Source organism: Pedobacter suwonensis (genome assembly GCF_900111825.1).
GTDB lineage: Bacteria > Bacteroidota > Bacteroidia > Sphingobacteriales > Sphingobacteriaceae > Pedobacter > Pedobacter suwonensis.
Map to the genome: position 1 here is coordinate 1 of NZ_FOJM01000010.1, position 57,671 is coordinate 57,671.

53 protein-coding genes (1 of these 53 running past the window's edge) are annotated in these 57,671 nt (G+C 38.1%); 22 read left to right on the forward strand and 31 right to left on the reverse strand.

Features of this window, described 5'->3' with window-relative positions:
* Positions 1–113: 113 nt before the first annotated feature.
* Entirely contained in the window at positions 114–1,544 is a 1,431-nt protein-coding gene (gene pyk / locus BM107_RS13720; RefSeq protein WP_090984242.1) for a pyruvate kinase, read from the reverse strand.
* 150 nt (positions 1,545–1,694) lie between these two features.
* Positions 1,695–2,114, reverse strand: coding sequence for an IPExxxVDY family protein (locus BM107_RS13725; RefSeq protein ID WP_090984244.1), 420 nt, complete (start codon positions 2,112–2,114; stop codon positions 1,695–1,697).
* Between the two features lie 158 nt (positions 2,115–2,272).
* On the opposite strand from BM107_RS13725, the gene BM107_RS13730 reads away from it, so the two are divergent.
* The 3 genes from BM107_RS13730 (at position 2,273) to rnc (ending at position 4,607) form a co-directional block, all read left to right on the forward strand.
* Positions 2,273–2,509, forward strand: a complete 237-nt coding sequence (locus BM107_RS13730; protein WP_008508386.1) for an acyl carrier protein — start codon at positions 2,273–2,275, stop codon at positions 2,507–2,509.
* 21 nt (positions 2,510–2,530) lie between these two features.
* A complete protein-coding gene (gene fabF, locus BM107_RS13735) occupies positions 2,531–3,784 on the forward strand; it encodes a beta-ketoacyl-ACP synthase II (RefSeq protein ID WP_090984246.1) in 1,254 nt (417 codons plus the stop codon).
* A gap of 94 nt (positions 3,785–3,878) precedes the next feature.
* On the forward strand, positions 3,879–4,607 hold the full coding sequence (rnc, locus tag BM107_RS13740; RefSeq protein WP_090984249.1) for a ribonuclease III: 729 nt from the start codon (positions 3,879–3,881) through the stop codon (positions 4,605–4,607).
* 367 nt (positions 4,608–4,974) lie between these two features.
* On the opposite strand, the gene BM107_RS13745 is transcribed toward rnc, so the two are convergent.
* Both BM107_RS13745 and BM107_RS13750 read right to left on the reverse strand, forming a co-directional pair.
* Positions 4,975–5,685, reverse strand: coding sequence for a hypothetical protein (locus BM107_RS13745; protein WP_090984251.1), 711 nt, complete (start codon positions 5,683–5,685; stop codon positions 4,975–4,977).
* A gap of 6 nt (positions 5,686–5,691) precedes the next feature.
* Positions 5,692–6,408: a hypothetical protein gene (locus BM107_RS13750; protein WP_090984253.1), complete on the reverse strand. Its 717-nt coding sequence runs from the start codon at positions 6,406–6,408 to the stop codon at positions 5,692–5,694.
* Positions 6,409–6,830: 422 nt separating this feature from the next.
* Here BM107_RS13750 and BM107_RS13755 point away from each other — a divergent pair, with 422 nt between their 5' ends.
* The 5 genes from BM107_RS13755 to BM107_RS13775 all read left to right on the forward strand — a co-directional run bounded on the left by BM107_RS13755 (position 6,831) and on the right by BM107_RS13775 (position 11,221).
* Positions 6,831–7,694 carry a YicC/YloC family endoribonuclease gene (locus BM107_RS13755; protein WP_090984255.1) on the forward strand — a complete coding sequence of 288 codons (864 nt, stop codon included), beginning with the start codon at positions 6,831–6,833 and terminating at the stop codon, positions 7,692–7,694.
* A 60-nt stretch (positions 7,695–7,754) separates the two neighbouring features.
* A complete protein-coding gene (gene gmk, locus BM107_RS13760; RefSeq protein WP_090984656.1) occupies positions 7,755–8,321 on the forward strand; it encodes a guanylate kinase in 567 nt (188 codons plus the stop codon).
* Between the two features lie 70 nt (positions 8,322–8,391).
* Positions 8,392–8,760 (forward strand): four helix bundle protein, encoded by a 369-nt coding sequence (locus tag BM107_RS13765; RefSeq protein WP_090984257.1) that lies wholly within the window; start codon positions 8,392–8,394, stop codon positions 8,758–8,760.
* 55 nt (positions 8,761–8,815) lie between these two features.
* Positions 8,816–9,412, forward strand: coding sequence for a nicotinate (nicotinamide) nucleotide adenylyltransferase (gene nadD / locus BM107_RS13770; protein WP_090984259.1), 597 nt, complete (start codon positions 8,816–8,818; stop codon positions 9,410–9,412).
* 189 nt (positions 9,413–9,601) lie between these two features.
* Positions 9,602–11,221 carry a glycoside hydrolase family 3 protein gene (locus BM107_RS13775; RefSeq protein ID WP_397239669.1) on the forward strand — a complete coding sequence of 540 codons (1,620 nt, stop codon included), beginning with the start codon at positions 9,602–9,604 and terminating at the stop codon, positions 11,219–11,221.
* Between the two features lie 332 nt (positions 11,222–11,553).
* On the opposite strand, the gene BM107_RS13780 is transcribed toward BM107_RS13775, so the two are convergent.
* From BM107_RS13780 to rsgA, 14 genes are all read right to left on the reverse strand, one after another.
* Complete coding sequence (locus tag BM107_RS13780; protein ID WP_090984263.1) at positions 11,554–12,636, reverse strand: glutaminyl-peptide cyclotransferase; 1,083 nt, start codon at positions 12,634–12,636, stop codon at positions 11,554–11,556.
* Positions 12,614–12,979 carry a YraN family protein gene (locus tag BM107_RS13785; protein WP_090984265.1) on the reverse strand — a complete coding sequence of 122 codons (366 nt, stop codon included), beginning with the start codon at positions 12,977–12,979 and terminating at the stop codon, positions 12,614–12,616. Before BM107_RS13785 ends, BM107_RS13780 begins: the two co-directional genes overlap by 23 nt.
* Before the next feature lie 192 nt (positions 12,980–13,171).
* On the reverse strand, positions 13,172–15,157 hold the full coding sequence (gene dnaG, locus BM107_RS13790) for a DNA primase (RefSeq protein ID WP_090984267.1): 1,986 nt from the start codon (positions 15,155–15,157) through the stop codon (positions 13,172–13,174).
* 442 nt (positions 15,158–15,599) lie between these two features.
* A complete protein-coding gene (locus BM107_RS13795; RefSeq protein WP_090984269.1) occupies positions 15,600–15,899 on the reverse strand; it encodes a GIY-YIG nuclease family protein in 300 nt (99 codons plus the stop codon).
* A 333-nt stretch (positions 15,900–16,232) separates the two neighbouring features.
* Positions 16,233–16,892, reverse strand: a complete 660-nt coding sequence (locus BM107_RS13800; protein ID WP_090984271.1) for an SGNH/GDSL hydrolase family protein — start codon at positions 16,890–16,892, stop codon at positions 16,233–16,235.
* An 18-nt stretch (positions 16,893–16,910) separates the two neighbouring features.
* Positions 16,911–18,479, reverse strand: a complete 1,569-nt coding sequence (locus tag BM107_RS13805; RefSeq protein ID WP_090984273.1) for a serine hydrolase — start codon at positions 18,477–18,479, stop codon at positions 16,911–16,913.
* Positions 18,480–18,695: 216 nt separating this feature from the next.
* Complete coding sequence (locus tag BM107_RS13810; RefSeq protein ID WP_090984275.1) at positions 18,696–19,637, reverse strand: hypothetical protein; 942 nt, start codon at positions 19,635–19,637, stop codon at positions 18,696–18,698.
* Positions 19,638–19,733: 96 nt separating this feature from the next.
* On the reverse strand, positions 19,734–20,918 hold the full coding sequence (locus tag BM107_RS13815) for a M20 metallopeptidase family protein (RefSeq protein ID WP_090984277.1): 1,185 nt from the start codon (positions 20,916–20,918) through the stop codon (positions 19,734–19,736).
* Positions 20,905–21,348 (reverse strand): SPOR domain-containing protein, encoded by a 444-nt coding sequence (locus tag BM107_RS13820; RefSeq protein WP_244278811.1) that lies wholly within the window; start codon positions 21,346–21,348, stop codon positions 20,905–20,907. The genes BM107_RS13815 and BM107_RS13820 overlap by 14 nt, the downstream gene beginning before the upstream one ends.
* Positions 21,349–22,057: 709 nt before the next feature.
* Positions 22,058–22,435: a PEGA domain-containing protein gene (locus tag BM107_RS13830; RefSeq protein ID WP_090984284.1), complete on the reverse strand. Its 378-nt coding sequence runs from the start codon at positions 22,433–22,435 to the stop codon at positions 22,058–22,060.
* A gap of 224 nt (positions 22,436–22,659) precedes the next feature.
* A complete protein-coding gene (locus tag BM107_RS13835) occupies positions 22,660–26,136 on the reverse strand; it encodes a preprotein translocase subunit SecA (RefSeq protein WP_090984286.1) in 3,477 nt (1,158 codons plus the stop codon).
* A gap of 137 nt (positions 26,137–26,273) precedes the next feature.
* Complete coding sequence (locus BM107_RS13840) at positions 26,274–26,573, reverse strand: hypothetical protein (RefSeq protein ID WP_090984289.1); 300 nt, start codon at positions 26,571–26,573, stop codon at positions 26,274–26,276.
* A gap of 213 nt (positions 26,574–26,786) precedes the next feature.
* The gene (locus tag BM107_RS13845) at positions 26,787–27,740 is read right to left on the reverse strand and encodes a Smr/MutS family protein (RefSeq protein WP_090984291.1); all 954 of its coding nucleotides are present in this window, start codon (positions 27,738–27,740) and stop codon (positions 26,787–26,789) included.
* Between the two features lie 194 nt (positions 27,741–27,934).
* A complete protein-coding gene (gene rsgA, locus BM107_RS13850) occupies positions 27,935–28,855 on the reverse strand; it encodes a ribosome small subunit-dependent GTPase A (RefSeq protein WP_090984293.1) in 921 nt (306 codons plus the stop codon).
* Between the two features lie 197 nt (positions 28,856–29,052).
* On the opposite strand from rsgA, the gene fumC reads away from it, so the two are divergent.
* The 5 genes from fumC (at position 29,053) to BM107_RS13880 (ending at position 33,727) form a co-directional block, all read left to right on the forward strand.
* Positions 29,053–30,450, forward strand: a complete 1,398-nt coding sequence (fumC, locus tag BM107_RS13860; protein WP_090984298.1) for a class II fumarate hydratase — start codon at positions 29,053–29,055, stop codon at positions 30,448–30,450.
* Positions 30,451–30,585: 135 nt separating this feature from the next.
* A complete protein-coding gene (locus BM107_RS25095) occupies positions 30,586–31,455 on the forward strand; it encodes a hypothetical protein (protein WP_244278812.1) in 870 nt (289 codons plus the stop codon).
* 2 nt (positions 31,456–31,457) lie between these two features.
* Positions 31,458–32,264 carry a S1/P1 nuclease gene (locus tag BM107_RS13870; protein ID WP_090984300.1) on the forward strand — a complete coding sequence of 269 codons (807 nt, stop codon included), beginning with the start codon at positions 31,458–31,460 and terminating at the stop codon, positions 32,262–32,264.
* A 216-nt stretch (positions 32,265–32,480) separates the two neighbouring features.
* Positions 32,481–32,915: a low molecular weight protein-tyrosine-phosphatase gene (locus BM107_RS13875; RefSeq protein ID WP_090984302.1), complete on the forward strand. Its 435-nt coding sequence runs from the start codon at positions 32,481–32,483 to the stop codon at positions 32,913–32,915.
* A gap of 44 nt (positions 32,916–32,959) precedes the next feature.
* The gene (locus BM107_RS13880) at positions 32,960–33,727 is read left to right on the forward strand and encodes a ThuA domain-containing protein (RefSeq protein WP_090984660.1); all 768 of its coding nucleotides are present in this window, start codon (positions 32,960–32,962) and stop codon (positions 33,725–33,727) included.
* Between the two features lie 73 nt (positions 33,728–33,800).
* Here the strand turns inward: BM107_RS13880 and BM107_RS13885 are convergent, their stop codons facing one another.
* Entirely contained in the window at positions 33,801–34,208 is a 408-nt protein-coding gene (locus BM107_RS13885; protein WP_090984305.1) for a hypothetical protein, read from the reverse strand.
* Positions 34,198–34,887 (reverse strand): hypothetical protein, encoded by a 690-nt coding sequence (locus tag BM107_RS13890; protein ID WP_090984307.1) that lies wholly within the window; start codon positions 34,885–34,887, stop codon positions 34,198–34,200. The genes BM107_RS13885 and BM107_RS13890 overlap by 11 nt, the downstream gene beginning before the upstream one ends.
* Before the next feature lie 164 nt (positions 34,888–35,051).
* On the opposite strand from BM107_RS13890, the gene BM107_RS13895 reads away from it, so the two are divergent.
* Positions 35,052–36,503 carry an alpha-L-fucosidase gene (locus tag BM107_RS13895; RefSeq protein WP_090984309.1) on the forward strand — a complete coding sequence of 484 codons (1,452 nt, stop codon included), beginning with the start codon at positions 35,052–35,054 and terminating at the stop codon, positions 36,501–36,503.
* 1 nt (position 36,504) lies between these two features.
* Here the strand turns inward: BM107_RS13895 and BM107_RS13900 are convergent, their stop codons facing one another.
* The 4 genes from BM107_RS13900 to BM107_RS13915 form a co-directional block, all read right to left on the reverse strand.
* A complete protein-coding gene (locus BM107_RS13900) occupies positions 36,505–37,797 on the reverse strand; it encodes a rhomboid family intramembrane serine protease (protein WP_159435244.1) in 1,293 nt (430 codons plus the stop codon).
* A complete protein-coding gene (locus tag BM107_RS13905) occupies positions 37,733–38,032 on the reverse strand; it encodes a hypothetical protein (RefSeq protein ID WP_090984313.1) in 300 nt (99 codons plus the stop codon). The genes BM107_RS13900 and BM107_RS13905 overlap by 65 nt, the downstream gene beginning before the upstream one ends.
* Positions 38,033–38,038: 6 nt before the next feature.
* Entirely contained in the window at positions 38,039–38,788 is a 750-nt protein-coding gene (locus tag BM107_RS13910; protein ID WP_090984315.1) for a class I SAM-dependent methyltransferase, read from the reverse strand.
* Positions 38,789–38,958: 170 nt separating this feature from the next.
* Positions 38,959–42,153, reverse strand: coding sequence for a S41 family peptidase (locus BM107_RS13915; RefSeq protein WP_090984317.1), 3,195 nt, complete (start codon positions 42,151–42,153; stop codon positions 38,959–38,961).
* A gap of 126 nt (positions 42,154–42,279) precedes the next feature.
* On the opposite strand from BM107_RS13915, the gene BM107_RS13920 reads away from it, so the two are divergent.
* From BM107_RS13920 to BM107_RS13940, 5 genes are all read left to right on the forward strand, one after another.
* Positions 42,280–43,560 (forward strand): glycosyltransferase family 4 protein, encoded by a 1,281-nt coding sequence (locus BM107_RS13920; RefSeq protein WP_090984319.1) that lies wholly within the window; start codon positions 42,280–42,282, stop codon positions 43,558–43,560.
* Positions 43,561–43,680: 120 nt separating this feature from the next.
* Positions 43,681–44,772 carry a PDDEXK nuclease domain-containing protein gene (locus tag BM107_RS13925; RefSeq protein WP_090984321.1) on the forward strand — a complete coding sequence of 364 codons (1,092 nt, stop codon included), beginning with the start codon at positions 43,681–43,683 and terminating at the stop codon, positions 44,770–44,772.
* Between the two features lie 3 nt (positions 44,773–44,775).
* Positions 44,776–45,522 carry a glycosyltransferase family 2 protein gene (locus tag BM107_RS13930; protein ID WP_090984323.1) on the forward strand — a complete coding sequence of 249 codons (747 nt, stop codon included), beginning with the start codon at positions 44,776–44,778 and terminating at the stop codon, positions 45,520–45,522.
* Between the two features lie 104 nt (positions 45,523–45,626).
* Positions 45,627–47,054 (forward strand): ATP-binding protein, encoded by a 1,428-nt coding sequence (locus BM107_RS13935; protein ID WP_090984324.1) that lies wholly within the window; start codon positions 45,627–45,629, stop codon positions 47,052–47,054.
* A gap of 66 nt (positions 47,055–47,120) precedes the next feature.
* On the forward strand, positions 47,121–47,681 hold the full coding sequence (locus tag BM107_RS13940) for a type 1 glutamine amidotransferase domain-containing protein (protein ID WP_090984325.1): 561 nt from the start codon (positions 47,121–47,123) through the stop codon (positions 47,679–47,681).
* A gap of 173 nt (positions 47,682–47,854) precedes the next feature.
* Here the strand turns inward: BM107_RS13940 and BM107_RS13945 are convergent, their stop codons facing one another.
* The 5 genes from BM107_RS13945 to typA all read right to left on the reverse strand — a co-directional run bounded on the left by BM107_RS13945 (position 47,855) and on the right by typA (position 54,225).
* Positions 47,855–48,898: a hypothetical protein gene (locus BM107_RS13945; RefSeq protein ID WP_090984327.1), complete on the reverse strand. Its 1,044-nt coding sequence runs from the start codon at positions 48,896–48,898 to the stop codon at positions 47,855–47,857.
* A gap of 117 nt (positions 48,899–49,015) precedes the next feature.
* Positions 49,016–50,206 carry a serine hydrolase domain-containing protein gene (locus BM107_RS13950; protein WP_090984329.1) on the reverse strand — a complete coding sequence of 397 codons (1,191 nt, stop codon included), beginning with the start codon at positions 50,204–50,206 and terminating at the stop codon, positions 49,016–49,018.
* A gap of 74 nt (positions 50,207–50,280) precedes the next feature.
* A complete protein-coding gene (locus tag BM107_RS13955) occupies positions 50,281–51,156 on the reverse strand; it encodes a lysophospholipid acyltransferase family protein (protein WP_090984331.1) in 876 nt (291 codons plus the stop codon).
* An 88-nt stretch (positions 51,157–51,244) separates the two neighbouring features.
* Complete coding sequence (locus BM107_RS13960; RefSeq protein WP_090984333.1) at positions 51,245–52,171, reverse strand: lysophospholipid acyltransferase family protein; 927 nt, start codon at positions 52,169–52,171, stop codon at positions 51,245–51,247.
* A gap of 248 nt (positions 52,172–52,419) precedes the next feature.
* On the reverse strand, positions 52,420–54,225 hold the full coding sequence (gene typA / locus BM107_RS13965; protein WP_090984335.1) for a translational GTPase TypA: 1,806 nt from the start codon (positions 54,223–54,225) through the stop codon (positions 52,420–52,422).
* A gap of 279 nt (positions 54,226–54,504) precedes the next feature.
* Here typA and BM107_RS13970 point away from each other — a divergent pair, with 279 nt between their 5' ends.
* A complete protein-coding gene (locus BM107_RS13970) occupies positions 54,505–54,852 on the forward strand; it encodes a hypothetical protein (protein ID WP_090984338.1) in 348 nt (115 codons plus the stop codon).
* A gap of 84 nt (positions 54,853–54,936) precedes the next feature.
* On the opposite strand, the gene BM107_RS13975 is transcribed toward BM107_RS13970, so the two are convergent.
* Complete coding sequence (locus tag BM107_RS13975) at positions 54,937–55,389, reverse strand: VOC family protein (protein ID WP_090984340.1); 453 nt, start codon at positions 55,387–55,389, stop codon at positions 54,937–54,939.
* Between the two features lie 156 nt (positions 55,390–55,545).
* On the opposite strand from BM107_RS13975, the gene BM107_RS13980 reads away from it, so the two are divergent.
* Entirely contained in the window at positions 55,546–56,205 is a 660-nt protein-coding gene (locus BM107_RS13980) for a TIGR02117 family protein (protein ID WP_244278813.1), read from the forward strand.
* A gap of 161 nt (positions 56,206–56,366) precedes the next feature.
* On the opposite strand, the gene BM107_RS13985 is transcribed toward BM107_RS13980, so the two are convergent.
* Complete coding sequence (locus BM107_RS13985; RefSeq protein ID WP_090984344.1) at positions 56,367–57,179, reverse strand: alpha/beta hydrolase; 813 nt, start codon at positions 57,177–57,179, stop codon at positions 56,367–56,369.
* Positions 57,180–57,360: 181 nt separating this feature from the next.
* Here BM107_RS13985 and BM107_RS13990 point away from each other — a divergent pair, with 181 nt between their 5' ends.
* Positions 57,361–57,671: the 5' portion of an esterase family protein gene (locus BM107_RS13990; protein WP_090984346.1), read on the forward strand. 397 nt of this gene lie beyond the right edge of the window; only the first 311 of its 708 coding nucleotides appear in the window; the start codon lies at positions 57,361–57,363; the stop codon falls past the right edge of the window.

Genomic DNA, 57,671 nt, shown 5'->3' on the forward strand with positions numbered 1-57,671 from the left:
CAAATTAAGTCATTACGGTCCGGCTTGACTAATGGCCTATCTTAATCCCCTAAAACAAAAAACCGCCCCATAATTGACTTATGAGACGGCTTCTTGTAATAAATTATATATAATTAATCTATAACCGTAATTTTTAACATATTGGTTTTGCCTTTTGCTTCGATTGGAATAGCGGCGGTATTGATGATGATATCACCTTGTTTAACCAACTTTTTACTTTTCAAGAATTCGTTTACTTCAATAATGGTATTATCAGTACTTTCCCAATTATCATAGTAGAAACCTCTTACCCCCCAAAGCAAACTTACCGCATTTAACAATGCCCTGTTGCTGGTAAAAATAAAAGTTAGGGCTTCCGGACGGTGACTTGAAATTTCGAAAGCAGTATAACCACTTAAAGTCATCGATACAATACCTACTGCATTGGTCTGTTTCGCTAAGAAACAAGCCGAATCACAAATCGCATCGCTTAAGAAAGAAGGTGATTTTGGTTTTAAAAACTTATCAGGATGGAAAGGATAATTGTTCTCTTCAATGTTCTGAATAATTTTTTGCATGGTTTCGATCACAATCAGCGGAAATTCTCCAACTGAAGTTTCACCACTTAACATTACCGCATCAGCACCATCCAAAACAGAGTTGGCTACGTCATTTACCTCTGCACGTGTTGGACGTGGGGTTGTGATCATACTTTCCAGCATCTGGGTTGCTACAATTACCGGTTTAGAAGCTGCCCTACATTTCGCAACAATCATTTTCTGTAACAATGGAACTTCTTCCATCGGACATTCAACACCCAAATCGCCACGGGCAACCATAATACCATCAGTTACCGCAATAATTTCATCAATATTGGCAATAGCCTCTGGTTTTTCTATTTTAGCAATTACGCGGGCAGTTTTACCACGCTCAGCAATAATCTTTTTAAGTTCAATAATGTCTTCTGCCTTACGCACGAAAGATAAACCGATCCATTCTACATCATTTTCTAGAACAAATTCTAAGTTTTCACGGTCTTCAGGAGTTAAAGAAGGAATAGAAACTTTAGTATTTGGCAGGTTAACACCTTTTCTGGAAGTTAAAATTCCACCATGAACAACTTCACAAACTACTTCATCTTTTAAATTGGTAGAAATCACTTTCATCTGAAGCTTTCCATCATCCAGAAGTATAATTTCGCCAGCCTGAACGTCCTGAGGGAAGTTTTGGTAAGTAATGTAAATGCGTTCTTCGTTACCGATGCACTCGTTCGTTGTAATTACGGTAGTAGTTCCATTGATCAGGTTAATGCCGCCTTCTTTTACTAAACCAATACGGATTTTAGGCCCCTGTAAATCAGCAAGAATACCTACATTATACTCGTATTTTTTATTCAAATCGCGGATGGTATCCAAAACCGCCTGGTGATCTGCCTGTGATCCGTGTGAAAAATTTAGACGGCAAACATCTAAACCTGCGTTAAACATACTATATAATACATCTGGTTTTGCTGATGCAGGCCCAAGCGTGGCAACAATTTTAGTTCTCGAATGAAAAGGTTTCATTTATTAATTGATTTTAGGAATGCAGTTTAAAGAAAGCACTAATTATTATCTAAAATAATCAAACTGCATTAAATTTTATATATTTTGTTTTTTAGTTCTTTGTTTGTAACTGCCAAATATAGTGTATTTAATACACCATGTGTATAATTTTTATATTACCAAATTTTCACGGCTCTTTAATTTCGTCGGATCTATCTTTGCAGCTACCTGTATATCAGGAAGTTTGTTCAATCCATTAATTAAATAATCCAAATCTTCCTTATCAATAAATTCTTTAATAATGATAAAAAAATCTACCTTGCTCATCTCCGGAATCAGGAAGCCATCGCTGCTTTTATTGCAGATTAAATAGTATTCTACTTCACCCTGCTCTACAAAAAAGTAATATTTAGAAAAAGACCAGGCAGGTTCATCGATATTAAAAAATATTTCGTGGTCCTCTATTTTTTCAAACTGGGTATTTAACCGGGTATTAATTTTGTGGCAAAGCACATAGTCTTTTAGGGGTGCTGTGATCGCAATTAGTGTAAAATCAAGGTCTAAGGTAAGTTTTAGGTAAGTCTTATTCAAAGCGAAATAAATTATTTACAGAACGAAATTAAAAAACTAATTCTATATTCGCTGTGTTATTGAGGTACCAAAATTACGTATCGAAATAAAAACATTTGAAAATTGTAAGAATTTATTTTTCTTTGCACAGAATTATTTAACCATTAAATTATAAAATTATGTCTGATATTGCTTCAAGAGTTAAGGCTATTATCGTAGAAAAACTAGGTGTTGACGAAAGCGAAGTTACGCCAGAGGCTTCATTCACCAACGATTTAGGTGCAGATTCTTTAGATACCGTAGAATTGATTATGGAATTTGAAAAAGAATTCAATGTAGCTATTCCTGATGATCAGGCTGAAACCATCGGTACAGTTGGCCAGGCAATTGCTTATTTGGAAAAAAACGTTAAATAGAATTACGCTTTTTCAGTATAAATGGAATTAAAAAGAGTAGTAGTAACAGGGTTGGGTGCGCTCACTCCTATAGGCAATAATGTTCCCGATTTTTGGGAAGGGTTGACTAACGGGGTGAGTGGCGCTGCTCCTATTAAAGGTTTTGATACTGAAAAATTCAAAACCAAATTCGCATGCGAGGTTAAAAATTTTAATCCTGAAGACTTTTTGGAGAAAAAAGAAGCCCGCAAGCTAGATCCGTTTGTACAATATGCTCTTGTAGCAACAGATGAGGCTGTAAAAGATGGTGGTTTTGATTTTGAAAAATTAGATACCAACCGGATCGGCGTAATCTGGGGTGCAGGCATAGGTGGATTGAAAACTTTCCTGGATGAAATTTCAAATTTCGCCAAGGGAGATGGTACCCCAAGGTACAATCCATTCTTTATTCCTAAAATGATCGTAGATATTGCTCCAGGCCATATTTCGATAAAATATGGCCTGCGTGGGCCAAATTTTGCAACTGTTTCAGCATGTGCTTCTTCAACAAATGCGATGATTGATGCATTTAACTATATCCGTTTGGGTATGGCTGATGTCATTATCAGTGGCGGTTCAGAAGCAATCATCAATGAAGCAGGTATGGGTGGCTTTAATGCCATGCATGCATTATCAACACGTAATGAAGATCCTTCAACAGCATCACGCCCTTTTGATAAAGACCGTGATGGCTTCGTAGCGGGTGAAGGTGCAGGAACCATTATCTTAGAAGAGCTTGAACACGCTAAAGCAAGAGGTGCAAAAATTTATGCAGAACTTGTTGGCGGTGGAATGAGTGCAGATGCCAATCACATCACAGCGCCACATCCAGAAGGTTTAGGCGCAAGAATGGTAATGAGCAATGCACTGAAAGACGCTGGTTTAACAACTGCTGATATAGATTATATCAATGTACACGGTACTTCTACACCACTGGGTGACATTAGCGAAACCAAAGCTATTGGTACACTGTTTGGTGAAGATGCTTACCGTTTAAATATCAGCTCAACCAAATCGATGACTGGCCACCTTTTGGGTGCAGCCGGAGCTGTTGAGGCCATAGCGGCAATCCTTGCTGTTAAAAATGATATTGTTCCTCCAACAATCAATCATTTTACAGATGATCCTGCATTTGATCCTAAACTGAATTTTACTTTCAACAAAGCACAGAAACGTACTGTTAGAGCTGCTTTAAGTAATACATTCGGCTTTGGTGGTCACAATGCTTCTGTAATTTTCAAAAAATACGAAGATTAATTAAAACTGCGCTGGTATATAATTTTGTATGCTAATTAAAAATAGATAACTTAGTTAAATATGCTAATTAGCCGTTAATTGTGTTATTTATTTAATGCCGATATTAAAATTATATAAACTCTATCTTTCTCCTGAAAAGGAGTTTGTTAAAAAGCTGAAAAATATTTTAGGCTTTGTTCCGGGTAATGTTACGCTTTATAAAATGGCGTTCAGACATCGTTCTGCAGCAAAAATCCTAAAAAATGGAAGCAGGAGCAGCAATGAACGCTTAGAATTTCTAGGCGATGCTGTTTTAGGTTCAGTAATTGCAGAGCTGCTTTTCAAACACTATCCCTACAAAGAAGAAGGTTTTTTAACAGAGATGCGTTCAAAAATCGTAAACCGGGCTAATTTAAACCAACTGGCAAAAAAAATTGGTTTTGATAAGCTTATCCAGTTTGATCAGCGTTCCGTTAGTATACAGACGAAACACAATTCAATGTTGGGCGACGCTTTTGAAGCTATTGTGGGCGCCATTTATATGGATAAAGGCTACAATTTTACCAAAGAGTTTTTATTGCGGAGAATTGTAAAACCCCATATCGATATCCATACCCTTGAACTCACGGAAACCAATTTTAAAAGTAAGTTAATTGAGTGGTGCCAGCGCCATGGTAAGGATGTATTGTTCGAACTGGCTGAAAACGGTGAAGGCGAAAGCACTAAATTATTTACCATCAGTGCAGTGGTAGAAGGCGAAAAAGTAGGTACCGGCAGAGATTATAACAAAAAAAATGCTGAAAAACTTGCTGCAGAAAAAGCTTGTGAGATGCTTAGTATTTAGTGGTTCATTCGCTCACTGGTCATTTGTTCATTAGTAAAGGCAAACCGCTAACTGCATACTGTTTAACTGGTTAGTTGTTGAAACTGGTTAACTGAAAAATCCAAACCTCATTAGTTTATGGCTAGCTGCAAACCGCTAACTGGAAACTGTATACTGTTTAATCGGTTAATTGTTGAAACTGGTTAAGTGAAATCCAAATCTCAGATCAGATCATAAGTAACTGCAAACCGCTCATTACAAACTGTATACTGCTTAATCGGTTAATTGTTGAAACTGGTTAACTGAAATCCAAACCTCAGATCAGATCATGAGTAACTGCAAACTGCTTAACGGACTCCGGACTAAAGACTCCCTACTAAGGACTAAACTACTTCCCCTTCCCAAGCGTATCTGTAAATTTTTTCGAAGATTCTTTAATATACTTGATGTAATCGTAACTGTTCCAGTACTGCGCTTTATTAAATTCAGGACGACAATTGAGCATGTATCTTTCTAAGGTATCGCCTCTTAATTCGGTATTATTTTTAATGATGCTTTGATTAAAGTATACATCGATCTGCGATTGTTTAATCTCATTATCCGCATACCGGCTAAATCTCCGGGCATTTTTAGGGTCAGTTCCAAAGAGGTTATAAAGTGCATTCAAAGGACTAAATATAGCCGACAGGAACGTGGTTTTACCGCCATTGTATACACCCTTATTCTTAAACTCCTGCTTAATCTCATTCAGGTCTTGCTGTTTTGTATTGCCCCGAATGGTTACATCGGCCAATGTGGTACTTCCTCTAACCAGATAAACGACCAGATCCTTTTCACTGCTTACCGCTACACGCTGATCAATCAGGTCCCTTTTAGTTACCAAAAGTGTATCACCAATTCTGGCTTTCAGTTGAAACATCCCAATATCATTACTGCCAACACCGATACCGGTCCGCAAATTCGTAATCTCCGATAATGCAATTCTAACATTTGAGCCTTTCTCGATGACCACACCTCTCACAATAAAGTCTTGCGCTTTTGCCACAAAGCCGATTAAGGTAAAAACAAAGATTATAAAGGCAGATTTAACGTTTCTCATGTTATGCTAATTTGTGTGCTTTAAAGTATCGGTGTATTTCTTAGCCGACTCTTTAATGTATTTAACCGCATCATAATTGCTCCAATTAATGGTCATGCTGCGTGTTGGGTAATAATCGAGCAGAAATTTGTCGAGGTCTTTCCCTGTTAATGTTGTATTGTCCGCAACCAGGTTTTTATTAAAAAACTTGTCTACTTCGATCAAACTTAACTCCTTTTTATAATAACGGTTAAATTTACGTGCTCTTGCCGGTGTTTTCCCAAAAAGCTCATAAAAAAATGTTATCGGGCTGCCACCAAGCGGATTTAATAAAATTAATGGTGGTTTACCAGCAAAGAAAGAGCCGTTATGTTTCAAATCCCGCTTAATTTCTTCCATTTCCTGCTTTTTGGTCTGCCCTTTAACCGTCACTTCTGCCAGCATGGTGCTGCCCCTAACCAAAAAAACAACCAGGTCATCAGCTGTTTTAACAACTACTTTTTGATCATTTAAGTTTTTTTTCCGGATAAAAAGCGTATCACCGATTCTGGCATTTAACTGGAACATGCCGATATCGTTGCTGCTTGCACCCATTTTACTTCGGATATTGGTTATCGCTGCTAAAGCAACACGCACATTAGAACCTTTTTCAATCACCACTCCTTTTAGCAAAAAATCCTGGGCGTTGAGTTTTATACCTTTTATTAAAATGATGAATAAAAGAATAATCTTCAAATGCTTCATTGTTTAAAACTGGCAAATTAAATGATCAGATAGCGTGGCTTAGATTCTATATCAACAGTGATTAAGCTTTTGTTTTTTTTTACGCATCATTCTACACCTTGGTCAGAAAATCATAAGCTTCATAAAAAAAGTTTGAAAGCCATCCTATTTACAACAAGTTGTAAAAATAAGATTTGTTAAGCATGCAAACTGTTAAATAAACGTTAATCCTATGAAAAAAACTAATGCATTTTTATGAAATGAAAGACCGCAGCGTAGCAAGGACTTGTAGTGGAAAGCAGGGCTTCACTACCCGAAGAAATACTGAACGCTGTTTTTCTTATCATAAAGCTATTTTATCTGATAAGCTATAATTCTAGCCCCTTAACCATTATTATTTCTCCTTTCGGCTTAAAACCCTATCTTTGCGCATGATAAAATCCATGACAGGATACGGCTTAGCAACAGCCGATTATGCAAACGCAAAGTATAGTGTCGAAATCAAATCACTCAACAGTAAATTCCTGGAGCTGAATTTAAAATACCCAAAGGCATTTTCAGATAAGGAGCTGATTCTACGCAATATCTGCAGCAAAGATATAGAGCGCGGAAAGGTAAGTTTAAGCATCACGATAGAACGCACTAATGGCGAGGTTACCGGTGCTACTATTAACACCGCTTTATTGGGTCATTACTACCAGCAACTTGTTGCTGTTAATAACGAATTAGGTGCTGATAGCAGTAATTTATTGCAAACAGCCTTAACTTTTCCTGATGTAATTAGTTACAAGGAAGAAAGTGTTAGCGAAGATGAATGGAACCAGCTTTACCAGATTTTTACCGAAGCCCTGGCCAACTTCAACCAGTTCAGGGAAGATGAAGGCGCTGTTTTGAAGGCAGATCTGGAACTGCGGATTAAAAATATCCTGTCGTACTTTAAATCGGTGGAAGAACTGGAGCCTAAAAGGATTACAGCCATCCGCGATAAATTTAACCAGTTTTTAGAAGATGCAGTAGGTAAGGTAAATATTGATCAAAACCGTTTTGAACAGGAATTGATCTACTACATCGATAAAATTGATATTACCGAAGAAAAAACACGTTTAAAAAGCCATTGCGATTATTTCTTGCAGACTCTTGCAAGCAAAGAAGCAAACGGCAAAAAAATGGGTTTCATTTCGCAAGAAATAGGTAGAGAAATCAACACCATGGGCGCTAAAGCGAATGATGCTCAGATGCAGCAGTTTGTGGTAGGAATGAAAGAAGAATTAGAAAAGATAAAAGAACAGTTACTGAATGTGTTGTAGCGTTAGGCGGAAAGCGATAAACGCTTAATGCCAGACGCCAATCGCAAAACTTTTAAAAGCATGCAAGGCAAATTAATCATATTTTCAGCACCATCAGGAGCAGGTAAAACCACCATAGTACATCATTTATTAAAGAAGTTTCCTGAACTGAGCTTTTCCATTTCTGCAACTACCAGAGAATTGAGAGGTGATGAAACACATGAAAACGATTATTATTTTATTACCAAGGAAGAATTTTTACACAAAGTTGCCCACCAGGAGTTTGTAGAGTTTGAAGAAGTATATAACGGCACCTTTTACGGAACACTACGCTCAGAAATAGAGCGCATCTGGAATGAAGGCAAACACGTTATTTTCGATATCGATGTTGAAGGCGGCATCCGTTTAAAAAGAAAGTATGAAAATGATGCCTTGGCTATTTTCGTTCAGCCGCCATCATTAGAGGTATTAAAGGAACGTTTAAGCGGCCGCGGAACCGACAGCCCTGAAAAATTACAGGAACGTTTTATCAAAGCCGAAAAAGAATTGCTTTATGCAGATAAGTTTGATGTGATCTTAAAAAATTACGATTTAGCCACCGCTTGCGCAGAAGCAGAGCAATTGGTCGGGGATTTCTTGAAAAGTTAGCAGTCTGCGGTTTCCAATTCTCAGTTCAGAATGCATAGGATAATTATTCTTTAAATTTAAAAATCAATCTATGGGCGATTTTTCTGATCTATTGGTTTATAAGAAGTCGTTTGAATTGGCCATGGATATTTTCGAAATCAGTAAGTCTTTTCCTAAAGATGAAGCATATTCACTAACTGATCAGATTAGAAAATCTTCCCGTTCTACAAATATCTGTCTAATTGAAGCCTATAGAAAACGTAGATACAAAGCTCATTTCATTAGCAAACTTTCTGATAGTGACATGGAAAATAGTGAAACAAAAGGTTGGCTAAAATTTGCATTCGAATGTAAATACCTATCTCAGGAAAAATACGAGAAATTAACATTACAAAGCGAAGAGGTTGGAAGATTATTAAATCATATGATAAATAACCCTGAGAAATACGGTGCTGTTTAAAGAATTATTAATGATCACACCCCAACCGAAAACAGTCAACTGAAAATTGGAAAAAATGTCAACTGAAAACCGCCAACTGAAAACAGGACTCTTCTTCGGTTCTTACAACCCTATCCATACCGGGCATTTAATTATCGCCAATTATATGGCGAACCACACGGCACTTGATGAAGTATGGCTGGTGGTTTCTCCACACAATCCTTTAAAAGACAAAAGTGGCTTGACCAACATGTACGATCGTTTGGAAATGGCCAAATTAGCTACTGAAACTGCAGAACATATCCGCGTTAGTGATATCGAATTTGCATTACCACAGCCTTCTTATACCATTGATACGCTAACCTATCTCCATGAAAAATATCCTGAGAAAGAGTTTGTACTGATCATGGGCGCTGATAATCTCGTTTCTTTTAAAAAATGGAAGAACTATGAGGTGTTACTCAAAAACTATCATATCTATGTTTATCCCCGTCCGGGAGCAGATGTGGACGCATGGAAAAACCACCCCTCCATCACTTTTACAAACACTCCCTTAATGGAAATTTCGTCAACCTTTATCCGAAAAGCCATCAAAGAGAAAAAAAATATACAGTTTTTCCTGCCTGATAAAGTAATTGACTTTATTGAGGGCAAGGGAATGTACAGATCTTAATCTGCAGTATATTTTTTTAAAACCTACTCTATTAAATTCGTTAATTGGACGGGTTTTTGTTCAATACGGCTTTGGTTTATTAATTTAGCTAACTGATCCAAAAAATAAGTGAAAAAAAATCTTTTTATCCTCATTGCCCTGTGCGGAGTTGCATTTTCGGGCAGCGCACAACAAAAATCCTATTTAGAAATGTTAGCCAATCAACCAAAATGGGTCGATTCGGTTTTTAATAAATTAAACCGCAGAGAGCGTATTGCACAGATGTTCTTTGTACGTGCTCATACCAACCTGGGGCAAAAATATACCGACTCGGTTGGCCAGGTAATTAAACGCGAACAATTGGGCGGAGTGATCTTTTTTCAGGGTGGACCGGGCAGGCAAGCCATTGCCACCAATGCCTATCAGAAATTGAGCAGGGTACCGCTTATTGTGGCAAACGACGGGGAATGGGGCTTGGGCATGCGCTTAGACAGTACCATCTCTTATCCTTACCAAATGACTTTAGGTGCCATCCAAAATAAGGAGCTATTGTATAAAATGGGCTTGGAAATAGCTAAAGATTATAAGCGACTGGGGATGCAGATGAACCTAGCTCCTGATGCGGATATTAACAATAATCCTAAAAACCCGGTAATTAACTACCGTTCTTTCGGCGAAAACAAATATAATGTGACGAGTAAAGTTGCATCCTATATGAAAGGCATGCAGGATGGTGGTTTATTAACGACATTGAAACACTTCCCCGGTCATGGCGATACCGATGTTGATTCACATTACGATTTACCGCAGCTTACTTTCTCTGCTACACGTTTGGATACCTTAGAAATGTATCCATTTAAAGAACTGATCAAACAAGGCGCGTCCGGAGTAATGATTGCCCACATGAACATCCCCTCTTTAGATAATACTCCAAATGTACCATCCACACTCTCTAAGCCTATTGTTACTGGTATTTTAAAGCAGAAATTAGGCTTTAAAGGGCTGATTATTTCAGATGCGATGGATATGAAAGGGGTGGTAAAATACTTTAAAAATGGCGAAGCTGATTTGATGGGGATTATTGCAGGTAATGACATCATAGAACTTTCTGAAAACAGTGATAGAGCCATTAAGTTGGTACGTAAAGCGGTAAGACATGATCGTGTAAGTATGGCTGAGATTGACCAAAGCGTGCGCAAGATCTTAACTGCAAAATATTGGGCGGGTTTAGCTAAACGCGATACGATTGTAACCCAAGGTGTTGTTGCAGGCGTAAACCGCAATTCGAGCAGCGCTTTGGTGCAAGAACTGGCAAATGCATCAGTAACTTTGCTCAAAGGTAAAGATCATATTAAACGCCTTATCCCGATCAGGAGAACAGCGATTATCAGTATTGGTGTACCATCTGTAACTACCTTTCAGAAAGAGATATCGAAAGGTTATTACAACTCTGTTTATTATGTTTTGGACAAAGACGCCAGTGCAGCTCAAATTTCAAACATCGCTCGTGAAATCAGCGCATTTGACCAGGTAATTGTAGGCATTCATGATAGCAGGTCAAGACCTGCAAATAATATACAGCTGAATGCAGGTGTTAAGAATTTCATTAAAGAATTATCGACTAAAAATGCTGTTTTTGCCTTGTTTGCAAATCCGTATAACCTGGCTGGCTTGCCCGGGTTAGAGAATAGTAAAGGTTTGGTAGTTGCCTATCAAAAAGAAGATTTCATGCAGATTTCGGCTGCTGCAGTAATTAACAACCGCTTGGTACCTACGGGTAAGTTACCCGTGAGTGTGGCTCCATATTATAAATTTGGGGATGGGCTTTAGCTCTACGCTGTCCACAAGATATCATATTTTTTATTACTGAGATAATTATTGTATAAAATCAATATGAGTGACAGATAAATTTTATTTGGTAATATCATCCGATCGGTCTTCATTCCTAACTTGATTGGGACCACAAAGTGCTCAAGAATGCCATTGAATAAAAAACATTCATGAATATTCTTAATGCGAGGGCGTTAAGATTCCTACATACTCGGGATGCGATAGCTAGCGATCGGAGATGACCTTTCTATTGGATTTATGTCATTGATAGCTTATCCAACGACTATTTAAGTCATTTCAATAAGTTCTATGTGACCTACCTATCAATTTAGCTATTTCTTAACCAACTCAATCTGAAAAATGTGTGGCCATTTTTTACCAGCTACAAAAAGCCTTTTACCAGCCTTATCATAGGCAATTCCATTTAACACATTGTTATTTTTTTCATCATCAGTTTTAAAATAATCGGCTGGCAACAGTCCTGATAAATCGATCTTGCTTTCAACAGCTCCCGTTTCAGGGTTAATGATCATGATTTCATTCGTCGTATATACATTTGCATAAATCTTACCATCAATCACTTCAAGTTCATTCAGATTTTGGATAGGGCCCTTATTATCGAAAACATCAATCGAACCAATTTTTTGATAGGTATCCTTATCCAGGAAAAAGATCGTGTTGGAACCATCAGTATTCAACACCTTCTCCCCATCAAAGGCCAAACCCCAACCCTCTCTTCCTGTGGTGTAAGAAAATTCCGATAATTTTTTGAAGGTAGCCTTATCGTATACAAAACCTACTTTCTCGCGATAGGTTAACTGAATAATCTTATTTCCGATTACGGTCATGCCTTCGCCAAAATATTGTTTATCTAAATCTGTTTTCTGAAGAATTTTCCCTGTAGCAGGATCTACCTTGCGCAAGCTCGAGTGACCATAATCTCCTGCACTTTCGTAAAAGAAGCCATCATGGTATTCTAAACCCTCAACATAAGAAGCGGTATCATGAGGCAGGCTCCTGATTACTTTATAAGTATATTCTGCAGGTGCCTGGCCTGCTAGTACATTTATATTTGATGTGATATCTTCTGATTTCCCTTCACCAAATATTTTAGCTGTTAACAGGTGATTACCCAGTTTCAGACCGTTAGTTTTAAGTTTAAGGGCCAAAGTATCGGTTTTTGAAGCAACTTTGACGGTATCGATCAAATACACTACTGAATCTACTTTCTGATCAGCTCCAAACAGCACTTTCACATCAAATTCATTCCCTGATGGTACATTAAGACCGGTTAATGGAGAAACAAAGCTACGGTAGGTTGTAGTAGCACTTTCTTTACAGGCAGTTACCAATGCAAGTGCAGATCCAACAAATATGAAATTTTTAATATGGTTAATCTTCAGGCCAAAACGCATCTTCTATATGGTTTAAATTATAAGTCTTATTTTTTGTAAAGGTAATCGCAATAATATCAAAACGGATATCATTTTGATGATTCATGATTTCAATATAGGCATTAGCCGCCAATTCCATCTGAATTTGTTTCGATTTTTGTACAAATTCTTCTGGTTCGCCAAAAGCGATAGAGCTACGGGATTTAACTTCTACAAAAATCATAATACCATTTTTATAAACAATTAAATCTACTTCGGCTTTACCATGCGTCCAGTTTTCATCTAAAATTTCATAGCCCTGATCTTCCAGATATTGTTTCGCAATCCTTTCACCTGCTCTACCTAAATCGTTATGAAGCGCCATAAATAATTATTTAATGATCGATTTCTTACTAAACACCTTCGTGCTGGAAAAACGGTAATTTCAAGTAGTTTGCAAGCCAGTCGCCAACAACAAATTGCCCAACGAAGTTATATCTGTTTATATAGATCTCTCCATTTCGCTATGCTTCAGTCGAGATGACGAAATCTCTACAGGACTCCAATCATTTATAATTTACTTTACGATAACAGAGCCTAAAAACTTTGAGATTTCCCTTTCTACACCTTTAATCACGCCGTAGCGCTGCATTAAAATCATTTGGTTATCCTCATTCTTTTCCTCTTTAATTTCTTTCAACAGGTTCATTAATATCTTCTCCACCTTCCGTTTTTTGAGGTGAAAAATACCGCCCAAAATGGTTGCTTTCAAATTCATCGATTCATCTTTAACATAGATAAGATGTTTATTTAACCAGTTTTCACTTAAAGCATACTCGGAAGTGGAAAGCGTAATTGCAAGATCGGCAATATCCCGGTCTTCATGTTTAACGAAGTGGTTCGCAGTTGGTAATCTGCCGTTGTCAATTTCGGATTTATAATGGTCAATAATTCTCTTGCAAAGCGGATCATCAAATTCTACATCGCTCAGGTTCTGCATGATGAATGGACCAATGTACATATCATCAATTTTATCCCAGTTTACAAATTCATGCCCAAAAGCCAGTAACAAGCGAACAATTTCCTTTTCCTGATACTCTTCTTCTTTAGCTGGCTCTTGCGGCTCGTAACCCATTGGGCCGGCACTATCATCCCATAAATCATCGGGCGGACCAAGCGGTTCTGGAGGACCTGAAGTATATGGTTTCGGATTTGAGGAAGGAGCTACACGATGATTACCCTCAAAACTTTTTTTAAGTTTTGCCGAACGCATCTTATTAAGTTCGCTCAGCAGAATATGTTCTTCTATTTCGAGCAGGCTACTACTCTCGCGGATAAAAACCGAAGCTTTAATCGGATCAGGAATTTTAGCTATACTTTCTACGATATCGCGGATAATACCTGCACGTTTGATCGGATCAGTACCGGCATCCTTGAGCAGCACATTCGCTTTGTATAAAATAAAATCTTTTCTATTCTGCTCCAGGTAGGTTCTAAATGCTCCGGCACCTACGTGATGCATATAAGAATCAGGGTCATGACCATCGGGAAAGGAAACAATCTTCACGTTCAGTCCTTCTTCCAAAATCATATCCAAACCACGGAGCGAAGCTTTAATTCCCGCAGCGTCGCCATCAAAAAGAATGGTGATATTTTGTGTAAAACGGCCGATCAGTTTAATCTGCTCTACCGTTAAGGAAGTACCCGAAGAGGCTACTACGTTTTCTACACCAGCCTGGTGAACAGAAAGTACATCAGCATAACCTTCGGCCAGGTAGCAGTTATCTAAATCTCGGATGGCTTTTTTGGCATGGAATAAACCATAAAGCACATTCGATTTGTGGTAAATTTCGCTTTCAGGAGAATTTACGTATTTAGGTACATTTTTATCTGTTTTTAGGGTTCTGCCCCCAAAACCAATAATCCTACCGGTAAAGTTATGGATGGGAAACATCACACGGCCGCGGAAACGGTCGTAAATTTTCCCATTGTCATTTTTGATTGATAAGCCGGTGGCTTCTAAAAATTCCAGTTTATGGCCCGCATGGGTTGCGCTTTGTGTCATCGCATCCCAAACATCGGGAGAATAACCCACCTCGAATTTTTTTAAGATATCTTCCCTAAAACCACGCTCTTTAAAATAGCTCAAACCTATGCCCCTGCCCTCCTCTGTTTCCCAAAGCTGTTTTACGAAAAAAGTAGCAGCATACTGCGATACGATGTAAAGGCTTTCTTTGGCACTCTGGGCTTCGGCAGCTTCAGGAGAAAGTTCGGTCTCCTCTACTTCTATATTGTATTTATTGGCTAAAAACTTAAGTGCTTCCGGATATGAATATTTTTCATGATCCATAATAAAGCGCACCGAATCGCCCCCTTTACCGCAGCCAAAACATTTATAAATCCCTTTGGTTACAGATACGTGGAAAGACGGTGTTTTTTCGCCATGGAAAGGGCAATTACCAATTAAACTGGTTCCACGTTTTTTTAAATGCACAAAATCCCCAACTACCTCCTCAATACGGGCGGTATCCATTATCTTATCTATTGTTTCGCGGTTTATCATACTTAGTTATTGTCCGTCATTGCGAGGAGGCCTTTTCAGCCGACGAAGTAATCTTACTTGCTATCATACCTTTTAGTCACTAATCAACTTTCAGGAAAGATTGCTTCATGCCATTGCACATTCCCCTTCTTCAGTTCGCAATGACGATCTCTATGCGTCATTGCGAGGAGGCTTTTCAGCTGACGAAGCATTCTTTCTTGCTATTATATTTTAGTCACCAATCACCTTGCCGAAAAGATTGCTTCACGCCATTGCATATTCCATTTCTTCAATTCGTTAATGACGATCTCTAATGCGTCATTGCGAGGAGGCCTTTTCCAGCCGACGAAGTAATCTTAATTGCTATCATACCTTTTAGTCACTAATCACCTAGCAGGAAAGATTGCTTAACTCCAATCGCACATTCCATTTCTTCAATTCGTAATGACGATTACATCTTACCTCACCATTCTTTCACTATTTCCCATAAATCCGTCCATCCAGGATTTATAGATTCTATTAACTTTATTTTCCTTTTTCGGCTTCCGCTTTTAATTCTATTTTCTTCTGCAATTGCTTCATCTATCGAATCATAGGAACAAAAATAAACAAGTTTGTCTAAGTTATATTTTGCAGAAAAAGATTTTGGATGTGCTTTTTCTTTGTGCTCTATTATTCTAGATGTTATGTCAGAGGTAACTCCAGTGTAAAATGTTGTATGCGTAAAATTAGTAATGATATAGACTGTTCCACCTCTCTCCATTATTATATTTTAGAATCATCAATTACGCAGGAAAGATTGCTTCACGCCGTCGCGCATTCCTCTTCTTCAGTTCGCAATGACGATCTCTAACGCGTCATTGCGAGGAGGCTTTTTCAGCCGTCGAAGCAATCATTTTTGCTATTATGCTTTTTAGTCACTAGTCACCTTGCAGGAAAGATTGCTTCACTCCATCGCACATTCTCCTTCTTTATTTCGCAATGAAAACTGTCCATTTAACCACAAAGATAACAGAGAAAAAACACAAAGCACACAGAGAAAATTTCTTTGTGTGCTTTGCGAAATACTTAGCGAACTTTGCGGTTTAGAAACCTGTTACTTCACCAAAGGCAAAAGCTGGTCAGCTACCAATTTATTTCCTGTCTCGTTTAAGTGCACCCGATCAACGGTTAAAATACCTTTTTCTTTATCTTCCGGATTATTTTTTGCTTCATAATCTGCAAAAACCTTCCTCAAATCGCATACAGGAAGATTGTTTTTTGCGGCCAATGTCCTGATTCCTTCGGCATATTTATTCAGATCGGCATCCAGTTCATTGGTACCATCTTTTTTCTCACCAACAACTGACGGCGTAACCAATACCACTTTACTGCCCACACCCTGAATTTTATTGATCAAAGCCTGATAAAATTTCAAATATTTATCATAATCCGTTCCCGTATGAGAAGATTGTTTATGCCACACATCATTAATGCCTACATATATAACCACTAAATCTGGCTTTTTGCTTAATACATCATCTTCTAAACGCAGGTAAAGGTCATAAACTTTATTGCCACCGATACCAGCGCCTATCACATCATATTTGGTTGAATCGAGCGACTTTTTGATCAGCGTTACATATCCGTTTTTTGAAACACCTTGCTGGGTAATTGAATCGCCGAAAAAGATAATGCGTTTAGGTTTAAATGTCATTGAGGTTAAAACAATTAAGCAAAAGCTTAGTAAAATACTCGTTTTTATTACTGTTTTCATCGTGTATAATTGGTTAGGTTATTTATTATCGGTCTTTTTAAAATCCAGGTCCTGAAAATCGAAACTAAAATCAGTTAATGGGGAAATGGCCTCAATTTTGAAACCATCGGCCAGGGCATTGTTATCTAAGCTAAAATTAACAAAGGCATCAGCATCCAAACTTCTGTCGTACCATTTCACAATAAAAGTATTGCCCTTATAGTAAGTCATATCGCCCTTTAATTTAGGTGAATTTTTAGCCTGGAAATGCATTTTACCATTTACTTCACTAATGCTTACTTCGCCAAACCAGGCGTCGCGGAAAGTTCCATAATAGTTTTTGGCATCAGGTTTTGAAGCCGCTAATTTTTGCTGTACAGCAATATCGCTCCAAACCCTGGCAACCATCTCATTTGCTTGTTTTTCGTTTCTTAACCTGTTATCATTGTAAGTTTTAATCCTATCCTGACCTTTAATACCTAAATAACCATCTTTGATTGAATTGGTAATGGCATTGAAAGCGGCTCCGGATTGCTGATTGGTTAATACAATGATACCCAATTTCAGTTCGGGCAAAATGGTAACTTGTGTTACGATTCCTGAAAGGCCACCGGTATGTGTAGCCTGAAAATTACCGTTCACATTACTCAAAAACCAGCCTAAACCATAACTGCTAAAAGCTGCAGGATTACCGCCGGCAATAATAGTTTGCGGGGTCCAGAGTTCTCTTGCCACAGCAGGACTGAATAATTTTTTATCAAGATTCTCTCCATATTTACCACCGTTGATCATCGCCAATACCCACTTGCTCATATCGGTAACATTTGAGTAAATCCCTCCTGCGGCATTAGCAATTTCGCCGAAGCTTAATCCCACAGGAAGCAGTTTACCTTCATAAGGTGCATGACCATCAATTACATTTGATTTATCTTTTAAACGGTACCATGAAGCAGCCGTTTTACTCATACCTAATGGTTTAATGATCCTGCTTTCAATAAAATCCTCATAGGTAATACCTGAAACTCTTGCCACAGCTTCGCCGGCAACAATATACATCAGGTTGTCGTAATCGTATTTGGTACGGAAGGATGAAACCGGTTTTAAGTACCGTAAATTGTGAATGAGTTGTTTTTTATCCACAGTTGATGAATCAGGCCAGATCATTAAATCCCCTGCGCCTAAACCTAAACCACTGCGGTGTGTAAGCAAATCGCGGATAGTAAACTCACTGGTTACGTAAGCATCGTACATTTTAAACTCAGGAATGACATCGGTCACTTTTGTATCCCAGGTAATCTTCTTTTCATCAACAAGCATACCTAAAGCAGCCGCCGTAAAGGCTTTTGTATTGGATGCTATACCAAAAAGGGTATGCTCATCAACTTTCTTATTGGTTTTGACCGAGCTTATCCCATACCCCTTTAAATGTATAATTTTACCATCTTTTATAACGGAAACTGCAATTCCGGGAACGTTAAAGGTAGTCAATGTTTTTTCTACAACACTATCGATCTGCTTTGATGTGAGTACCTGTGCCTGCAGGTGAACAGCACAAAACAATAAGAAAGTGTTTGATATTTTAAATCTAAAAGCTGAAAAAATTTGCATGAATATGAGCTTAAATAATCTTTTAAAGATACTAAGCGGAATTCGATTAATTTTTATTAAAAAGGATTAATTTCATCCGTTATTTCAAAAGTGATCGTTGTGCTGAATTGACTTCAAGTCTATTTTGCATGAAGATGCTAAACGCGAAGTCGCTACAAGGCAATTGAAATCTATCTCTACTTTTAAAATAAATTAAGCGTGACGACAACTTAATCTTTATTTGCCCTTTTCGAGTTTATAATCTTTGTGTACGATTAAAAAGCTTGCTCTTTCTTCTTTTTTGAAAGGATAATCCCAGTTACCCTGATAAGTAATTTTGGTCGGTAGTTTATCCTCTCCGAAATAGCCCATTTCTATATTCATCTGCACATCAAAATCAAATAGCATATTGCTGTATTTCATGTCGACATACCGGCCCAGGATATTAAAATTACGCTTATCAAAAATAGTAACCAGTTCTTTGATCATGATCCCATCTTTGGTCCATTTGCTTAAATCAGGTTTAACAGAAACTTTAAAACGATACACCGGGATGGAATCGAGATAAGTACCGCTTGTGAAACCATAATCATAATATTGGCGCATATTTGCCGAAAATATCTCTGTTTTACTACCAATGAACGGCACCTTTATCGGACGGCCAGGATTAAAAATTAAGGTTTTCAGTTTGTCTTTATAACTTTCGTTTGTTCCTCCTTTTCCATCGGGTTTGGGTGCATTGGGTACAAAATCGGTATTATAGGCGTTCATAAAAATGTAATCAAACATTTCTACGGTATACAACTGGTATTTCCCGTTTCTTTTATAAATTTTTCCGGTATCCTGTTTTACCAGATACTCCATTTTATAGGGGCCGCTATTGTTATGGCGGATTTTCCGGTAAATTTTTCCATCTACCTTATTCTTCTTATCGTAACTGTAAATCCTGTTTTCAGCAATGAAAGTATAACGTTTCATATCTCTGAATGATTGATAAAACGAAGTATCATACATCACTTTTCTGATAAAGGTTTCTACATTCAACTTCTCAGCCTTGATATTTACAGCCGAATCAAGTACGATGGTTTTAATTGTATCCGGGTTAAAGCGGTTGATTTCCTGAGCAAAACCCTGGCGAAAGAAGGGGATGAATAGTAAAAGCAGAAATATCTTTTTCATGTGTAATGGATAATGTTAGTGGAAGATGGGGTGATGGAAAATGGGCGATGGAACTTAAATTCCCATCATCCATCTTACCTGTTTACATCTTCCATACTAATTCCCCAGTTGTTTTAAAGCAATGTAAGCCATTAATCCGGTTGATATTTTCAAGGCATCCTCATCCACATCAAATCTTGGCGTGTGTACCGAGTATTGGGTGTCTTTAGCTGCGTTCCCAGTACCTAAACGATAAAAACAGGCATCTGTTACCTGTGAATAAAAAGAAAAATCTTCAGCAGCCATCCAGATATCTAAATCAACCACATTTTCTTTCCCCAAATAATCTTCTGCAAAGGCTTTTGCATTTGCGGTTAGTTTTTCTTCATTGATTAAAAACGGATAGCCCCTATGGATATCGAAATTGCAGCTTCCGCCCATGCTTTCGGCAATCCCTTCGGCCATTTTTTTCATGCGTTTGTGCGCTTCATCTCTCCAGTTTTCATCCAATGTTCTGAATGTACCTTCAATTTTAACCTCATTCGGGATAATATTGGTTGCACCATTGGCTGTAACTTTACCAAAAGACAGCACCGATGGAATACGTGGATCGGCATTGCGACTCACAATCTGTTGCAGAGCAATAATGATATGCGAAGCGATTAAAACCGGATCTATGTTTTGGTGTGGTTGTGCGCCATGCCCACCTTTTCCGGTAACGGTAACATAAAGTTCATCAGTCGAGGCCATGTAAATACCTGAGCGAAAACCCACTTTACCGGCATCAATTAATGGCATTACATGCTGGCCAACAATATGTTGCGGCTTTGGATTTTCGAGTACACCTTCTTTAATCATAATGCTTGCCCCACCTGGCAGAAGTTCTTCAGCAGGCTGAAAAATCAGTTTAATAGTTCCGCCGAAATCATCTCTCATTTGATTTAGGATATAAGCTGTTCCTAAAAGTGAAGAAGTATGCACATCATGTCCGCAGGCATGCATTATACCATGATTCCTGGATTTATAAGGTTTGTCGTTTGCTTCATGGATGGGCAACGCATCCATATCAGCACGTAAAGCAATAATTTTATCAGATGGCTGGTTGCCTTTAATTAACCCTACCACACCCGTATTGGCACAGTCGGTATATTCAATTCCCCATTTTTTTAATTTATCCTTGATGAACAGTGATGTTTCGAATTCTTTAAAAGATAATTCGGGATTGGCATGAATATGCTGACGATAACCGACTACATCGTTAAAAATGTGAGCGGCAAGTTCCTGTACTTTATTTTTGATCATTGGTTGTTGTGGTATCTAAAGTTGGTGCATTTATTTTTTCCCTGAAAATAAATAATGTAGGGAAGGTTGGTCTCAGTTCGTTAATCAGGCGCTGTGCCTCTAAACGGCTTCTAAAGTCGCCCACACGAACATAATAGTTGGGTTCTTTGTATGTAAGATAAGTGTTTAACTGAGGATACATCCCTTTAAAACGTGCCTGCTGGTTAAAAACTTCGCGCCGGTCTGAGCCGTAAAAAATCTGTACGCGGTAGCCATAGGATGAAACGATCGGTTTGCCAGGTTTTACCTCGCCTGAGGTTTTATAAACTTCCAGCCGTTTTGCAATTAAACTATCAATTAAAGGGTCTTTTATAACAGTTACTTCGCCTTTCTGTGCAAAAGCAGTTATGGTAAGAAACAAACAGAATATAAAAGTTAAAGCTATTTTCATGAGTAAAATTATTGGCATATGATGAGCTGATATATTGCCTCCATCTTCTTAACAACAAGAATGCCGAAATCGTTGCAAAAATCGGCATTCTTTATGGGTTAAGCAAATCGGTTATTATTGGAGGTCTCGACCTGCCATTTCGGGTGTCGGTTTATTGCATAAAAATCAACATGACCTTCTCGTTGAATCGTCATTGCGAGAAGGCTTTTTCAGCCGACGAAGCAATCTTTATGGACAATAATCGCTGGCATGAAAGATTGCTTCGTCGTTCCTCCTCGCAATGACGGTTTATCTAAGAGTCCGTAAATGGTAGCCTAATCAATGGCTTTATTAAAACGCTTAATGGTCTTCGACTACGCTCAGACTGACATACGAATTAATTTTATTTAATTCTTAAACAGGTTTCTGAGATTATTTAACTGATCATCTACATCCGAGATTGGCTGTTTTTTTCATCGAACCCTTATATTTTGAAATCAGCTTGCTACCAGCGATATATTGAATATTAGAATCTCTTCTCAAACGAATAATTTTAAGCAATTCTAAATCTTTTAAAAGATCTAATGCTCTATTATTTAAAACATCCAATGTTACAGTTCTCATACTCAAAAATACTATATATATTGATGTCAAGACTTACAGACGTCAGCATGTAAAAAGCCAGATTCCTTTTGAAAACCTGGCTTTAAGAATTATAACCATTAATTGATTAATTCGCTTTCTTAGGTTCTAACGTAAATTCGTACACTTTTGGGTCGTATTTCATCATTGCACCAGTAGCGGCATCAATAATAAAACCAGGAAAAAATAATAGATTTACTACAGATACCGCATTAAAAGTAGTTGAGGGCTGGAATGTTTTGGTTTCGTAACCATCCAATTTTAAACTGATGGTTTGTCCGGTGAATCCTTTTTTTAAGGATACAGCCATTGGTGTAACGCCTGTTTTAATGCCATCTACTTCGATGGTAGCGGCCGGAGGATTGGAATTGATTTGAACGGTTTGTTTTGTACCCGTAAAAATGGTGGCGCAGCTAGACAGCAGCAGTGTCGCTGAAACAGCGGCAATGTTTAAAATTCTTTTCATTTGTGTGTTTTTTGTGTGTGTTTCCTACTCTTATGGCTTTTCGGTTACGCCCCGTTTTTTATGGTTGTCAGGCTCCATTTTAAGTTTATTGACCATTGAGAAATTGCCTACCAATTTCAAATTGACCGTCCATAAATATACCTGTTAATTTGAGGATTAAAAATTTAGTTACAAAAAAAGGCCTCAACAAATGTTGAGGCCTTGTAAAGCACTGTATATCTTAATTATAAATTAGCGCCATGGCAGTTTTTATACTTTTTACCGCTACCACATGGGCAAGGTTCGTTTCTGCCAATAGTTGCTTCTTTACGGATTGGCTGCTGTGGAATCGCTTCACGTGTATCGCCAAACTCAATTCCTGGCTCTTCTCTTCCAAACTCCTGTTTAGTAGTTTGCAGTTTCGGCTGCTTAACCGGAGCTGGTGCTTCTCTTACCTGATCTGGTTCTTGTTGCACCGGAATACCGCCTTTATATAAGAAACTCACTACTTCTTTATTCACCGCGTTAAGCATGTTTTTAAATAAGTTGAAGGCTTCCATTTTATAAATTACCAGTGGATCTTTCTGCTCGTAAACCGCATTTTGTACCGACTGTTTCAAATCGTCCATTTCACGTAAGTGTTCTTTCCAGCTATCATCAATTAAAGCAAGAACAATGGTTTTTTCGAATGAACGAACCACCTCTTTTCCTTTATTCTCAATCGCTTTCTTTAAATCGACAGCTACCTGAATGCCACGGATGCCATCTGTAAACGGCACTACAATTTGCTCGATATGCTCTCCACGCTCTTCGTACACCTGGGTTAATACTGGTAACGATTGCTGAATAATGGCTTCAGATTTACGTGCATAAAAAGACTCGGCTTCTTCAAATAACTTTTCAGTTAACTGAGGGATACTGGTTGAAGAGAATTCTTTTTCAGTAATCTCTGTATCTAAAGAGAAGTTTTTGATTACTTCAAGCTTAAACCCGTCGTAATTTGCTTCTTGTTTATATTCGCTCACGATGTCTTCAGCAACATCGAAAACCATATTGTTCATGTCCACGTCTAAACGTTCACCAAATAATGCATTTTTACGTTTAGCATAAATCACGGTACGTTGCGAGTTCATCACATCATCGTACTCCAATAAACGTTTACGGATACCAAAGTTGTTTTCTTCTACTTTTTTCTGCGCACGCTCAATAGATTTGGTAATCATAGAGTGCTGGATCACCTCACCATCTTCAATACCCATACGCACCATGATACTAGAGATACGTTCTGAACCAAATAAACGCATTAAGTTATCTTCTAATGAAACGAAGAACTGTGAAGAGCCCGGATCGCCCTGACGACCTGCACGACCACGTAACTGCCTGTCTACACGACGAGATTCGTGACGCTCAGTACCTACAATAGCCAAACCTCCTGCTTCCTTAACGCCTGGACCCAATTTGATATCGGTACCACGACCAGCCATGTTAGTTGCTATGGTTACGGTGCCTGCCTGACCAGCTTCGGCAACGATATCGGCCTCTTTCTGGTGCATTTTAGCGTTCAACACGTTATGTTTGATGCCGCGGAGTTTAAGCATACGGCTTAATAACTCAGAAATCTCCACAGAAGTGGTACCCACCAATACCGGACGACCAGCTTTTGGTTCTAACTGCCCTGTTTGAGGATTAACCGCAGGAATTAACGCCCCTTTGGCATCCAATTTAGGTACAGCCCTGCCTGTTTGATCGTATTTAACAACCGGTTTACCATCTTTCTGTTTTACATTACCTTCTTTATCTGTCTCATATTCTGTCTCATAATGAGAATAAGGGAAAACAAGGTATTGTATCTCTGCTGCAACGGCATTATATTTTTCACGAACAGTGCGATAAACATAATCCTGCTCATCAATCCTCGAAATATTTCTGTTGGTCGGGATTTCTACCACATCTAATTTATAGATCGACCAAAACTCACCGGCTTCTGTTGTTGCAGTACCCGTCATACCGCAAAGTTTGTGGTACATACGGAAATAGTTCTGTAAGGTTACAGTTGCATAAGTTTGGGTAGCATCTTCAACCTTAACATTTTCTTTAGCCTCAATGGCCTGGTGCAAACCATCGGAGTAACGGCGGCCATCCATGATACGGCCTGTCTGCTCGTCAACAATTTTAATTTTTCCTTCATCGATGATGTATTCCACATCAATTTCGAATAAAGTATATGCTTTTAACAACTGGTTAACCGAGTGGATACGTTCTGCTTTAACAGAATAATCGCGCATTAAAGCATCTTTCTGCATCACCTTTTCTTCTAAAGGAAGGTCAGATTTTTCGAGCTCTGCAATTTCGGTACCGACATCCGGCAATACAAAGAAATGAGGATCCTCACCTGATTGGGTGATTAGTTCGATACCTTTTTCAGTTAATTCAACCTGGTTATTCTTCTCATCAATATAGAAATACAATTCAGAATCTACCTTTGGCATATTCTTAGATTGATCTGCCATGTAGTGGTTTTCAGTTTTTAACAACAAACCACGAATACCGGTTTCACTTAAAAATTTAATTAAAGCTTTGTTTTTAGGTAAACCGCGGTATGCACGCAATAAGGCTAAACCACCTTCGCCTTCTTCAGTTCCACTGTTGCCTGCATTAATTAATTTTTTGGCTTCGTTTAATGCTTGTGTTACATAGGCTTTTTGTGCATTAACCAAACGCTCAATGCGTGGTTTCAACTCATAAAACTCATGTTCATCTCCGCGTGGAATCGGACCAGAAATAATCAAAGGTGTACGGGCATCATCAATTAAAACCGAATCGACCTCATCCACCATCGCAAAATGCAGCTTGCGCTGTACCAATTGGTCTGGCGTTTGCGACATATTGTCACGCAGGTAGTCAAAACCAAATTCATTATTGGTTCCATAGGTAATGTCTGCGGCATAAGCCTTTCTTCTGGCTTCAGAGTTTGGCTCATGTTTATCAATACAATCAACCGTTAAACCGTGAAATTCGAATAAAGGGCCGTTCCATTCACTATCCCTGCGGGCCAGGTAATCATTCACCGTTACGATGTGTACACCTTGTCCGGCCAATGCATTTAAGTAAGCCGGTAATGTACTTACCAGGGTTTTACCTTCACCTGTAGCCATTTCGGCAATTTTACCGCTATGCAATACAATACCACCAATTAACTGTACATCGTAATGTACCATGTTCCAGGCTACTTCTGTTCCGGCAGCATCCCATTTATTGGCCCATTGTGCTTTATCGCCAACAATTTTTACGTTGTTTTTTCTTGCAGCATAATCTCGATCGAACTGGGTTGCGGTAACTTCCAGATAATCGTTTTCGCTTAAACGACGTGAAGTTTCCTTAATCACCGCAAAAGCTTCCGGAAGGATTTCCAAAAGTACTTTTTCCAACTCCGTATCGCGGTCTTTACCCAAGGCATCAACCTGATCATAAATTGCCGTTTTTTGGTGAAGATCTAATTCTTCACTTTCTGCCTCAGCTTTTAGTGCCGAAATTTTCTCATCTATATCGGCTAAAAAAGCCGATATTCTTTCTTTAAACTCAATGGTTTTGCCACGTAATTCATCGTTGCTTAAGGCAGATAGTTTACTGTAGTGTTCGTTAATTTTAACAACCAATGGCTGTATAGCCTTTATATCTCTTTCTGATTTACTTCCGAAAATCTTCGCTAAAAATCCTAACATTATATTTTAAATCGTATTTTATTATTGAAAAATGGGTATGTTACAACAACCAAGCCATTGTCAGCATTAAGTCAGTCTGGCAGTTGTTGGTGTAATGAGGTTTAAATCTTAAAAAGATTTTTTAGATAGAAAGAAAACTATGGACTATTGTTTTTTGGTTTTTTCCTGATGGTTAAATCAGCAATTACCTGGTCTGCACTTACATATTTAGCCACTTTTAACGGCGCTTGCGTTCCGATTAAGGCTAACTTAGTATACGATAACAGATAAGGATTACGGTCTTCATTGAGCTGAACCGAAGCTTTACCACTAGCATTAACACAAATATTATGCTCATTGCAATATTCGTTTAATATCCTTAACCCTTCAACACGTTCGGCTTTTGCCAAATGTGTTAAGCTAAAAAATACAAGCGATATGGTAACAAAGTGTTTCATTAATTGCGGCAAAGCTAGTTTTAATCTTTTATAAAAAGAAATTACAGCTTAGCAAAAAGTGTACCTCAATCTAACTGCCATTCTGAACATAGGCAAGAATCCCTCACCTGTAAAGTATAACCTGAAACTAGTACACTAAAATCATTGCTTACATTAGTGATACTACTCAACTATAATAAAGATCCTTCATTGCATTCAGGATGACACCGAAAATCACTTAAACACCACTTCAGTAGCACCATAACCAAACTTTTCTTTTCTGGCATCCATATAGGTTTTTACATGGGGATTTCTGCTGATCAGTTTATGGATTTTATCCCTTAAGGTACCATTCCCCGTACCATGGATAAAAACAATCTTATCAAAGTGATGCACCACCGCAGCATCCATAGCGGTTTGAAAATGGCTGATCTGTATCTGCAACATTTCATCTGCTTCTAAAAAATGATGATCATCTCTTAGTTTTTCAATGTGCAGATCAATCTCTTTTTGTGGCGCTTCTACCGTTCTTTTCTCTTCTGATGATTTAAAGAAACTTTCCTTTAATTTCTGTGGATCAATGGTTACCGGAACAAGATCATCTAAACGGATTAACCAACCCTTATTCTTCAATTGGGGCAATTCCTTTTGTTCGGTACTAAAATCTTTTGCCCTAAACTTTTTACGGACCACCAATGGATCGATGGGTTTCACATCGGCTTTACTAAATACCACCATCTGAAAATTAAACTCAGGCCAAAGATCAAGTTCAGCCAATGATGCAGAATAAACCAACGCGGAACCGTAAGATTCAATTGCCCCATGAAAAACGCCTGCATATTTCCCTTTTCGATCGGTAATTAAACCTACCAATAAAATGTTCGGAGAATAGTTTTGGAGATGAAAATGTACTACATTACCCGCTTTATCATCGGTGGCAACGGCTACATAAATGCCATTTTCGATTTTGTTAACACCGGGAACATTCACCTGGATGGGTTTGGGCGCGTCCGGTTCTACAGCAACCACCCCGTGACCATGCACAGATGTTAAATTGCTCATCGCAACAGGTATCTCAAAGCCATCTTCATCGGTAACGCCTAAAGTCTGCGTATCAATAATTCTGGTTACGTAACCTTCACGTTTTTCATCAACAAAACGCACAAAATCTCCTAGTTTAAATTTCATTTCTATTATTTTTTAGGCACAAAGTACACAAAGATTTTTAAGCAGTTTGTGTTAAAATGTCGTTCATGAAGCTATTTACTCCTTTAGTCTTTCAGCTTTTTGGCAGGAGTCTTCAATCTAATTCGCAGTACAATCAAGAAATGTACCATCACACATCACATCTTCGGACTCCGGACTTCCGACTTCTGACTAAACTAATGTCGCGTATCGTTTCCGTGGTAAATGCTCAGGTAACTTTCATATCTGGAAACTGCAATTTCACCTTCATTTACGGCTTCGATAACCGCACAGCCCGGCTCGTTAATATGCCTGCAGTTATTAAATCGGCAATTGTGCGAGGTTTCAAAGATTTCCCTGAAAAAATGCCCCAGTTCTTCTTTTTCGATATCGATTACCCCCAATTCCCTGATGCCTGGAGAATCTACAATAAAACCGCCTTGTGGCAGTTCGAACATTTCGGCAAAAGTAGTGGTGTGCTGCCCCTTATCGCTCCAGTCAGAAACCTCCCCTGTTCTTAGATCACGATCTGGCATTAAAGCATTGATCAAGCTAGACTTTCCTACACCTGAATGTCCGGATATCAAAGTAATTTTATCCGTAATCAATTCCTGTATTACCGGGATATTAATACCTTTTAAAGCGGAAACCTCATAACAGGCATAGCCGATATTTTCATAGATATCTTTAAACTCCTGCAGAATTTCCAAACCCTCTTTACTAAACAGATCGAGTTTATTAAATACCAATACGGCTGGTACATCATAAGCTTCAGCCGTAACCAAAAAACGATCGATAAAACCCAAAGAGGTACGGGGCGAAGCTAAGGTAACCACCAACATGGCCATATCTAAATTGGCGGCCAATATCTGGGCCTGCTTGCTCAGGTTGATCGATTTGCGGATGATGTAGTTTTTACGGGGCAACATCTCGTTGATCAGACCCTGGCTGCTATCTTTTTCCAGATCAAATTTCACCCTGTCGCCAACCGCAATCGGGTTGGTGGTTTTAAGTCCTTTAATCCTGAATTTGCCTATAATCCTGCAATCATAGCGTTCGCCATTATCGGCCAGAACACTATACCAGCTCCCTGTAGATTTAATAACTAATCCCTGCATATCTGCGGCAAAGGTATGAATATGATTTCATTGGTAGAAGTAGCCGGTACCGATAATGTTTGTATGTTAACAACGGAGAATAAAAAAGAATACAGACATTTCGGCTATATATTTACTTATCCATTAAATATCTTACATAAATCCAACGCTTTAAAAGGCAAAAAACCTAAATTTGCGACAACAAAATCGAAAATATAATGAGTTTCAGAATAGAACACGATACTATGGGTGAGGTGCAGGTACCCGCCGACAAATACTGGGGTGCACAAACAGAACGCTCACGCAATAACTTTAAAATCGGTCCGGAAGGCTCGATGCCAAAAGAAATTATCCACGCTTTTGGATACCTGAAAAAAGCAGCTGCCCTTGCCAACAACGAACTTGGAGTATTATCTGCCGAAAAAGCAGATTTAATTGCTAAAGCCTGTGATGAAATTATTGCTGGTCAATTGGATGATCAATTTCCGCTGGTTATCTGGCAAACAGGTTCGGGTACACAAAGTAACATGAATGGTAACGAGGTAATTGCAAACCGTGCCCACGTGATTAACGGTGGTTCTCTAGCTGACGATAAAAAAGTGCTTCACCCAAATGATGATGTAAATAAATCACAATCATCAAACGATACTTATCCAACTGCAATGCATATTGCAGCGTATAAACTTACGGTAGAAAATACCATACCAGGCTTAGAAAAATTAAGAAATACATTAGCCCAAAAAGTAGAAGAGTTCAGTACGATTGTTAAAACAGGCCGTACGCACTTTATGGATGCTACGCCGCTTACTTTAGGCCAGGAATTTTCTGGTTATGTACAACAGATCGACAATAGCATCCGGGCCATTAAAAATGCTTTGGTTATGGTTGCAGAACTGGCTTTGGGCGGAACTGCTGTGGGTACAGGCTTAAATACCCCAAAAGGATACGATGTTTTAGTGGCTAAAAAAATTGCCGATTTAACCGGTTTGCCTTTTGTTACGGCTCCTAATAAATTTGAAGCATTGGCTGCACATGATGCGATGGTAGAACTCTCAGGGGCATTAAAACGCACAGCAGTTGCCTTGATGAAAATAGCCAACGATGTAAGAATGTTAAGTTCAGGCCCCCGTTGCGGCATCGGCGAAATTGTAATTCCAGATAACGAACCAGGATCATCTATTATGCCTGGAAAAGTTAATCCTACGCAACCAGAAGCTTTAACCATGGTTTGTGCCCAGGTAATCGGTAACGATGTTGCAGTTTCAGTAGGTGGTATGAACGGCCATTTCGAGCTGAACGTATTTAAACCATTAATTGCTGCTAATGTATTACAATCAGCACGTTTAATTGGTGATGCCTGTGTTTCTTTTACAGATAAATGTGCTGAAGGAATCACCGCGAATTTACCTGAAATTGAAAAACACCTTCAAAATTCTTTAATGTTGGTTACCGCTCTGAACCCACATGTGGGTTACGAAAACGCAGCTAAAATTGCGAAGAAAGCCCATAAAGAAAACAAAACCTTAAAAGCAGCTGCTGTGGAATTGGGATTGTTAACCAATGAGCAGTTTGATGAATGGGTGCGCCCTGAAGACATGGTTGGCAGCTTGAAATAACTTAGAAAAGACGTCATTCCCAACTCGATTGGGAATCTTAAAGCATATCGCATTAAGATTCCCGCCTGCGCGGGAATGACGTCACTTTTTAAAAAAAGCTAAATCAATAAGGTTAATTAAAAAAACACAGGCAATATGAATTCAATACTTTCTAACCTTTTAAGCTTGATGCCCATCATTCCACCTGGTATTGTATTTGGAGCCTGTTGCTTTTTTTTATTGAAAAAACCTTCTGCTGAAGCCATCTTAATGACCATTGGCTCAGGCATTTCTTTGATTATCAACATACTTTATAGCTTTTTGATGCCATTGATCATGGCTGCCCAAAACTTAACACCTACAGAAGTGATGAAATACCATACTATTGTGGGCGTTATTAGCTTTATAGCCGGCCTGTGTTTTGCAGCAGGTCTTTTGATTCTCATCATCAATACCGTTAAAAGAATAAGATCATCTACGATCAATTCCCTAAAAGCACCGATTATAACCATGAGTAAATCGCAATCAGGATTGAGGCTTTGTTACATTTTTCTTTTTACATTATCCATTTTACAGCTGGCATGTAGTCCGCGGCCCAATATACAGGGTAAGGGAGAAGATTTTATGCAAGGCGTTTGGAATGAAGATTCTGTTGCTTATAGCCACAAGTTGAGCAATTATACGCAACACCATTTTAAGTTCACCTGCGATTCGGTTTATATCAATATGGTAACCCATAGCAAAGTAAATTTTTACGAAGATTCTTGTTATAACAATGGCATCTGGAAAGAATATGCCAAAGGGGTGTATAGGGTTAAAGGAGATACGTTATTTATAGGTGCAACCTTTACACATGCCAATTATAAACAAAAAATATCGGGTTGCTACCGCATCGGCCGGTATGACAAAAACTTCCTGATCAGCAAAAAATCGTCAGACAGCTTAATTTTAGAGAGTTTAAGCGATCAGCGTGAGATTAAACTAACACTTAAAGAAAAAATTACCTGCGTACCAAAAGAATTATAAAAATGATTTTAACATCAATTAAAAAGAAATTAACCATTGCTTTAACCCTGGGTCTTTTAGCCTATTTGCCTATCCAGGCAAATGCATGGGGCACCATCGGCCATCGTGTAGTTGGCGAAATTGCCGATAGTTATTTAAAAGCAAAAACACGCAAGGCCATTCAAAGTATTTTAGGCTATGAAACCTTGGCAATGTCGGCCAATTGGGGCGATTTTATTAAATCAGATTCTACTTATAACTATATGTACAACTGGCATTTTGTTAATCTTCCGGCTGGATTGGATAAAAGTGGTGTATATCAATTTTTGGAAACTGATAAAAAACCAAATCTTTACAACAAAATCCCTGATCTGATTGCTATTTTAAAGAAAACAAGCAGTACAGCTTCTGAAAAAAAACTGGCTTTACGCATGTTGGTTCACCTGGCGGGAGATTTATGCCAGCCCATGCACGTTGCCCGTAAAGAAGACCTGGGCGGTAACCGCGTTTCGGTATTATGGTTCAATGAGAAATCAAATATCCACAGGGTTTGGGACGAACAGCTGATCGAATACCAACAGTTAAGTTATACTGAATATGCAAAAGCCATCAATCATGCTTCAGCTGTACAGCTTTACAACTGGCAAAACACCAGCCTGAAAGATTGTATTTATGAATCGTACACAATTTGCAATAAAATTTACGATACGACTAAACCAGATGCTAAATTAAGCTACCGCTACAATTTTGACTGGGTTGATACCCTTAATAACCAGTTATTAAAAGGTGGTGTACGTTTGGCTAAAATGTTAAATGATATCTACGGATAAAGAATAAGTTATGAGATAGTAGAATTTTAATAAAATAAGTCCCTAAAACTTATCGTCATTGCGAGAAGGCTTTTTCAGCCGATGAAGCAATCTTTAAAGCCAAGAGCGCTGTTACGAAAGATTGCTTCGTCGTTCCTCCTTATAATGACGAGTTTTATGGCTATCCATCATCAATAACCTTAAGGACTATTATTTACTTTTAAAGCGCTGTAAAAATTGAAAATTTTAATGGTTTGCCTCGGTAACATCTGCCGTTCGCCTTTAGCTGAAGGCATTATGCGCCATCTGACAGATGAACAAAACTTAAACTGGGAAATTGCTTCGGCAGGAACAGGCAACTGGCATATTGGCCAGGCACCAGACCACAGAAGTATTTCTGCAGCGAAGGCGTTGGGTTACGATATCAGTAAACAGCGGGCGCAGCATTTTAACCCTTCGATGTTTGACCATTATGACCTGATTTTGGTAATGGACAAGAATAATTTAGCCGATGTTAAAAGTTTAGCCAAAACCGATGAGCAGCGAAAAAAGGTTAAACTTTTTCTTGATAACGGAGAAGTTACAGATCCATATTGGGATAATAGCCTGTTTAACCCTGTTTGTAAACAGGTTGAGGAAAGATGTATGGAAATTATCAAACAACTTTCTTAAATTTAAAGCTAATAATCTATCTTACTAACCAAGTCAAAGAAAAAATGAAAAAATACCTGTCCTTATGTTTATTAGTTGCAACTGTAATTTTATTTCAAAGCTATACCGCAGCGAAGAAATCGGCAAAAGTTTTAGTTTTCTCCAAAACAAAGGGCTTTAGGCACACCTCCATCGAAACGGGAAAAGAGGTGATCCAGAAATTAGGCACTGAGCATCATTTTGAAGTAGATACGACAGAAAATGCTGATGCTTTTACTGAAGATAACCTAAAAAAATATGCCACTGTTATTTTCCTGAATACCACAGGCGATGTATTAGACGATAAACAACAGGTAGCTTTCGAAAGGTACATACAGGCTGGTGGAGGTTATGTGGGTATTCATGCTGCAACAGATACCGAGTACGATTGGCCTTGGTATGGCAAATTGGCTGGCGCTTATTTTATAAGTCACCCCGCTGTTCAGGAAGCCAGATTTATTGTTAAAGATAAAAAACACCCTGCTACAAAATTCCTTACCGATTCAATATGGATGAGGAAAGATGAACTGTATAATTTCAAAAATATCAACCCGGACATTAAAGTGTTGATTAATTTAGACGAAAAATCGTACACCGGAGGTAAGAATGGCGATTTTCATCCTTTTGCCTGGTACCACAATTTTGATGGTGGAAGAGCTTTCTATACCTGTATGGGCCATACCAAAGAAGGCTGGGCTGACGATAAATTTCAAAAACATTTATGGGGAGGTATTGAATACGCTATAGGCGGGCAAAAGAAACTGGACTACAGTAAAGCCCATTCAAAGTTCTAAATAATAGTTGGGCTTGTTGATTTGCTACTCAATAAGCCCAATGTTATCACATAAATATTTTAACGGTTGACAATTAATAAAACACGAATATATTCCACCAGATATTGTCGTTTTTATATAATGGTTTCATCGCCCAAAAACAATCAATCTGATCTTCGTTAAGAATTTTTTCTAAATTCCGGGAAAAATCAAATAGCAAGTTAGTGGATATTCCCCTCCATTCTTCAGGTTCCCTATATTTAAATGCGTTGTATTGCATACGTTTGATCAGGTATTTTTTGAGTTGATCTTTAACTTCAGGTTTTTGAGCTGTTGTAAGCCTTAACTCTTGTTCCATCTCAAACATAATCTTATCGAAATTCAGTGTATCTATTATAAATTCTTTAACCTCTTTATTACCATTCCGGTAAAATTGTGCAGAGGCAAGATATCCTGTACAACAGGTAAACAATAAACCTAAAATTGCTTTTTTAATCAACATAAGAATTTGGTTTAACCCTTTTAAAATTAACCAAATAAATATAATTCAGCATACAAAAGGAGGCTATTGCTCCGAAGGTATGCCATAAAAAATGCGTGCCGATACTCAATACATCCCATTGATCTGCAATCCGGAAAGTTAAGGCAAAGATGAAGGCAATTAAGGCAAAACCAACCCATTTGCCATTTTTCCAGTTGGTCTTAATTAAGTACCCAAACACCGGAAATAAAACCAGCGCAGCCATAAAAGCATAATTGATATTGATAAAAATCTGAAAATCGCCGTTGCTAAAAAGCCTTCTTACATAAAACTGAAAAAAAGCATAAACCGCTACAATTAAAACGGCAAAGTACCATTTGGTCAGCTTGGAAAGAAAGTAGACGCCAGCCGAAAGGCACAAAAGCATAATTGGCATCCAATCCATCATAATAAAGATAGGCCAACGCCTAAACCCGTGGTAAGTAGTACCTCCAATACCGCCGACATAAAGCAGCACCAATGCTACACTTAAAAAGCGGTGCTGTTTAAAATTACCCCATAGTTTAAATGTCCAGTATACCGCTATAGCCAGGAAGAAGCAACTTGTTAGGGTATTAAAAGGTTCCGGAAATAATTGACTCAGATTGGTTTCTGCATATACTGTACCTCCATCAGGAGGATGCTGGTTAAAGGCGCTCATTTCTAGTTAACATATGGTGAAATTAAATGTTTGACGGATCAATGTAACACTCAAGATGTGAAAACAATTTCGTATTCACATTTTTAACAGGTTAAATAATTGGTTAACACTTAACAACAGCAATGGTAATTATTTGTACTTTAGTTGATCTAAGCTATAAGTATATGAAATCCTTCCTGATCCTTTTTTTACTTCTTTCTACAGCTATTTATGCTCAAACCCCTCCTCAACCTTATGGTGCAGTACCATCAAAAAGGCATTTGGCCTGGCATGATGTTGAAGTTTATGGCATCATGCACTTTACACCAACTACTTTTGAAAATAAAGAATGGGGTTTTGGCGATGCTGATCCAAAAACATTTAACCCAACAGATTTTAATGCCGACCAGATTATTAAAGCTGCTAAAGCAGGTGGCCTGAAAGGTATTGTTCTGGTGGCGAAACATCATGATGGTTTTGCTTTATGGCCAACTAAAACTACTGCTTATAATATCAGCAAAAGTCCGTTTAGAGGAGGAAAAGGAAATTTAGTTAAAGAAGTAGAACAGGCCGTACGTAGAAACGGATTAAAGTTTGGGGTTTATTGCTCGCCATGGGACAGAAATAACCCACTTTATGGTACCGATAAATATCTTGCTGTTTATCAGGCACAGTTAAAAGAACTGTACAGCAACTTTGGAGAACTTTTTATGAGCTGGCATGATGGTGCCAATGGTGGCGACGGCTATTATGGCGGTGCAAAAGAAAAACGCTCTATTGACAACACCACCTACTACGATTGGAACAATACCTGGGCCATTACACGCAAAATGCAACCCATGGCGAATATATTTAGCGATATCGGCTTAGATATCCGCTGGGTAGGTAATGAAGACGGACATGCTGCACCAACCTCTTGGGCTACCTTCACCCCGATGGCTCCGGACGGAAAAAGTGTAGCCGTACCAGGGCAGGCAAACTACCCGCAAAGCCCTGAAGGCATCAGAAATGGTAAATTCTGGATGCCGGCAGAATGCGATGTTCCGCTTAGAAAAGGTTGGTTCTATCACCCTAACGAAAAGCCAAAAAGCCCGGAAGAATTGTTTGATCTGTATTTAAAAAGTGTTGGCCGCGGTGCAGGTTTAGACCTTGGCTTAGCACCTGATACCCGTGGACAACTTCATGATGATGATGTTGCTGCACTGAAAACTTTTGGCGACATGGTTAAACATACTTTCGAAGATAACCTGGCCAAAAATGCATCGGTTAAAGCAAATGATAGCAGAGGTAAAAATTATGATGTTGCTACCCTGCTAGATGGCAAGAAAGAGACTTATTGGGCCACCCATGACGATATACACCAGGCGACCTTAGAACTTGATTTGAGAACCCCTAAAAACTTTGATATTATCAGCCTACAAGAGTACATTCCTTTAGGTCAGCGGATAGAGGCCTACAACATTGAGGTATTTGAGAACAATGCCTGGAAAAAGGTTTATGATGGCACGAGTATTGGTGCAAAACGCCTGGTTAAATTGGATAGCCCTGTTACAACGGACAAAATAAAAATAAATATTACCAAATCGCCAGTCTGTGTTACATTAAGCGAAATCGGATTGTACAAAAAAGCCGGATAATTTAATCCGGTTTGTAAAGAATTTCGAAAACCTGTGCCAATGCGGCAGAAGTCTGTTTGCTATAGCGATAAGTGCTATCGGCCTTAATATCCCGATACATCAGCATTACGGCCCTATGGGATGCTTTACTCAGTTTTACTTTTTCTGCGCGTTCTTTAGCATCTTCAGGCCTCAAAGTCAGGGCCTGCATTTGCTTGATGATTATCAGGTTTCTTTCCATGAGTATGATACCATCTTCTTTAATAGAAGTAAGTTTAACATCTTTAGGCAAAGAGATTTTCAAATTCATAATGTTATTGAGGGAACCCAGATTAGCATTAAAAGTATCTCTTAGTTTTCGATATTCCTCTGTCCCGTATTTCGGACTAAAATGAAGCACTCCGCTAAAAAACATTAAAAATAAAAGTACGGATACTGCATATCTTGTCCAGGTTTTAACCTCAAAAGTTTTATTAGGCTCATAAGCGAGCAGATAAGTAATAATAAAACCGGAAACAAAGCCCCCGATGTCCGCTGCATTATCTACCCTTTTACCAAATGCGCCATTTATGACCACCAATAATGATACAATTAGTGTACTTACTAATAAGGCCTTAGTGGCTTTAGGCTCGAAAGACTTTGTGATCAACAGCACAATAAAAGCCCCATACAGGCCCATAATGGCTCCGGATGCACCCATCATTATCTCTTCCTGATGAAAAATCAAACTGACCAAACCACCACAAACCCCGCTCATTAAATAAATAAAAAGGTATTTTTTCCAGCCTAGTTTATTCTCAATCATCAAACCCAGGTAAACCAGGGCATACATATTAAAAAACAGGTGCGAAACCGATCCATGGATAAACTGATAAGTAATCAGGCGCCAATATTGCCCTCCAAGAACCAGGTTGCGTTGATTAACACCAAAGTTCAATACTAATCGTTTTATTTCTGCAAGATAATCTTCTTGAGAAGCATGTCCGGTTTTTAGCGACAGATAGGCAATGAATACAATTGACAATAAGACAATTGCGATATAATATAACGTATTAAGCAGAACAATTATTGGCGTTACCGTATAACCTTTCTGGGGGAAAAGCAAGAACAACACGTTTTTGATTTTATTCTTCGTAGCCAAAGGAGCTTTTTCGAAGTAATGGTCATCTTGCGTTGCAATAAACTGGTGAAACTTTTGCAGATTCTCTTCCCAAACATCTTTCAGGTGGAATTCTACATATTCAAATTCGTCAAAAAAATTTCTCCAGATTGAGATCGTTTTTACCGTAATCGTTAAAGAGCATCTGGATCCCAACGCATTCACTTTTTACCACTGCAAAATTTCCGTGGATACGGATTGATATTTCTTCGCTGTACGACTGGAAGGATATCGGGGTATAGGCAATTAAGCCGGTTTCGGAAACGTGACTTAAGGCCCAGCCAAGATTTTCGATAGCTTGTTTGGCAACAATTAAATATTTATCTGCCGGAAAATCGGCCAGGGGAATAAATTTTTCGATTTTAGGCGAGTAACCCCAACTTACTGACATAGCGCGTTAATTTTTTTTCGCTGCTAAGATAATATAAGGTGACAGATTTTTGCTCTCGAATGGGATCAGCTTCGTAAATATTTTTCCGGTCAGCCAAACTGCCTTTTTAAATAAACGCACACTTGCCGACTTTTGATCTTCGTTTTCCAACCAAACGCTAAAGCGTCCAAAATAACCTGATTGTACATCTTTAAGGCCAGCCTGTTCACATATTGATTTCAGCAATGACGGGTCCATGCTATTGATATTGTGTTTATCGTAATTTTCCTTATCGAAATTCTTCTGGAACCAACCGTTAACTGCTTTAAAATTTGGCAGCGTGATAAACAAAGTACCACCTGGTTTTACGAAAGCAATGTGACGGTTGATGATATCGGCCGTATCGTTAAAATGTTCAATTAAACCGCAGCTTAATACCAGATCATATTGTTGCTCCGGTATGTAATTAAAAAGATCGGTTTCGATGATGTGGATATCCTTTTCCGCTAAATCGTTCTTTTCCAAAAGTTCTTTTACCACCGGCGGATGAACAAAATAATCAAGAAGGGTAACGTCAAGTTTAAAATATTTTTTCAGGAACACGGCATAATAACCAGGAAAACCTCCCAGTTCAATGGCTGTTTTAACGCCGTTTTTCCGGATTATATCAGCCAGCTGAGCATGAAATAAATAATTTGAAGGCAAATGAACTGCCAGTCCTTTTTTACTCTCCCAATAATTTACCCAAAAAGCCCTGTCGGTTAATAAATTTGCCATGTTTTAAATAATTCCAGGCTCAAAGAAACGGAAAAATTTGATTAATTGTTTAAATGATATTGCTGGATTGCCAGATTGTTTTATTGCTAATTTAGTAACTCCGCTTATATATTTTATTGTCGGTTGCCATATAACAGCCCGACAATAAAACAATCTTTTTAAGATTAACCCTATTTCAGGTCTTTCAAAATTTCGGCTACTGCTTTTTCCAGTTGCGGATCCCTGTCTGCCAGGCGGTCTTCAAAAGTATTTTTCACAAAAATATCTGGTTTAACCCCCTCCTTTTCAATGTTTTTACCATCCATGGTATAACAGCCCCAAGATGGTAAACGGTAAGAAGAACCATCAACCAAACCCTTAGCCGACGTAAAAATAATCCATCTGTAGGTTTCTGTGCCGATAATCTTTCCCAGTTTTAATTGTTTAAAACCTTCAGCCGTCATTTCAGCATCACTTAAGGATTGTTCGTTTATCAGTAATACGATAGGTTTCGCAGCCGGGCCAAAGTTACTTTGTGGGGCCATTTTACCTCCACGGTATTTCCACTTCAGGTAAGGACGCTGCGAAAGAAATTTTAGTACCTCATCGTGTACATTCCCACCGGTATTGTAACGAAGATCAAGGATAATAGCTTCCTTGTTTTCTTCCTGGGCCACCATGTCCAAGAGAAAATTTTCAAGTTCACCACTTCCCATATTTTTCATGTAAGAATAAGCAATCCGGTTGTTGCTCCACTTATCTACATTTTTATGGTTCTGGCTAATCCATTCATCATAAAGGTTCCCGCGTAGTGTACCCGAACTTTCAGGGTGTACATTTACATAAACATCCTTGCCGTTGCGTTTAAAGGTTAATGTCATCTCCCGATCTAATGATGGCTTGCTGAAATAATAATCGCGGTCTATTTTTTCATCTACTTTAACCCCATTTACTTCTGTTAAAATATCACCAGCTAAAATGTTATTTCCAGTACGGGCAGCATTGCTTTTTGCGGCAATACGTTCTACCTTCAATGGGTTTTCATTATCGAAGATGATTCCGGTTTCGTTGGTGATATAATTCAGGTTTTTGCGTTCCTCTGCTCCTGCGCTATTAAATCCCATATGCGAAGAATTCAATTCGCCCAGCATATCATTCAATAAAATTCTTAAATCACTGCGGTTATTCACATAAGGCAGATAAGCGGCATAACGCGTCCGCATTTTATCCCAGTCTACACCATGAAATTTTTCGTCGTAAAAATTTTCGTCTAAACCTACCCAGGTTTCGTAAAACATCTGGTTAAACTCGGCATTTAGGTTCCTGGTAAATTTATAGCCGTGATCCACCCGATCAAGCTTGTTTCCTTCCAGGGTATATTTGTTGATTGCACCTCTGGATAAAACAAAAAATTTGTCGCCTGCAGAAGTAATCGAATAATCGCCGCCATCAGCAACTTTTTCAGTTTTATTGGCTTCAAAGGGTTCGATAGTGGTGCGATACAAGCCCGGCGTACCGCCTTCGTGGTTAGAAGAATAAAAAACATACGTTTTATCGCCCTTTGCGTAAACATCTGTTCCGTACTGGCCACCAAATGAAGGACCAACCAATTCTATTCTATCCAAAAGATCTTCAGTATTAATGGTAATTATACTGGCAGGCTTAGGTGTAGGCTTAACTTCAGTTTTCTTTTTAGCCGTATCAGTATTTGATTTTTTATCATTTTTATTTTCAGTTGCAGGCTTAACATCTGTCGGTGCGGGCTTGCTCTCTTTAAACAGGTCATCAAATTTATCAGAACGATAAGGCTCATCATAATTATTTAAAGCCATGCGGTAAATATGTGCATTTTGCATTCCTGTTGGATAGGAAGGCTTGGTGCGGGCACTGGTAAAGAAAATATATTTGCCATCTGGCGACCAGGCCGGGCTGGTTTCGGTAACGCCTGTGTTGGTTAAGTTGATGGTTTTATTGTTTTTGATGTGATGTACCATAATATCCTGTTCAAAATTGCGGTAAACGGTAAACAGCACATATTCGTCATTTGGCGAAAAACTTGGTGTTGCGCTCTGTATGGCCCAAAACTCATCGGTTACCAAAGTTTTAGCCTCGAAAGTTTTAAGGTCCATCAGTTTAAGTTCGTTCCTTCCACTTAAATACACCGCCATGGTTTTAGTTTTGTTCAACGTAATATCGCGTACATTTGCTTTGTCTTTTGTAAGCTGTTTTACAGTACCTTTTCCATCGCCTGTAATGGTAAACCAGTTCTGGTAACCATTAGTGGTTTGACTGAAGAGAATTGTTTTATTATCCGCCAGCCACTTACATTCCAGGGCGCGTTCGCCACTGTTGGTAATTTTGCGGATAAACTTTCCATCAGCATCGCTTACAAACACCTCGCCACGTGAAATGAAAGCCATCTTTTTCCCGTCGTTTGAAACATCAAAGGCTGAAATATTGCCACGTACATCGTACTCCTGCTCTTTACTCAATACCTGATTGCGCGAAGTGCTTATATTCACTTTTTCGGCTTTCTTAGTGGCAACATCGTAAGTATACAACTGATAATCTTTCTCGAACACCACCGTAGTTCCATTAGCCGAAACAAACGGACGCTTAATGGAAGTATCGAAGTTTGTTAAACCGGTTTTTTTGCCATTGATAAAGGTATAGAGGTTATATTCATCGTTGCTTTCATCCGATACAAAAAAGATATTGCCTTTTTGATCAATACTCGTCCAGAAATCTTTCCCTATATAATCGGTATAACGTTTATAACTTTTTGTTTTTGGGTTGTATGACTGAATATCGGGATTATAGGCTCCTTTATAATGTTTACGGTTGGCGAAGCGCATACTTTCCCAGGTATCGTTAAAATACAACTCTCCTGTTGGTGATTCAGCAATATGGTGTGTGGTATTAAAATAGTTATTGAATAAACGAACCGCTGTTCCGCCGTTTACATTTACTTTATAACTTGAAAAAGAATTGTAACGGCCCGAAGTAAAATAAATGGTTTTAGAATCCCAGCTCCAGTTATCTACTTCATCACTGGCATCATTAAATGTTAACTGTTTAATATCGCCACCTGCTAAAGGCATTACATAAATATCATAATTACCAAACTGATTAGATGAAAAAGCCAGCCATTTTCCGTCGGGAGATATTTTAGGGTTGATTTCTTCGCCCTGCATGGCTGTAATGCGCGATGCTACGCCACCTTTTACCGGAACTTTCCAAATATCACCATCGTAACTAAATACTATTATTTGTGCATCTGGCGTTAAAGCAGGATATGCGGCGAAATAAGTTTGATTTTGGGCAGATGAATGTACCGGCCATAAAAAAGCCAGTGCCACAAGTGATTTCACGAAGGATTTGATCATAATTAAGTTAGTTTGGCTCCGGAAAGGCAGTTCTTTTTGATAAAAACAGCTTAACCTTAAGAACGATAAAATTTATGGATGAAATTACGCAACAGATTTTATATTCGTAAACAATAAAATGTATTTTTGATTGATTTGAAAGTAGTACACCTAAATACCTATGATGGAAATGGCGGAGCAGGCAGGGCCTGTTTGCGTTTAAGTGATGCTTTAAAAGCCAATGGAATCGATTCGAAAGTATTGGTTTATTATAAATTTGGCCAAAATCCCAAAATAGACACTTTCAGCAAATCACCATTACAGAAAGCCAAAGCCGTTTATAACATTTTATCAGAAAGATATTTTGCCAAGTGGTTAAGCAAATCGGTAAAAACACCATTCAGTTTGCAATGGTTTGGCCGTTCGGTGATCAACCATCCTGACGTTAAAAATGCAGACATTATCCATTTACATTGGATAAATCATGGTTTTCTCAATCCTAAGTTTCTGGCGCAGCTGGATGAACTGGAAAAACCGATTGTGTGGACTTTTCATGATAGCAATGCATTTACCGGTGGCTGCCATGTACGCTATGGTTGTGAACATTTTCACCAGCAATGTGGCCATTGCCCCATTCTGAAAATTAGCGGTAAAGACGATATTTCGCACAAAACCTGGGTGCGTAAACAAAAAGCGTACACCAGATTAAATTTCCATATTGTGGCACCAAGCCGATGGATGGCTGCCTCGGTAAAATTCAGTAGTTTATTGGGTACCAGGAAAACTACCGTTATTCCGAATACGATCGAAACAAAAATTTTTAAACCTTATGTTAAATCGGAAGCGAAAAAAGTCCTGAAAATCAATCCCGATAAATTTGTATTGATGAGCGGATTTATGCCCTCAAAAAACGACAAACATAAAGGAACCCCTTATTTAGTTGAAGCTTTGGAAATCCTTTCGCGCAGAAGCGGGATACATAAAGAAAATATTGAACTGGTTATTTTCGGAAACAAAGAAAATGCAGAAATGCCCGAATTTCCTTTCAAAACCACTTTCCTGGGCACCATTAACAAAGATGATCATTTAGCGAAGTGCTATTCTGCTGCCGATGCTTTTATCACGCCTTCGTTAGAAGATAACCTGCCCAATACAGTGATGGAAAGTTTATCTTGTGCTACACCAGTGATTGCTTTTACCACCGGCGGAATTCCGGATATGGTTAAACACCTGCAAAACGGCTACCTGGCCAAATATCAAAATGCAGAGGATTTAGCAAATGGCATTGAATGGTTGTATCACCGTCCGAATAAAGAAGAAATTCAGAAAGCTGCGAGATTGAGTATTCTAACCGATTTTTCGGAGGAAGTTATTGCTGCAGAACACATTCATCTTTACGAAACACTGATTGATTTACTGCCTAAATAAACCCATATTTAACAAAATTTCATAACGCTACTAGTTATTCGGTTTGCAAAATCTTATTCTCCATTCTACAAATAAAAAACTGGTTAATCTTTATTAAATTTATACCGACTGAACTGGTAAATGGAAAGCATCGAAAACTATTCTTCAAGTATTAAAGCATTAAAATCTGCTATTTTATCGAGCCGGTATAAAGCAGCTACTTTTGTAAACAAAGAGCTTTTGCTGCTTTATTTTACAGTAGGTAAATTCATTTCGGAAAAGGTAGAAAAAGAGAAATGGGGCGCCAAAGTGATAGATAATCTTTCTAATGATTTACAGTTAGAGTTACCAGGTTTAAGAGGATTTTCAGGCACAAATATTAAACGGATGAGGTTCTTTTTCGAATCGTGGAGAGAACAAATCTTAATTAGTCCGTCACTGACGGACCAATTACAAAAAACTGATATTGAACACATTGAATTTAGACCGTCAGTAACGGACCAATTGGAAAAGACATTTTTCAACATCAGTTTTACCCACCACATTGAAATTCTACAGAATTCACAATCGGTTGAAGAAAAGATATATTATATCCAAAAGGCAGCTATCGAATTTTGGAGTGTTGGTACCTTAAAGCACCAACTTAAAAACAAATCATTCAGTAACTCCGGCAGTTTACCAAATAATTTTTCGAAAACAATTTCCAATGAAGAATTAAGAGACCAAGCGTTGAAGTCTTTTAAAGATGAATACCTTTTGGATTTTATTAACCTAGAGGATCCTGATGAAGAAGATGAAAGAGTTGTAGAAAGTGGAATAGTACAGAATATTAAGAAGTTCTTAATGTCGTTAGGAACTGATTTTGCTTTTATCAGCAACCAGTACAGATTGATTGTTGAAGATGAGGAATATTTTATAGATCTTTTGTTTTTTAACCGCCGCTTACAATGTTTGGTTGTTTTCGAACTTAAAACCGGAAAATTCAAACCTGAGTATTTGGGCAAAATGAATTTCTATCTATCTGCTCTTGATGAATATGTTAAACAGCCACATGAACAGCCATCAATAGGCATCATACTTTGCAAAGAAAAGAAGAATAAAATTGTAGAATTTTCATTCCGCGATTTTAACAAAGCAATGGGTGTTTCTACCTACAAAACCAGTGCAACATTACCTAAAGCATTTAAAGGTTTAATTCCGGATGCCGAAACCTTTAAAAAATTAATGGATTAACCCATGCCCAAATTAACCGTTATCACTATTGTGTACAATAACGTTCGCGACATTGAGCGTACTATGAAATCTGTTTTAAATCAGACTTATCAAAACATTGAATATATTATCATTGACGGAGCCTCTTCTGATGGAACACTGCAGGTAGTTCAGCAGTATAAGGACCGGATCTCGAAAATCATATCAGAACCCGACAAGGGCATTTATGATGCCATGAATAAAGGTTTGGCCTTGGCAACAGGTGATTATGTGTTATTTATGAACTCGGGAGATGAGATTTATGACAACCACACAGTAGAAGATGTTTTTGCAACTGCTCCCGGTGCCGATATATATTACGGAGAAACTGAAATGTATAACGATAAGTGGGAAAATTTAGGCCGAAGGAGGCACGAAGCACCAGATGAGTTCGACTGGAAGAGTTTTAAATATGGCATGAATATCAGTCATCAGGCCATTTATATCCGCCGCAGCATCATTACGCCTTATGATTTAACTTACCAATACAGCGCTGATATCGACTGGATTATCAAAGCGGCTAAAAAGGCATCTAATATTGTAAATGTACACCGTTATGTAGCCAAATACCTGGTTGGTGGCATGAGCAAGAAAAAACACCGGGAAAGTTTAAAAGAACGGTTTAAAATTTTTACTAAATATTATGGCTTGATCCCCAACATTTTTAATCATATGATTATTGCCGGCAATTTAGCATGGTACTTTATTAAGCATAGAAGAACAAATGATTAAATAAGAAAAATTATTTTGGCATAATTTATTATATTTGAATTTAAAACAACATAAGATCAAAATATTGATCTTATTTTATAATTTATATAAAAATAAAAGTTTTTATGTTAAAAAATATTGCTATTTCACAAGTTTTAGATAGACTTAGGTTTGAAAACCCATGGTGGACATCAGGTAGTATAGATAACTATTTTAGCGAAATGCCTAGAAGAGCTTATTACAAATCTTTTTGTAAACTTGCATCAGAAACGAGTATAAATAGAGCAATTGTTTTAATGGGGCCTCGAAGGGTTGGTAAAACTGTACTTTTATATCATTTTGTTCAACACATAATTGAATCCGGGTTTAATCCAAAACGTATACTTTTTATAACTGTCGAAAATCCGATTTATATCAAAATTTCGCTTGAAGAACTTGTAAAGAATGGCAATATTGCAACAGGGTCTACAAATAATCCTAACGATAGGTGGTATATTATATTTGATGAAATTCAATACCTCAAAGATTGGGACATCCATTTAAAATCCCTCGTAGAGAGTTATAGAAATATAAAATTTATTGTTTCAGGCTCGGCAGCGGCAGCATTGCAATACAAAAGTAAAGAAAGTGGAGCAGGGCGTTTTACGGACTTTATGCTCCCACCTATTACTTTTTATGAATTTATTGAGATGCAAGGCCTAAATCATGTTGTACAACCAACTCAATTGCCGTGGGGAGAAAATCAAGTAAATTTCTACACAGCGGCAGACATAAAATATCTTAATAAGTTGTTTTTAGATTATATTAATCATGGCGGTTATCCAGAAGCTATATTTTCAGAAACAATCAGAAATAATCCGCAACGATTTATTCGAAGCGACGTCGTTGATAAAGTTTTGCTAAGAGATTTACCTAGTTTATATGGCATTAGTGATGTGCAACAACTTAATTCTTTATTCACTACTATAGCGTACAATACTGCAAATGAATTTTCGCTGGATACGCTTAGTAAACAATCAGCTATTCCTAAAAATACGATAAAAAAATACCTTGAATATTTAGAAGCAGCCTTTCTTATTAAAACAATTAGAAGAGTTGATCACGCTGGAAAAAGGTTTTTAAGAGATAATTTTTTCAAAATATATCTAACAAATCCATCACTTAGAGCTGCTCTTTTTTCACCAATTGAAGCAACAGATGAAGATATGGGACAGATGACAGAAACAGCAATTTATGCACAATGGCTGCATCGGTTAAACTTTACGCCCTGGTATGCCCGATGGAATAATGGGGAAGTAGATATGGTTGGGATAAGTGCTAAAAATCTTCAGGCACTTTGGAGCTTAGAAATTAAATGGACAGATAGATATGTAACTAAGCCACAAGAACTAAAAAGTTTGATAAAATTTTGCAAAGAAAATAACCTCTCAAAGGCTTTGATCACAACAATATCCTTACAGGAAGTTATTGTATATGACAATATAGAGTTAAACTTTATTCCGGCCTCATCTTATGCCTATACCATTGGAGCGAATACCATGATGGAATCTTAAATTTCTAAAAACAATACTTTTCCCTAACTGTCTTTAAATATATCACCTATTAAAAATTTAAAGATTATGGGACAATTAAGTAACCGCACCATTGCTGTACTTTCAGAGAGCGGATTTGAAGAAGTAGAATTAACCGAACCAGTTAAAAGGTTAAAAGAAGAGGGCGCAACCGTTCACATCATCTCCTCAAAAAGCGGAAAAATAAAAGCCTGGGATCAGGACCATTGGTCGATAGAAGTTGACGTTGACAAAACCATTTCAGAAGCAAACGCTGATGACTACAACGGGCTACTTTTACCAGGTGGTGTAATTAATCCGGATCAGTTAAGGGTTAATGAAGATGCACTGGTTTTTGTAAAAGCTTTCTTCTCCGATGGGAAACCAGTTGCTGCCATTTGCCACGGTCCACAAACGTTGATCAACGCAGATGTAGTGCAAGGCAGAAAATTAACTTCGGTAAAAAATATTTCAAAGGATTTAATTAATGCCGGAGCGATCTGGTCTGATGAAGAAGTGGTAGTAGACCAGGGTTTGGTTACCAGCCGTACCCCTGAAGATTTACCTGCGTTTAACGATAAAATTGTAGAGGAATTTGCCGAAGGAGTTCATGAAGGCCAACATGCCTAAAATTTTGGACGCTCTTTCTAGATTCACTCAAAAACGGTTGGCAATTTGTCAGCCGTTTTTCTTTTAAGCTGTTTTTAGGCCAACAGCTGTTACTATCTGATGGAGCATTACTTTCTAAATGGAATTACCTTACAGAACGGTTTGCGATGTCGGATGGTTACATCCAACATCACTTATAACTTTACCTGCCTGATGATATTTTTGATATTCAGTTCAATAATATCAGTCATGGTTTTACACCGCAGGTAATTGGTATCCTTAAAATAATCGCTCATTCCCTGTTTAAGTAAAGCAATATTTTCGGGTGTAGTGAGCTCTTCTTTATTTGATACATCCCGAAGATCGGTTAAACGGTGTCGTTCGCTTCTTACACGATGTACAATTGATGAGCGCTCCTCCTGCTGATACTGCAACACCGTTTTCTCTGTCAGTTGCTCCATACTCATTTTTACGTAAGGCAGGTTTTCTTTAAAAAACTGCGGTAAGTAAACTTTTAAATTCCCTTCGTAAAACTGTTGATCAAAATCTATCGCCCGGATACGGAACTGGATATCATCAAAATCAGGTGTAATCTGCACCACAAAATTATAGGCCCGCATATCTCCCAAAAGCATAATCAAACAGCGTTCATTAAATTTTACAAATTCTTTAGCTATACGTGTAGGGTTAAACTCTGGTGTATACAATTGTCCTTTTGTAAAAACATCACCTGGAATGCCGGCAATATGTTCTTCTATCAAAGTATTGCCATCTACAAGGTAATTTACCTGATTCGGTGAAAGTATTTCTTCCATTTCAAGTCCGTAAATCCTGGAGGCGTCAGCTTTTTTTACGTAGAAGTAATCATACACATCATTCAAACGGTTTACAATACGGATACGGAAAGGGTGAGTATTGCCAAAGGTGCAATATTCTATTCTATCAATGTACTTATGCTCAACAATGCGCAGGTTTCCCGAAGCTTTAAGATTTGCATAAATTTCCTTTAAGCCATCATGCAATTTTCCAATTAAATCCTGAGCATATATAGGTCCCTCCCATAACGAATCCTTACCAAACTTATCCATTAGCGGAAAAGCCTCATTAAATTGCATCAGGTCATTATAACCGATGGGCAATTTCGCTTCACGCTGGTAGGTACGCAAATATTTCTGCAAAGCAGGACTAACCGGAAAAATCGGTTTCTTTTTTGAAATTTTTACGTCGTTGTTTTCCATTTAATGACAAGGTACTATTTTAAAAATTTAACCGCAAAGGACGCAAAGTTTTACGCAAAGGATGCGGAGCAAAACCTCATAGCGTGCTTGGCGCCTATTTCATTGCGTGCTTTGCGGTTAATCTTTAGGATAACTAAACGGCAATCCAGCCAGATATCTGCTGATTTTCCGGTAAGGGTAATTTCCTGCGCCGTGATCAGCAAACTGCACAATGATGGTATTCGTTTTCGGATCAACATATAACCTTTGGCCAAGCATCCCTTCAGCCGCATAATCGCCCTTATCCCCTTCTTGCGGGATCCACCAGAGATAATGGTGTGCCGATTTCTGCCATCCTTTAGCTGATGCAGGCTTTTCTGTTCCAATATAGGTGGATTGATTTACCCAGCTTTCCGGAACCACCTGCTTTCCATTATACTTACCTTTGTTTAAATATAAACGGCCGATTTTTGCAAAATCAATGGCCGTAACCTGAAAACGGCTTGCCGTATTGGTGAGGCCATTAACCTGATCTAAACCCCAAGTTGCATGATACGCGGTACCTATCTTTTGCCACACATGAGTTTCAAAATATTTTGCTACCGATTTTCCGGAGGCCTTTTTTAAAACCCAGCCTAACAAAATCGGGTCGATACTTTTATACATCCAAACCGTACCTGGTTGGTTAACCAGTTTAACCCTCATCAGTTGCGCTTTCATATCGTCGGTATAATAATACTTGGCCTCATCAGAAAAAAATGCTTTTACTATACCACCCAAAGCATCCCGAAACTCAAGGCCCGATTTCATATCCAAAAGATTTTTTAAAGTGATCTGTTCAAAAGCGGGGTTGGATTTTAATTCGGGAATATAATGTGTTACTTTATCATCCAGGCTTTTAATGCTGCGCTCGGCCAATGCCTGACCTATAGTAATAGAAATCATACTTTTAGCGCCTGAGAATATACTGGTTAACGTACTATCGCTGTAACCTTTAGCATATCTCTCGTACAAAATACTATCATTCCTGATCACAATAAAAGCATTGACCTGTCCATTTTTTAAATAGTTTTTTAATGGAATAGAGCGGTTATCGCCATCTCTAACATGAAGCGTATCCAGATCGTTCCGCTGTTTTGCCGATCTTATAAAATGAAAAACCGAATCGCTTCTATGCGAAACTTCCTGCGGAAAAACTTTATAGGTTTCAGCATTTGGCGTTCTGTATTTTAATACCTTCAACAAATAAGGTTTCCAAAGGAATAAGGCCAGCAACGATAAAAAAAAAGTATAAATCAGGATCAGCAATATTTTTTTGACTGTCTTCATGGATAGGCGTTCTAGGGCAAATATAAAGATTTATAAAATTATACCTGCTTTGGCAAATCTCCCTGAAAAAGAACTTAATATTGAGGTTTATACTTCCACCGCCTATGGCTCCATAACCAGTATTCGGGTTGTGCGTTGATTATTTTTTCCAGAAAACGGGTATGCAGTTCAGTAATTTCGAACGGAGCGGTTTCGGCAGGATTTAAACAAAGCGGCACACAATCAACCTCATAAAAACCACGTTTCAGCACATTCACTTTAAAATAAAATATGGGCTGATTGGTACGCATGGCAATTTTTTCAATTCCCAACTGTATAGAACTGGGCTGATGCATAAAATTAGTCCAATAATGAGATTCATCTTTGGCAGGTGCCTGGTCATTACCAAAACTAAACATGCTCGGTTTGCCTTTGCTGGCTTGCAATGCCCGCATGGTCTGCCGCATGGCAATTAATTTATTACCAAATTTACTTCGTACTTTCTTAAACCAATGATCAAATACCGGATTGCTAAGAGGTTTATAAATAGGGTAATGATCTGCACGAAAATTGAGTCCGATACCTAATGTACCCCACTCCCAATTGCCATAATGTGCCGAACAGATTAATACACTCTGGCCGCGGTCTAAATATTCCTGGACCTGTTTTTTATTTTTAAATACAAAGCGTTTTTCGATCTCCTGTTTAGAGATACTTTGCATTTTAACAATTTCAAACACCAGTGAGGCCAGATAACGGTAAAATCGTTTTTCGATAATTAAAATCTCTTGTAATGTTCTATCCGGAAGTGCATTCAGCAAATTTTCCCTCACCACTTCCCTGCGGTAGCGAAATACAAAATACAGTAACAGATATGCTCCATCAGCGAAAATGTACAATACAGATAATGGAAGCAAGGCTAATGTGCTTAAAAGAAATATTCCCAAACGGGAAATCCACGTCTTAATCATCAGGGTAGTTGAAACGCTAATTTATAAAGCCCCAGGAAAAATTTTGCCACGAAAATGTTAGATTTCATTTTTACAACAATGGACATAGCTAAGCCATTGCATCCATGATATCATAATCTTTTATATGGGTTGATGAAACCTTTGGTTCAGGCTTATATTTCCATCTCCGATGACTCCACAACCAATAAGCGGGTGCTTCTTTAATGATATCTTCCAGAAAGAGCGTATGCATATCGGTAATTTCAAACTCGCCTGTTTCAGATGGATTTATACAGATAGGCACACAATCAACTTCATAATAACCTCTCTTCAAATAATTGATTTTTAGATAAAAAACGGGGCGGTTGGTTTTCCTGGCGATTTTTTCTACCCCCAACTGTATAGAAGATTGCTGATTTAAAAAGGTTGTCCAATAATTTGATTCATCTTTTGAAGGTGCCTGATCGCTGCCAAAAGTGAATATAGTTGACTTATGCTTATTGGCTTGGATCGCCCTCAAGGTTTGTCGCATGGATACCATGTTATTGCCAAATTTGCTTCTCATCTTCAGGAACCAGTTATCAAAAGCTTCACTGCTTAAAGGTTTATAAATCGGAAAATGTTCACCAGAAAAGTTCAGGCCAATAGCCATGCATACCCATTCATAATTGCCATAATGCGATGAGCAGAAAAGTACACTTTCATTATTTTTCAGATAGGCTTCTACCAGATCGGCATTCTTAAATTTTACCCTTTTGTTCAACTCCTTTTTAGAAATGCTTTTCATTTTAATCACTTCTATAAAAAGTGAAGCTAAAAATTTATAAAACCGTTTCTCTATTGCATAAATTTCAGTGCCGTTTTTTTCCGGAAAAGCATTCATCAGGTTTTCTTTAACCACTTTTCTGCGGTAACCAAAAATATAACACAGCAATACATAAAAAGCGTCTGCCAATCCATATAATAAAAATAGCGGCAATAGAGAGAGTACATTTAATAAAAATATACCCGCCTTGGATAATCCTTTATGAATCACGATATAATTAGTTTGTTTGAACCGCAAAATTAAAATTGCCGGTAAATCCGATTGCCACCAGATTGTTAACTTTACATTCCCATAAGTTTTATGAAAAAAGCCTGACAGAAAATGGCAATTGTGATTAAATCGAAAACAAGATCATCCTTCAGCTTACTACTAAATTATTAAGCCGTTTGACATAAAAAAAGCCCCGATTTACATCGAGGCTTTTGATCTATATTTTATTCCCGCTTAGGAATGTAGGATTAAGCGAATTGCTTTCCTTTAACTTTACGTTCCTGCTCAGTTAAGAAAATTTTACGTAAACGCATGCTTACCGGAGTAACTTCGATGTACTCGTCAGCCTGGATGTATTCCATAGCCTCTTCCAGCGAAAATTTAATTGCCGGTGCGATACGGGTGTTATCATCTGTACCAGATGCACGCATGTTGGTTAAAGCTTTACCTTTCACGATATTGATTACTAAATCATTATCACGGATATGCTCTCCCAAAATTTGTCCTTCGTAAATATCAACTCCCGGATCAACAAAGAAACGACCTCTATCCTGTAATTTATCGATAGAATAAGCAGTAGTGGTACCTTTATCCATCGAAATTAATACACCATTCAAACGGCCAGGAATCGTCCCTTTCCAAGGTTCGTAAGCTTTGAAACGGTGTGCCATAATCGCCTCACCAGCTGTTGCAGTTAAAACGTTGTTACGTAAACCGATGATACCGCGAGACGGAATTTCGAATTCTAAGTGTTGTAAGTCGCCTTTTGGTTCCATAATCAATAACTCTCCTTTACGTTGGGTTACCAATTCAATTACTTTACCAGAAACTTCAGCAGGTACATCTACAATCAGGGTTTCGATTGGCTCATGTTTTTTACCATCGATTTCTTTAACAATAACCTGTGGCTGCCCAACCTGCAATTCGTAACCTTCACGACGCATCGTTTCAATTAATACCGATAAGTGAAGGATACCACGGCCATATACCAACCACGAATCTGCACCTTGAGTTTCAACAACTTTTAATGCCAGGTTCTTCTCCATTTCTTTGATCAAACGGTCTTTAATCCTTTGAGAAGTTACCAGTTTACCTTCTTTACCGAAGAATGGTGAGTTATTAATGGTAAATAACATGTTCATTGTCGGCTCATCGATACTGATTACCGGTAATTGTTCTGGTGCTTCAAAATCAGCAATAGTATCACCAATTTCAAAACCGTCAATACCTACAACCGCACAGATATCGCCAGAGCTTACTTCTGTCGCTTTTACCTTACCTAAACCTTCGAATGTATAAAGTTCTTTAACCCTTGATTTAACGATTTTGCCATCGCGTTTAATTAAAGTAACCGGTTGGTTTTCTTTAATGGTACCGCGGTGAACACGGCCAATTGCAATACGACCTACGAAAGACGAATAATCCAACGAGGTGATCTGCATTTGTAATGTACCTTCGTTTATTGGTGCAGCAGGAATATTTTCTACCACAGCATCCAATAAGGCAAAAATATCAGTTGTTGGTTTCTGCCAGTCAGTACTCATCCACCCTTGTTTAGATGAACCATAAATAACCGGGAAATCCAATTGCTCTTCAGTAGCTTCAAGGTTAAAAAACAATTCGAAAATCTGCTCGTAAACCTCTTCAGGGCGGCAGTTTTCTTTATCTACTTTGTTTACCACCACAATTGGCTTTAAACCTAATGCCAAAGCTTTTTGTGTTACGAAACGGGTTTGAGGCATTGCACCTTCAAAAGCATCGCAAAGTAAAAGTACACCATCTGCCATTTTCAAAACACGCTCTACTTCACCGCCAAAATCCGCGTGACCAGGTGTATCGATAATGTTAATTTTTACATCTTTATATTTAACAGAAACGTTTTTAGACACGATTGTGATACCACGCTCACGCTCTAAATCGTTGTTATCCAATATCAACTCTCCTGTTTGTTCGTTGTCACGAAAAATAGAACAAGAGTGTAAAATCTTATCAACCAACGTGGTTTTACCGTGGTCAACGTGTGCTATAATAGCTATGTTTCTAATCTTTTGCATAAAATGCGCCTCAAATTTGGCGCAAAGATAGTGTTTAGAAATGGATTTTCCACTATAACGCCTACTATTTAATGCATTGATAACGCTGCAATAGTCTCATTTTTAATTAGAAAAGCAATTCCGGCAGCTTTTCGGTTTAATCGATCCTGTTGTACAATTAGCCTTCATCAAAAATTCCGGGCAACCGTTTCCATAAGGTTTAAAAAACAAAGCCTTTTTAAAAAAATCGTTCAAATTCAAATGAATAAAACAAATGATTAATTTGAAGGTATTATGTAAATGGAAAAATCAATACAGGAATTATTTGATCAATATGAAGAAAAGTCGCTTGAAGTAGAAGCAGCAAAAAGGGCTATGGATGCGGCTGAAGTACCGGATTTATCAAAGGAAGAATACATTACCGGTCCACAGGCCGACGAACACCTTATTGCCTGTATAGAAAGGGAACGCAAAGAAAAGGAATTGGAAACCCTTAGCCAGGAGTGGTCTGAAATTCAGGATGAATTGGCAGAAAAACTTTGTAAAATCAACACCAAAGTTCTGGTAAAAGATAGACGGGATGAATGCACAGTATTGATTCATTGCGAAGGCGGCGGCATTATAATTCAAGACAAAGAAATTAATTAATAACCTAAACTATTAATAATCCGTAACAATTAGACCTGTTAATTTGAACAATTAATGGGTTAAGATAAGAGCCATCATTCCGATTTATAAGTTTAGCTTTAACCAATCCGGATGAGTTATTACACCCAGTTCTGGTCTGGCTTCTCCATCCAAAATGGCAATAAACTCCAGTGCATGTCCATCAGGATCATTAAAATAAATGGCCACAGCAGGCATCCAGGCAAAAACCATGGGATCATGATTGGCACTCTTAAGAAAATTATAAGGCTGAAGGTTTTTAGATTCCAAAAACTGAACTGATTTATTCAATACATCATCCACCTCACAGCGAAATGCAAAGTGCCTTACATCAATTTCTTTTTTGGGCTTTTCCCAAATCCCCAGCATGGCTTCCTGCGGCTTGCCAATCCAGAAAAAAGCAATTCTGCGGTCGGCTTCATAATGGCATTGCGTTAAACCTAAAACATTGCTGTAAAAATCAATCGATCTTTCCAGATCTTCAACATAGATATGCGTTTCAAACAATCCTTTTATCATGCTGTCAAGATAGCGATAACCCTTACGAGCAAAAAATCATGTTTTTCGATATTAACATCAATAAAATCGATTAACATAGTTATTCTTTAAATTCGTTATTTAAATGCAGTTGATGTTAATGGAGACAATAAAGCTGGGATGAACAAAAGGATTTTAATGTATACAGGCAGATCTTTAATCGTTTTTAGTGCACTAGTTGCGATTTACTTCATCACGGCATTCTGCTGCTCGCGTATTACAGTAAATGCCAATCCGGTAAATGCGAAGGAAGTAGACATATACATGATGACAAATGGTGTGCATACCGATATTATTGTTCCGGCTGTTAGCTCAGAAATTAACTGGACAAAAGAAATCCCTTACCATAACACTTTAGAGGCCGACAGTAGTTATCATTATCTGGCCATGGGCTGGGGCGATAAAAAGTTTTACCTGGAAACTCCGGAATTTTCAGACCTAAAACTAAGTAACGCTCTACGGGCAATTTCTGGCTTAAGCACCTCGGCCATGCACACTACCTATTATAAAAATATAAGGGAAGATGAGAACTGTATAAAAATCATGATCAGCAAAACACAATACCAGCAGCTGGTCCGCTATATTTTAAATAGCTTTAAAAAAGATGATTTAGGGCATTTAATTGCTGTTCAATCAAACGTTCATTATGATATTGGCGATGCTTTTTATGAAGCCAAAGGAAGTTATAGTATTTTTAAAACCTGTAATACCTGGGCTAATGCTGCTTTAAAAAGCTGTGGACAACGAAGCTGTTTGTGGACAATATTTTATACAGGTATTTTTTTGAAGTACAAATAACTTCAAAAAATGGTCGTCATGCTGAATTTATTTTACACGTCGAAATAGTGTTTTCAATTGTCTTGTAGCTACTACGTGGTCAGCGTCTTTCTACTTATTAGACCCTGAAATAAATTCAGGGTGACGAAATTCAAGAGAAATTATAGAACTTGAGTAATATACTAAACCTCAAATGCCCAGTTTAAAAAAGCAGGCATCACACTTTCCCAGGTAGGTATATTATGTTTGCCGCCAACTTTCTCGTAGTAAAAAATATGATCAGGCCTTTTGTAACCCTTATTTAATAGGATTTTAACCACATCAATGGTATCGTCTATAGAATCGATAATTAAGTTTTTATTCCGATCAGCAACTTCGTCTTCCGTCCCGGTCATCAACCAGAATTTCATATCCGGCTTGCTGGAAGTGTTTTCCAACTGCTGATGCATAATGCGGTCAGCATCCGTATAGCCATCATTTAAATCCTTTTTTCTCCACCAAAATGCACCTGAAAAAACACCGGCAACATCAAACGAAGCAGGATTATTCCAGGCAATATCAAAAGCAGAGAGGCCTCCCAGAGAAAATCCGGCGAAACCCACCTTACCGGTAACCGGCATCGCAATTTTCTTTTTAACAAAAGGCAAAAGTTCTTTGACTACAAAATCGGCATAGAGGTTTGCTTTTGCGCCTCGCCCTTTAAAATCGGGCACACCAGCAACCCCGTATTCCATTAAACGATCGTCTGATGCCTTAATGGCCACCACAATTAGCCTATGGTTTCTTTTAGCATGATGCGCATCTTCCAAAATCTGACTAAAATTCATCTTGGCCACATCCTGTCCGTCGTTTAACAGAAGAAGTTCTATTTTTTCATTACCCAAAATACCTTCAGGCGTATAAATATCTATCTCTACCTCACGTTTTAAATAATTTGAAGATATTTTAAAGTTGGTGGTATTAACTTTTACCGATAAAATGGTGGTGTACTTCATAATCAAGATCCCTATCACATGGCTATCGCCTCAGCATTAGGCTGCAAAGGTACAAATCTCTATAAACTATTAATTATCATAGGATATTTTTTAAAATCATCGCCTCATTTCATTCATTTTTAATATTGACACTATTCTTATTGTAGATTTTAATTTATACCTTAAACATTCAATCTGTATTATGGTTAAAGAAGAACATAAGAAATGGTACAGCCCGAATTTAAGTGGCGAAATCGACATGCTCATCTTTGGTCACGGTGGCATCCCTATCCTACTGTTCCCAACAAGTATGGGTCGATATTTTGAAAACAAGGATTTCAAATTGATCGATTCTGTAGCGGGATTTATCAATGAAGGAAAAATTAAAATTTATTGTCCGGATAGCATCGACAAACTGAGCTGGTACAACAAAAGTATTCATCCTGCCGACAGGGTTAAAAACCACATTTGGTATGATAAATATTTATTGGAAGAAGTAGCCCCGCTGGCCAG

Excerpts from the sequence above, each read along its gene's own strand:
- BM107_RS13940 (WP_090984325.1), top strand. The coding sequence starts at position 47,121 with ATGGGACAATTAAGTAACCGCACCATTGCTGTACTTTCAGAGAGCGGA.
- dnaG (WP_090984267.1), bottom strand. The coding sequence starts at position 15,157 with ATGATAAACCGCGAAACAATAGATAAGATAATGGATACCGCCCGTATT.
- BM107_RS13915 (WP_090984317.1), bottom strand. The coding sequence starts at position 42,153 with ATGATCAAATCCTTCGTGAAATCACTTGTGGCACTGGCTTTTTTATGG.
- BM107_RS13925 (WP_090984321.1), top strand. The coding sequence starts at position 43,681 with ATGGAAAGCATCGAAAACTATTCTTCAAGTATTAAAGCATTAAAATCT.
- BM107_RS13835 (WP_090984286.1), bottom strand. The coding sequence starts at position 26,136 with ATGTTAGGATTTTTAGCGAAGATTTTCGGAAGTAAATCAGAAAGAGAT.
- BM107_RS13765 (WP_090984257.1), top strand. The coding sequence starts at position 8,392 with ATGGGCGATTTTTCTGATCTATTGGTTTATAAGAAGTCGTTTGAATTG.
- pyk (WP_090984242.1), bottom strand. The coding sequence starts at position 1,544 with ATGAAACCTTTTCATTCGAGAACTAAAATTGTTGCCACGCTTGGGCCT.
- BM107_RS13870 (WP_090984300.1), top strand. The coding sequence starts at position 31,458 with ATGATTTTAACATCAATTAAAAAGAAATTAACCATTGCTTTAACCCTG.
- BM107_RS13815 (WP_090984277.1), bottom strand. The coding sequence starts at position 20,918 with ATGATCAAAAATAAAGTACAGGAACTTGCCGCTCACATTTTTAACGAT.
- BM107_RS13755 (WP_090984255.1), top strand. The coding sequence starts at position 6,831 with ATGACAGGATACGGCTTAGCAACAGCCGATTATGCAAACGCAAAGTAT.
- rsgA (WP_090984293.1), bottom strand. The coding sequence starts at position 28,855 with ATGCAGGGATTAGTTATTAAATCTACAGGGAGCTGGTATAGTGTTCTG.
- BM107_RS13775 (WP_397239669.1), top strand. The coding sequence starts at position 9,602 with ATGTTAGCCAATCAACCAAAATGGGTCGATTCGGTTTTTAATAAATTA.
- BM107_RS13745 (WP_090984251.1), bottom strand. The coding sequence starts at position 5,685 with ATGAGAAACGTTAAATCTGCCTTTATAATCTTTGTTTTTACCTTAATC.
- BM107_RS13750 (WP_090984253.1), bottom strand. The coding sequence starts at position 6,408 with ATGAAGCATTTGAAGATTATTCTTTTATTCATCATTTTAATAAAAGGT.
- BM107_RS13840 (WP_090984289.1), bottom strand. The coding sequence starts at position 26,573 with ATGAAACACTTTGTTACCATATCGCTTGTATTTTTTAGCTTAACACAT.
- BM107_RS13905 (WP_090984313.1), bottom strand. The coding sequence starts at position 38,032 with ATGTCAGTAAGTTGGGGTTACTCGCCTAAAATCGAAAAATTTATTCCC.
- fabF (WP_090984246.1), top strand. The coding sequence starts at position 2,531 with ATGGAATTAAAAAGAGTAGTAGTAACAGGGTTGGGTGCGCTCACTCCT.
- BM107_RS13830 (WP_090984284.1), bottom strand. The coding sequence starts at position 22,435 with ATGAAAAGAATTTTAAACATTGCCGCTGTTTCAGCGACACTGCTGCTG.
- BM107_RS13795 (WP_090984269.1), bottom strand. The coding sequence starts at position 15,899 with ATGGAGAGAGGTGGAACAGTCTATATCATTACTAATTTTACGCATACA.
- BM107_RS13975 (WP_090984340.1), bottom strand. The coding sequence starts at position 55,389 with ATGATAAAAGGATTGTTTGAAACGCATATCTATGTTGAAGATCTGGAA.
- BM107_RS13845 (WP_090984291.1), bottom strand. The coding sequence starts at position 27,740 with ATGAAATTTAAACTAGGAGATTTTGTGCGTTTTGTTGATGAAAAACGT.
- BM107_RS13985 (WP_090984344.1), bottom strand. The coding sequence starts at position 57,179 with ATGAAGTACACCACCATTTTATCGGTAAAAGTTAATACCACCAACTTT.
- BM107_RS13910 (WP_090984315.1), bottom strand. The coding sequence starts at position 38,788 with ATGGCAAATTTATTAACCGACAGGGCTTTTTGGGTAAATTATTGGGAG.
- BM107_RS13885 (WP_090984305.1), bottom strand. The coding sequence starts at position 34,208 with ATGTTGATTAAAAAAGCAATTTTAGGTTTATTGTTTACCTGTTGTACA.
- BM107_RS13945 (WP_090984327.1), bottom strand. The coding sequence starts at position 48,898 with ATGGAAAACAACGACGTAAAAATTTCAAAAAAGAAACCGATTTTTCCG.
- BM107_RS25095 (WP_244278812.1), top strand. The coding sequence starts at position 30,586 with ATGAATTCAATACTTTCTAACCTTTTAAGCTTGATGCCCATCATTCCA.
- BM107_RS13970 (WP_090984338.1), top strand. The coding sequence starts at position 54,505 with ATGGAAAAATCAATACAGGAATTATTTGATCAATATGAAGAAAAGTCG.
- BM107_RS13880 (WP_090984660.1), top strand. The coding sequence starts at position 32,960 with ATGAAAAAATACCTGTCCTTATGTTTATTAGTTGCAACTGTAATTTTA.
- BM107_RS13950 (WP_090984329.1), bottom strand. The coding sequence starts at position 50,206 with ATGAAGACAGTCAAAAAAATATTGCTGATCCTGATTTATACTTTTTTT.
- nadD (WP_090984259.1), top strand. The coding sequence starts at position 8,816 with ATGTCAACTGAAAACCGCCAACTGAAAACAGGACTCTTCTTCGGTTCT.
- BM107_RS13890 (WP_090984307.1), bottom strand. The coding sequence starts at position 34,887 with ATGAGCGCCTTTAACCAGCATCCTCCTGATGGAGGTACAGTATATGCA.
- BM107_RS13895 (WP_090984309.1), top strand. The coding sequence starts at position 35,052 with ATGAAATCCTTCCTGATCCTTTTTTTACTTCTTTCTACAGCTATTTAT.
- BM107_RS13785 (WP_090984265.1), bottom strand. The coding sequence starts at position 12,979 with ATGGCGCTTCATAACGATTTAGGTAGAGCAGGTGAAAGGATTGCGAAA.
- BM107_RS13730 (WP_008508386.1), top strand. The coding sequence starts at position 2,273 with ATGTCTGATATTGCTTCAAGAGTTAAGGCTATTATCGTAGAAAAACTA.
- BM107_RS13820 (WP_244278811.1), bottom strand. The coding sequence starts at position 21,348 with ATGAAAATAGCTTTAACTTTTATATTCTGTTTGTTTCTTACCATAACT.
- rnc (WP_090984249.1), top strand. The coding sequence starts at position 3,879 with ATGCCGATATTAAAATTATATAAACTCTATCTTTCTCCTGAAAAGGAG.
- typA (WP_090984335.1), bottom strand. The coding sequence starts at position 54,225 with ATGCAAAAGATTAGAAACATAGCTATTATAGCACACGTTGACCACGGT.
- gmk (WP_090984656.1), top strand. The coding sequence starts at position 7,755 with ATGCAAGGCAAATTAATCATATTTTCAGCACCATCAGGAGCAGGTAAA.
- BM107_RS13935 (WP_090984324.1), top strand. The coding sequence starts at position 45,627 with ATGTTAAAAAATATTGCTATTTCACAAGTTTTAGATAGACTTAGGTTT.
- BM107_RS13980 (WP_244278813.1), top strand. The coding sequence starts at position 55,546 with ATGTATACAGGCAGATCTTTAATCGTTTTTAGTGCACTAGTTGCGATT.
- BM107_RS13780 (WP_090984263.1), bottom strand. The coding sequence starts at position 12,636 with ATGCGTTTTGGCCTGAAGATTAACCATATTAAAAATTTCATATTTGTT.
- BM107_RS13955 (WP_090984331.1), bottom strand. The coding sequence starts at position 51,156 with ATGATTAAGACGTGGATTTCCCGTTTGGGAATATTTCTTTTAAGCACA.
- BM107_RS13930 (WP_090984323.1), top strand. The coding sequence starts at position 44,776 with ATGCCCAAATTAACCGTTATCACTATTGTGTACAATAACGTTCGCGAC.
- BM107_RS13805 (WP_090984273.1), bottom strand. The coding sequence starts at position 18,479 with ATGCAAATTTTTTCAGCTTTTAGATTTAAAATATCAAACACTTTCTTA.
- fumC (WP_090984298.1), top strand. The coding sequence starts at position 29,053 with ATGAGTTTCAGAATAGAACACGATACTATGGGTGAGGTGCAGGTACCC.
- BM107_RS13810 (WP_090984275.1), bottom strand. The coding sequence starts at position 19,637 with ATGAAAAAGATATTTCTGCTTTTACTATTCATCCCCTTCTTTCGCCAG.
- BM107_RS13800 (WP_090984271.1), bottom strand. The coding sequence starts at position 16,892 with ATGAAAACAGTAATAAAAACGAGTATTTTACTAAGCTTTTGCTTAATT.